This window comes from Pseudomonas sp. W17 (assembly GCF_040268305.1).
Taxonomy (GTDB): Bacteria; Pseudomonadota; Gammaproteobacteria; order Pseudomonadales; family Pseudomonadaceae; genus Aquipseudomonas; species Aquipseudomonas protegens.
The window spans coordinates 4467832-4525502 of sequence record NZ_CP158490.1; the positions used below are offsets into that span (position 1 = coordinate 4467832).

Annotated in this window: 39 protein-coding genes (1 of these 39 running past the window's edge); 11 read left to right on the forward strand and 28 right to left on the reverse strand. The window is 66.5% G+C overall.

What is annotated here, in order from left to right; translation table 11 throughout:
• The 5 genes from ABCR88_RS20430 to ABCR88_RS20450 all read left to right on the forward strand — a co-directional run.
• On the forward strand, positions 1 to 955 hold the 3' portion of the coding sequence (locus ABCR88_RS20430; protein ID WP_053159302.1) for a Zn-dependent hydrolase. 326 nt of this gene lie to the left of the window's left edge; 955 of the gene's 1281 nt are visible here — the last part of the coding sequence; its start codon lies off the left edge, out of view; the stop codon is at positions 953 to 955.
• Positions 952 to 2364, forward strand: coding sequence for an amidase (locus ABCR88_RS20435; protein WP_350403293.1), 1413 nt, complete (start codon positions 952 to 954; stop codon positions 2362 to 2364). Before ABCR88_RS20430 ends, ABCR88_RS20435 begins: the two co-directional genes overlap by 4 nt.
• A 269-nt stretch (positions 2365 to 2633) precedes the next feature.
• Complete coding sequence (locus tag ABCR88_RS20440; RefSeq protein ID WP_041118914.1) at positions 2634 to 4028, forward strand: amidase; 1395 nt, start codon at positions 2634 to 2636, stop codon at positions 4026 to 4028.
• An 87-nt stretch (positions 4029 to 4115) separates the two neighbouring features.
• Positions 4116 to 5465 (forward strand): citrate-proton symporter, encoded by a 1350-nt coding sequence (locus ABCR88_RS20445; protein WP_350403296.1) that lies wholly within the window; start codon positions 4116 to 4118, stop codon positions 5463 to 5465.
• Between the two features lie 116 nt (positions 5466 to 5581).
• The gene (locus tag ABCR88_RS20450) at positions 5582 to 6940 is read left to right on the forward strand and encodes an OprD family outer membrane porin (RefSeq protein WP_350403298.1); all 1359 of its coding nucleotides are present in this window, start codon (positions 5582 to 5584) and stop codon (positions 6938 to 6940) included.
• 94 nt (positions 6941 to 7034) lie between these two features.
• On the opposite strand, the gene ABCR88_RS20455 is transcribed toward ABCR88_RS20450, so the two are convergent.
• The gene (locus ABCR88_RS20455) at positions 7035 to 7937 is read right to left on the reverse strand and encodes a LysR family transcriptional regulator (RefSeq protein WP_015636103.1); all 903 of its coding nucleotides are present in this window, start codon (positions 7935 to 7937) and stop codon (positions 7035 to 7037) included.
• Positions 7938 to 8137: 200 nt separating this feature from the next.
• Here ABCR88_RS20455 and ABCR88_RS20460 point away from each other — a divergent pair, with 200 nt between their 5' ends.
• Entirely contained in the window at positions 8138 to 8611 is a 474-nt protein-coding gene (locus ABCR88_RS20460; protein ID WP_015636104.1) for a hypothetical protein, read from the forward strand.
• 12 nt (positions 8612 to 8623) lie between these two features.
• Here ABCR88_RS20460 and ABCR88_RS20465 read toward each other — a convergent pair whose 3' ends face one another.
• The 4 genes from ABCR88_RS20465 to ABCR88_RS20480 form a co-directional block, all read right to left on the reverse strand.
• Positions 8624 to 9865 carry an EAL domain-containing protein gene (locus tag ABCR88_RS20465; protein ID WP_350403301.1) on the reverse strand — a complete coding sequence of 414 codons (1242 nt, stop codon included), beginning with the start codon at positions 9863 to 9865 and terminating at the stop codon, positions 8624 to 8626.
• A gap of 185 nt (positions 9866 to 10050) precedes the next feature.
• Complete coding sequence (locus ABCR88_RS20470) at positions 10051 to 10962, reverse strand: LysR family transcriptional regulator (protein WP_011061963.1); 912 nt, start codon at positions 10960 to 10962, stop codon at positions 10051 to 10053.
• A gap of 85 nt (positions 10963 to 11047) precedes the next feature.
• A complete protein-coding gene (locus ABCR88_RS20475) occupies positions 11048 to 11527 on the reverse strand; it encodes a hypothetical protein (protein ID WP_350403304.1) in 480 nt (159 codons plus the stop codon).
• Complete coding sequence (locus ABCR88_RS20480) at positions 11524 to 22623, reverse strand: filamentous hemagglutinin N-terminal domain-containing protein (RefSeq protein ID WP_350403307.1); 11100 nt, start codon at positions 22621 to 22623, stop codon at positions 11524 to 11526. The genes ABCR88_RS20475 and ABCR88_RS20480 overlap by 4 nt, the downstream gene beginning before the upstream one ends.
• A 354-nt stretch (positions 22624 to 22977) precedes the next feature.
• On the opposite strand from ABCR88_RS20480, the gene ABCR88_RS20485 reads away from it, so the two are divergent.
• Together ABCR88_RS20485 and ABCR88_RS20490 are read left to right on the forward strand one after the other, a co-directional pair.
• Positions 22978 to 24153, forward strand: a complete 1176-nt coding sequence (locus tag ABCR88_RS20485) for an SRPBCC family protein (protein ID WP_350022920.1) — start codon at positions 22978 to 22980, stop codon at positions 24151 to 24153.
• Between the two features lie 25 nt (positions 24154 to 24178).
• The gene (locus tag ABCR88_RS20490; RefSeq protein ID WP_041118927.1) at positions 24179 to 25282 is read left to right on the forward strand and encodes an SMP-30/gluconolactonase/LRE family protein; all 1104 of its coding nucleotides are present in this window, start codon (positions 24179 to 24181) and stop codon (positions 25280 to 25282) included.
• A gap of 130 nt (positions 25283 to 25412) precedes the next feature.
• Here ABCR88_RS20490 and ABCR88_RS20495 read toward each other — a convergent pair whose 3' ends face one another.
• From ABCR88_RS20495 to ABCR88_RS20550, 12 genes are all read right to left on the reverse strand, one after another.
• Positions 25413 to 25646, reverse strand: coding sequence for a DUF465 domain-containing protein (locus tag ABCR88_RS20495; protein ID WP_015636110.1), 234 nt, complete (start codon positions 25644 to 25646; stop codon positions 25413 to 25415).
• A 135-nt stretch (positions 25647 to 25781) separates the two neighbouring features.
• Positions 25782 to 28448, reverse strand: a complete 2667-nt coding sequence (locus ABCR88_RS20500; protein WP_350022921.1) for an excinuclease ABC subunit UvrA — start codon at positions 28446 to 28448, stop codon at positions 25782 to 25784.
• 141 nt (positions 28449 to 28589) lie between these two features.
• Positions 28590 to 28856: a DUF1652 domain-containing protein gene (locus tag ABCR88_RS20505; protein WP_011061967.1), complete on the reverse strand. Its 267-nt coding sequence runs from the start codon at positions 28854 to 28856 to the stop codon at positions 28590 to 28592.
• Between the two features lie 208 nt (positions 28857 to 29064).
• On the reverse strand, positions 29065 to 31173 hold the full coding sequence (locus ABCR88_RS20510) for a PAS domain-containing hybrid sensor histidine kinase/response regulator (protein ID WP_041118932.1): 2109 nt from the start codon (positions 31171 to 31173) through the stop codon (positions 29065 to 29067).
• 249 nt (positions 31174 to 31422) lie between these two features.
• Positions 31423 to 32082 (reverse strand): DUF799 domain-containing protein, encoded by a 660-nt coding sequence (locus ABCR88_RS20515; protein WP_015636113.1) that lies wholly within the window; start codon positions 32080 to 32082, stop codon positions 31423 to 31425.
• Positions 32079 to 32450: a DUF4810 domain-containing protein gene (locus ABCR88_RS20520; RefSeq protein ID WP_041118933.1), complete on the reverse strand. Its 372-nt coding sequence runs from the start codon at positions 32448 to 32450 to the stop codon at positions 32079 to 32081. Before ABCR88_RS20520 ends, ABCR88_RS20515 begins: the two co-directional genes overlap by 4 nt.
• A 29-nt stretch (positions 32451 to 32479) precedes the next feature.
• Positions 32480 to 33139: a CsgG/HfaB family protein gene (locus ABCR88_RS20525; RefSeq protein WP_015636114.1), complete on the reverse strand. Its 660-nt coding sequence runs from the start codon at positions 33137 to 33139 to the stop codon at positions 32480 to 32482.
• A 256-nt stretch (positions 33140 to 33395) separates the two neighbouring features.
• Entirely contained in the window at positions 33396 to 36473 is a 3078-nt protein-coding gene (locus ABCR88_RS20530; protein WP_350403314.1) for an error-prone DNA polymerase, read from the reverse strand.
• Positions 36470 to 37885, reverse strand: a complete 1416-nt coding sequence (locus ABCR88_RS20535) for a DNA polymerase Y family protein (RefSeq protein ID WP_350022924.1) — start codon at positions 37883 to 37885, stop codon at positions 36470 to 36472. Before ABCR88_RS20535 ends, ABCR88_RS20530 begins: the two co-directional genes overlap by 4 nt.
• 7 nt (positions 37886 to 37892) lie before the next feature.
• Positions 37893 to 38510 (reverse strand): translesion DNA synthesis-associated protein ImuA, encoded by a 618-nt coding sequence (imuA, locus tag ABCR88_RS20540; protein WP_350403317.1) that lies wholly within the window; start codon positions 38508 to 38510, stop codon positions 37893 to 37895.
• Entirely contained in the window at positions 38510 to 39127 is a 618-nt protein-coding gene (lexA, locus tag ABCR88_RS20545) for a transcriptional repressor LexA (protein WP_350403319.1), read from the reverse strand. The genes imuA and lexA overlap by 1 nt, the downstream gene beginning before the upstream one ends.
• Before the next feature lie 38 nt (positions 39128 to 39165).
• Entirely contained in the window at positions 39166 to 40083 is a 918-nt protein-coding gene (locus ABCR88_RS20550) for a LysR family transcriptional regulator (protein WP_350403321.1), read from the reverse strand.
• 103 nt (positions 40084 to 40186) lie between these two features.
• Here ABCR88_RS20550 and ABCR88_RS20555 point away from each other — a divergent pair, with 103 nt between their 5' ends.
• Together ABCR88_RS20555 and ABCR88_RS20560 are read left to right on the forward strand one after the other, a co-directional pair.
• Complete coding sequence (locus ABCR88_RS20555) at positions 40187 to 41929, forward strand: amidohydrolase (RefSeq protein ID WP_350403323.1); 1743 nt, start codon at positions 40187 to 40189, stop codon at positions 41927 to 41929.
• Between the two features lie 101 nt (positions 41930 to 42030).
• Positions 42031 to 42768, forward strand: coding sequence for a TorF family putative porin (locus tag ABCR88_RS20560; RefSeq protein WP_350403326.1), 738 nt, complete (start codon positions 42031 to 42033; stop codon positions 42766 to 42768).
• Positions 42769 to 43087: 319 nt separating this feature from the next.
• Here ABCR88_RS20560 and ABCR88_RS20565 read toward each other — a convergent pair whose 3' ends face one another.
• The 3 genes from ABCR88_RS20565 to ABCR88_RS20575 all read right to left on the reverse strand — a co-directional run bounded on the left by ABCR88_RS20565 (position 43088) and on the right by ABCR88_RS20575 (position 46289).
• The gene (locus ABCR88_RS20565) at positions 43088 to 44056 is read right to left on the reverse strand and encodes a Gfo/Idh/MocA family oxidoreductase (protein ID WP_350404906.1); all 969 of its coding nucleotides are present in this window, start codon (positions 44054 to 44056) and stop codon (positions 43088 to 43090) included.
• Between the two features lie 17 nt (positions 44057 to 44073).
• Positions 44074 to 44961: a Dyp-type peroxidase gene (locus tag ABCR88_RS20570; RefSeq protein ID WP_350403328.1), complete on the reverse strand. Its 888-nt coding sequence runs from the start codon at positions 44959 to 44961 to the stop codon at positions 44074 to 44076.
• Between the two features lie 290 nt (positions 44962 to 45251).
• The gene (locus tag ABCR88_RS20575) at positions 45252 to 46289 is read right to left on the reverse strand and encodes an AraC family transcriptional regulator (RefSeq protein WP_011061981.1); all 1038 of its coding nucleotides are present in this window, start codon (positions 46287 to 46289) and stop codon (positions 45252 to 45254) included.
• Between the two features lie 260 nt (positions 46290 to 46549).
• Between ABCR88_RS20575 and ABCR88_RS20580 the strand changes: the two genes are divergently transcribed.
• Positions 46550 to 47494 carry a transporter gene (locus ABCR88_RS20580; RefSeq protein ID WP_350403331.1) on the forward strand — a complete coding sequence of 315 codons (945 nt, stop codon included), beginning with the start codon at positions 46550 to 46552 and terminating at the stop codon, positions 47492 to 47494.
• Between the two features lie 117 nt (positions 47495 to 47611).
• Here ABCR88_RS20580 and ABCR88_RS20585 read toward each other — a convergent pair whose 3' ends face one another.
• The 8 genes from ABCR88_RS20585 to ABCR88_RS20620 all read right to left on the reverse strand — a co-directional run bounded on the left by ABCR88_RS20585 (position 47612) and on the right by ABCR88_RS20620 (position 57462).
• Positions 47612 to 48817, reverse strand: a complete 1206-nt coding sequence (locus ABCR88_RS20585) for a DSD1 family PLP-dependent enzyme (protein WP_161467416.1) — start codon at positions 48815 to 48817, stop codon at positions 47612 to 47614.
• 85 nt (positions 48818 to 48902) lie between these two features.
• Positions 48903 to 50231 carry a D-arabinono-1,4-lactone oxidase gene (locus ABCR88_RS20590; protein ID WP_350404907.1) on the reverse strand — a complete coding sequence of 443 codons (1329 nt, stop codon included), beginning with the start codon at positions 50229 to 50231 and terminating at the stop codon, positions 48903 to 48905.
• A gap of 86 nt (positions 50232 to 50317) precedes the next feature.
• Positions 50318 to 50725 carry a c-type cytochrome gene (locus ABCR88_RS20595; RefSeq protein ID WP_041118947.1) on the reverse strand — a complete coding sequence of 136 codons (408 nt, stop codon included), beginning with the start codon at positions 50723 to 50725 and terminating at the stop codon, positions 50318 to 50320.
• A 197-nt stretch (positions 50726 to 50922) separates the two neighbouring features.
• On the reverse strand, positions 50923 to 51726 hold the full coding sequence (locus tag ABCR88_RS20600) for an energy transducer TonB (protein ID WP_041118948.1): 804 nt from the start codon (positions 51724 to 51726) through the stop codon (positions 50923 to 50925).
• Positions 51723 to 52169: a protein TolR gene (tolR, locus tag ABCR88_RS20605; protein WP_041118949.1), complete on the reverse strand. Its 447-nt coding sequence runs from the start codon at positions 52167 to 52169 to the stop codon at positions 51723 to 51725. Before tolR ends, ABCR88_RS20600 begins: the two co-directional genes overlap by 4 nt.
• 16 nt (positions 52170 to 52185) lie before the next feature.
• Positions 52186 to 52896, reverse strand: coding sequence for a protein TolQ (gene tolQ, locus ABCR88_RS20610; protein WP_011061988.1), 711 nt, complete (start codon positions 52894 to 52896; stop codon positions 52186 to 52188).
• A gap of 81 nt (positions 52897 to 52977) precedes the next feature.
• Positions 52978 to 54900, reverse strand: a complete 1923-nt coding sequence (locus ABCR88_RS20615) for a phytase (RefSeq protein ID WP_183000953.1) — start codon at positions 54898 to 54900, stop codon at positions 52978 to 52980.
• A gap of 39 nt (positions 54901 to 54939) precedes the next feature.
• Positions 54940 to 57462 (reverse strand): TonB-dependent receptor, encoded by a 2523-nt coding sequence (locus ABCR88_RS20620; RefSeq protein ID WP_350403335.1) that lies wholly within the window; start codon positions 57460 to 57462, stop codon positions 54940 to 54942.
• Positions 57463 to 57671: the final 209 nt, after the last annotated feature.

Genomic DNA, 57671 nt, shown 5'->3' on the forward strand with positions numbered 1-57671 from the left:
CGGGGTGATGGCCGGGCTGGAGGTGATCCGCACCCTGAACGACCTGGGCCTGGAAACCCAGGCGCCGATCGAAGTGGTGGTCTGGACCAACGAGGAAGGCTCGCGCTTCCCGCCGTGCATGATGGGTTCGGGGGTGTTCGCCGGCAAGTTCGACCTCGCCGAGACCCTGGCCAAGCAGGACGAACAGGGCCTGTCGGTGGGCGCCGAGCTGCGGCGCATCGGCTATGCCGGTCCGCGTGCGGTACTCGGCCACCCGGTGGGCGCCTATTTCGAAGCGCATATCGAGCAAGGGCCGGTGCTGGAAGACCGCCAGACCACCATTGGCGTGGTCATGGGCTGCCTGGGCCAGAAGTGGTTCGACCTGACCCTGAGCGGGGTCGAGGCCCACGCCGGGCCGACGCCGATGCACCTGCGCAAGGACGCTCTGGTGGGCGCGGCGCAAGTGGTCAGCGCGGTCAATCGCATCGCCCATGCCCATCAGCCCCATGCCTGCGGCACCGTGGGCTGCCTGAGCCTGCACCCGGGCTCGCGCAACGTGATCCCCGGGCAGGTGCAGATGACCCTCGACCTGCGCCACCTGCACGCCGACCGCTTGCAAGCCATGGTCGATGAAGTGCGCCAGGTGATCGAAGACAGCTGCCGCCAGCACGGCCTGACGTTCGAGCTGACCGCCACCGCCGATTTCCCGCCGCTGGACTTCGACCCCGCCTGCGTGGCCGCCGTGCGCCAGGGCGCCGAGCACCTGGGGCTGAGCCATATGGACATCGTCAGCGGCGCCGGGCATGACGCGATCTTCATCGCCGAGCTGGGCCCGGCAGGGATGATCTTCGTGCCCTGCGAGGGCGGCATCAGCCACAACGAAATTGAAAACGCCGCGCCCCAGGACCTGGCCGACGGCTGCGCAGTCCTGCTACGGGCCATGGTCAATGCCGCTCAAGGAGCTCAATCGCTATGAAGCAAGCCACTGACATCGCCGCCCTGAGCGGCGTCGAACTGCTGCGCCATTACCGTGACAAGCGCCTGTCACCGGTGGAGGTCACCGAAGACGCCCTGGCGCGTATCGAGCGCTTCAATCCGCTGGTCAACGCCTATTGCCATATCGACCACCAAGGGGCCCTGGACGCGGCACGGGCCTCCGAACAGCGCTGGCTCAAGGGCCAGCCCTGCGGCGCCCTGGACGGCTTGCCGGCGTCGATCAAGGACCTGACCCTGACCCGTGGCATGCCCACCCGCAAGGGCTCGAAAACCACTGCGGCCACCGGCCCCTGGGAGGTCGATGCGCCCTTCTCCGGCTTCATGCGCGCGGCCGGCGCGGTGCTGCTGGGCAAGACCACCACTCCGGAATTCGGCTGGAAAGGCGTGACCGACAACCCTTTGTACGGCATCACTCGCAACCCCTGGGACACTCGCCTGACGGCCGGCGGCTCTTCCGGCGGCGCAGCGGCGGCGGCCTCGCTGAACCTCGGCGTGTTGCACCAGGGCAGCGATGCCGGCGGCTCGATCCGCATTCCCTGCGCCTTCACCGGCACCTTCGGCATCAAGCCGACCTTCGGCTACGTGCCGCAGTGGCCGGCCAGTGCGATGAACATTCTCTCGCACCTGGGGCCGATGACCCGCAGCGTCGATGACGCCGTGCTGATGCTGCAGACCGTGGCCCGTCCGGATGCCCGTGACGGCCTGCTCGGCGCACCGCGCAGCACGCCCTGGTTACCGGAAAATGCCAGCCTCAAGGGCCTGCGCATCGCCTACAGCCCGGACTTCGGCTACGTCAAGATCGACCCGCAAGTGGCGCGAGTGGTGGCCCGGGCGGTGGAGCGCCTGGCGCAACTGGGGGCACAGATCGAGCAGGTCGATCCCGGTTTCAGTGATCCCCTGGAGATGTTCAATACCCTGTGGTTCTCCGGGGCGGCGCGCCTGACCGCAGCCCTCAGCCCCGCCCAGCGCGCCTTGCTGGACCCGGGCCTGCTGCGCATCGCCGAACAGGGCGAAGGCATCAGCCTCAGTGACTACAGCGCCGCCCTGGAGGCGCGCGCCGCCCTGGTGGCCCACATGGCCGCCTTCCATGAGCGCTACCACCTGTTGCTCTCGCCTATGCTGCCCCTGACTGCGTTCGCCGCCGGACACAACGTCCCACCGGGCTCGGGCCTGGGGGAATGGATGGAATGGACGCCCTTCAGCTACCCCTTCAACCTGACCCAGCAACCGGCGGCTTCACTGCCCTGCGGCTTTGCCGACGACGGCCTGCCCGTGGGCCTGCACGTAGTCGGCGCACGCTTTGCCGATGAGCAAGTGCTGCGCTTGTGCCGGTCCTATGAACAAGCGTTCCCCAGCCCCCACCCCCAAGCCCCCGTCCTGCGACACTGACCCGGGCGAAATCCCGTAGGAGCCGGCTTGCCGGCGAAGAGGCCCGCGAGCCTTGTGCAAACCCTGAGGCCGCCTTCGCGGGCAAGCCCGCTCCTACAGAACGTCGCGATTGGGTGGGGCCGTATTCAATCGGGCCAAGGGATACGCCGCTGCAGTGCTCACAAAAACGCAACACCAGGCTGCGTCCTTTGTGATGGTTGGGCTAGGGTGGAAGCGATACAGTCGGGCCATCAGCAACCCGACTGACGCCCGACACAAGGATGCGTTCGATGACTGATTTGCACGATCTATCCACCACCCAGCTGCTGGCGCAATTCGCCAGCCGCACCCTCTCGCCACTGGACTACTACGAGCATCTGCTGGCCCATATCGGGCGCTGGGAGCCGCATATCCGTGCGCTCTACGCCTTCGATCCGGAGCAGGTGCGCCTGCAGGCCCGGGCCGCCACCGAGCGCTGGAACAAGGGCGCCCCCAACGGCCCGCTGGACGGGATTCCAGTGACGATCAAGGAACTGATCGCCACCCAAGGCACGCCAATCCCGCTGGGCAGCGCGGCCACCACCTTGAAGCCGGCGTTGCAGGATGCTCCACCCGCCGCGCGGATGCGTGAAGCCGGGGCGATCATCCTGGCCAAGACCACGGTGCCGGATTTCGGCATGTTGTCTTCGGGGCTGTCGAGCTTCCACGGCATTACCCGCAACCCCTGGAACACCGCCTGCAATACCGGCGGCTCCAGTTCCGGCGCCGCTGCGGCCGCCGCGGCTGGTTACGGGCCGCTGCACATCGGCACCGACATCGGCGGCTCGGTGCGCCTGCCGGCTGCCTGGTGCGCTCTGGTGGGATTCAAACCGACCCTGGGGCGGATTCCCATCGACCCGTATTACACCGGACGCTGCGCCGGGCCCATGACCCGCAGCGTCGAGGATACGGTGCTGCTGATGCGCCACCTGGCCAGACCCGATGCCCGGGACGCCACCAGCCTGCCGCCCTTGACCACGGACTGGAGCGACGAGCCGGTGTCGGTCAACGGCTTGAAAATCGGCCTGATGCTGGAGCCCGGCGCGGGGCTGCAACCGGAGGGTTTTGTCTGCGCGGCGGTGGAACAGGCCGCACGGCTGTTCGAAAGCCATGGCGCCCAGGTGCGCACCCTGGCGCCGATCATGGACCGCGCGCAACTGGACGGCCTCGACCGTTTCTGGCGCGCCCGACAATGGGCGGAACTCTCGGCCCTGGGCGCCGAGCAGTTTGCCAAGGTGCTGCCCTATATCCGCGACTGGGCGGCGCCGGGGGCCGACCTGTCCGGGGTCGAGGCGGTGCAGGGCTTCAACCAGACCTTCGAGATGCGCCGGCGTGCCGCCCAGGTGTTCAGCGAGTTCGACCTGGTGTTGTCGCCCACCAATCAGATCAACCATTTTCCCGCCCAGTGGCCGTCGCCGAGCAACGACCCGCAGCAACCGTTCGAGCACATCGTCTTCACCCTGCCCTGGAACATGGGCGAACAACCGGCGCTGTCGATCAACTGCGGTTTCGCCGCCGATGGCATGCCCATCGGCCTGCAGATGATCGCCCCGCGCTTTGCCGATCAATGGCTGCTGCAAGTGGCCAAGACCTATGAGAGCTGGCGCGGAGCGATCCACAGCTGGCCAAGTCCGCCGTCCCACTGACACACCGAAACTGCCACCTTCACCCCAGCCCCGGGCCTCGCCGCCCGGGGCCTGGGCAACCTATGAATAAAAATTCGAGGGGCCAGTATGCACAGTCACGATTCCACCCACTCCCAGCACCAGGATCCTGAAGCGCCGAATGTCCCGGGGGGCAAGCGCAGCGTGTTCGCGGTGATCCTCGGCAACGCCGTGGAGTTCTTCGATTTCGGGGTCTACGCCACCTTTGCGGTGATGATCGGCCACACCTTCTTTCCCTCCGACAGCGCCTTTGTCAGCCTGATGCTCTCGGTCACCGCCTTCGGCGTCGGTTTTATCGTGCGGCCCCTGGGGGCGGTGCTGATCGGCGCCTACGCCGACCGCGTCGGGCGCAAGCCGGCGATGCTCCTGACCCTGGTGATGATGGCCGTGGGCACCGGCAGCATCGCCATCCTGCCCAGCTATGAAAGCATCGGCATCGCCGCACCGATCCTGCTGGTGCTCACCCGGCTGATCCAGGGCCTGGCCTGGGGCGGCGAGGCCGGCCCCGCCACCACCTACATCCTCGAAGCCGCGCCAGCGCACAAGCGCGGCACCTACGCCTGCTGGCAGGTGGTGGCCCAGGGTGTGGCCGCCATGGCCGCCGGCACCGTGGGCTACACCCTGACCCAGGTGCTGTCCCCCGAGGACCTCAACAGCTGGGGCTGGCGCGTGCCTTTCGTGTTCGGCCTCTTGGTGCTGCCAATCGGCATCTACATCCGCCGCAACCTGGCGGAAACCTTCCACGGCCAGGGCGAAGAAGCCAGCACCGGCAGCCTAGTGCGTCAGGTGTTCGGCGAACATCGCCGGGCCCTGGTGCTGGGGCTGCTGATTCTCTCCGGCAGCACCATCACCCAGTACTTCATCAACTACATGACCACCTTCGCCCTCACCGAACTGAAACTGCCCACCAGCATCTCCATGCTCTCGACCCTGGTGGCCGGCGCGGCGATGGCGGTGTGCGCGATTGCCGGCGGCATGCTCTGCGACCGCTTCGGCCGCCGCACCATCCTCATGGCGCCGCGGGTGGTGCTGTTGCTGGTGCTGTTCCCGGCGTTGCAATTGATGACCGAGCACCCCAGCCCGACGACCTTCCTGCTGACCCTGGCGGTGCTCTCCGGGCTGCACGGCATGAGTGGCGCGGCGCTGATCGTGCTGCTGGTGGAGAGCTTTCCCAAGGCGGTGCGCTCCACCGGTTTCTCCATCGTCTACGCCTTTGGCGTGGCGGCTTTCGGCGGTACGGCGCAGATCATCATCACCTGGCTGATCGGCACCACCGGCAACCCAATGTCACCGGTGGGCTACCTGCTGGTGGCCAACCTGGTGTGCCTGACCGCCGCCTGGTTCGCCAAGGAAACCCGCCCGCAAACACCCGGGCACAGCAACCCCGGCCAACGGCTCGCAGAAGCCCGCGCCCGCTGAGCATTCGCCTCACTGCCCAAAACTCTTTTCCGGCACCGCGTCTTCCTCTACCCTGCCGGCCGCGCATGACCGCGGTCGGGCGGAGGTTCGACGCCTTTGATTTGTGGGGAAGCGACATGAAACAGCTCGTACTTTGCCTCCTGGCCATGAGCGCCAGCAGCCCCCTGCTGGCCCAGGACAACCCGCGCCCAAGCCAGCAGGCCCAGGCCCCGGGCTTTATCGAAGGCAGCAGCCTGGACCTCAACCTGCGCCATTACTACTCCAACCAGCACACCCAACGCGACACCTACCTGACGATCAAGAAACCCGACGGCAACCAGCGCACCCGGGTGCGGGAAACCTGGGTACAGACCGGCATGCTCAAGTACAGCTCCGGCTATACCCAGGGACTGATCGGCATTGGGGTGGACGCCGGCCTGTTCAGCGCAGTGAACCTGGAGCGCGGCCACGGCCGGGTGGCCAATGGCGGCGACCGGGTGCTGGTGGACAGCGACGGCGACGCCCTGCCCACCTGGAGCCGCCTGGGCATCGGCGATGTCCGCCTGCGCCTGTCCAACACCGAACTCAAGGCCGGGCGCCTGATGACCGACAACCCGGTGCTGCGCTACAAGGACAACCGCGCCCTGCCCTCCAGCTTCCAGGGCGTGGGCCTGTACAGCCATGAAACCGACTGGTTGTCGCTGCAGGCCGGCAGCTTCGACCGGGCCATCCCGCGCACCGGCACCGGCAGCGAACGCCTGACCACCACCTTCGGCAACCGCGCCTACAGCGGCGAGCGCATCAGCTACCTGGGCGCGACGGTCAAGCCCGGCCTGGGCCTGGAAGGCAGCCTTTATGCCTCGCGCTTCGAGAACATGTGGGACCAGTACTACCTGGGCCTGACCCACCGCGCCGGGGACAAAAGCCGGCTGGCGCTGAAGACCGCGTTCAACTACTACCACACCCGGGACCAGGGCCAGCAGCGCCTGGGCTACATCGATAACGACGCCTTCAGTCTGGCGCTGACCGGCAGCCATCAGGCCCACAGCCTGACCCTGGCCTGGCAGCAGGTGTTCGGCGACGAGTACTTCGACTATGTGTGGGAGTCCACCGGCAACTACATGGCCAACTCCCTGTACTCGGACTACAACGGCCCCAATGAAAAGTCCTGGCAGTTGCGCTACGACCTGGATCTTGCCGCCTACGGCGTGCCCGGGCTGAGCGCCAGCCTGTGGCACGCCAAGGGCTGGGGCATCGATGGCACCCAGTACGACGGTGACCGCAATGGCCGCAACCGCGGCTACAACGTACGCGGCCTGGACGGCGCCAAGCACAACGAGAATGGCCTGATGCTGGCCTATGTGGTGCAGTCCGGGCGGCTCAAGGATGCGGTGCTGCGCACCATCGTCTACAACCACCGCGCCAGCGGCGGGCAGATCGACGGCAGCTATGACGAGTTCCGCCTGGTGGGGAATTTCCCGTTCAACCTGTTCTGACCACCGCCCCTCCTCCGTAGGAGCCGGCTTGCCGGCGAAGAGGTCCGTAAGCCGTGCAGCGTTCTTGGAAACGCCTTCGCGGGCAAGCCCGCTCCTACGCCAGGCTATGGCGTTGCATCGCCCGGACAAGCATTTCCTGGCACCTGAGGGTCGCCACCGACAAGGGCCGGTTGCGCACCACGCACAGGTCCACCCGGATCCGCTCCAGGTATTGGTCGTCGATCGGCACGGCCACCAGCCCATCCCCCAGGTCCCGGGCCTCGGCATCCACCTGGGGCAGGATCAGCACTGCCGCACGTTGGCGGGCCAGGCTTTTCTGCACCTCCAGGGAGCTGGTGGTGAATACCGGAAGGATGTTCACTCCGCGCTTTTTCGCCGCGCCCTCCAGGGCCTGGCGCACGCCGTAGGCCGAGTCGGGAATCGCCAGGGGCTGGCCCTCCAGATCCTGCAGGCGAATGCTCGGGCACTGGGCAAACGGGTGCTCGGCGCTGACCAGCACCCGGTGCCACAGTTGGCAGTGGGCGGTCACCTCCACTTCGGCCCGTTCCGGCAGGTAGAACGCCAGGCCCAGGTCGGCCTCGCCGCTGCACAGGGCATCCAGAGTGGCGCCGGCACTGGCGATGACGATGTTGAAGGTGACTTTCGGATGGGCCCGGTTGAACGCCGCCAGCACCGGCGCCAGCACGCTGGAAACGATACTTTCCGACACATGGATGCTGACGTTACCCGCTACCTGGCTCTGCCGGCTGGCGATCACATCGCGCACCTGGTCGAAGCCGCGCAAGGTGGAGGTGACCTGCTCGGCCAGGCATTCACCCTCCACGGTCAGGCGAATGCCCCGGGGCCCGCGCTCGATCAGCGCGGTGCCGAAGAAGTGCTCCAGTTGCTCGATCTGCCGGCTGACTGCGGTGGGGGTCACGTACAGGCGCTCCGCCGCCTGACGCAGGGAGGCGCACCGGGCTACCTCGTGGAAGTAACGCAACGCTCGTAATTGCATGGCCGCAGGTCCCATCGTTGAACTGAGCCATGAGGCAGGCAATTACTGCGCCAGCCGCAGCGCCCCGGAACCGTTCAACACGCGGTTTTCACACAAAAGATTGATCTGAACGATGCCCCTGCCTACCCTGCCAGGGTGCCGATGCCTCATTCGGCAAGAACCCTCCCCGCCCCCCTTGCCGTCTGCTTCCAAGGATTTCCATGAGCACTCTGCCCCGCACCGCACCACTTGCCGCAACCCTCACCGCCCTGGCGCTGCTTGGCGCCTGCTCCAGCGTGACCCGGGAGATCAACCCGGAGCCCACCATCACTTCCGCCGGCATCCTGGCCTTTCGCGATATCTGCCTGAAGTCCGCGCCGTCCTTCGCCGGCGCCGAGACCGCCGCGCGCAACCATGGCATCAGTGACCTGACCGATGCCGGCTTCGCCAAGATGGGCATGAACGAGGACCAAAGCCTGGGCGTGCAGATACAGGCCAACAAGGAATGCGCGATCACCACCCCGACCCAGAACGACAGCTCGCTGACCCAGCAATTTCTCAGCGTGGCCGGCAAGTTCTCCAGCACCCCGGTGGCCCAGAGCGTACCGAGCAAGATCACCCTCAACGGGCAGACCTTCATCCTCATGCACGACCGTCGTGGCGGTGAAGCCTATGTGATGCTCAAGACGCAGTGACCGCGCTGCATCCTAGCTCTGGCTGAGCTGTCGCTGCGGCGGCCGGCTCAACGTCAGGACCCGGACCAGGGCGGCTGCATTCATCGGTTTGTGAAACAGAAAGCCCTGGGCCGCATCGACACCCAGGCGCTGCAGGTGCGCACGTTGCTTTTCGGTCTCGATGCCTTCGGCCACCAGCTCCAGGTGCAGCGCACCGGCCATCCCCACGATGGCTTCGATGATCCGGGTTTCCTTGGGCCCCGTAGCGTTGGCGACAAAGCCGGAGTCCAGCTTGAGCTGGCCAAAGGGAATGTCCGCCAGGCGCATGATCGAAGAATGCCCGGTGCCAAAATCATCCAGGGACAGACGCACGCCACTGTGCACCAGCACACTGATGTTCTCGATGCACTGCATGCTCAGGACCAGAGCCTGGCGCTCGGTGATCTCCAGGGTCACCTGGCGTGTGGGCACCTGCGCCTCGTCGATCTGTTGCAACACCCGCAGGGCAAATTGCGGATCGCTCAGCTGGCTGGCCTCAATGTTGTAGGAGAACATCAGGGCATCGCCGCTGGCGTGGCCCTGCAACTGCCGCTGCAGCGCCAGGCCCTGCTGCAACAGGCAATCGAACAACTGGCGATGGCCCTGCGGGCTGTCGAACAGGTCGAGAAAGAACTGCGGCCCCAGCACCCCCTTGTGAGGATGCTGCCAACGGGCCAGGACTTCGGCGCCGGTGATGCGCCGGGTCTTCATGCAGACCTGGGGCTGGAAAAAAGGCACGATCTGCCGCTGTTCCAGGGCCTGGGAAACATCCAGTTCGGCCACCCAGTCGTTGTTGGCGCAACCAGCTCCCGCCGCCCCTGGAGCATCGTCACGTGCATGGCCTTTCACCGTACGCTTGATGGCCAGCGCCTTGAGCAGCAAGGCGCTGATCTGCAGCGTGTCCAGCTCGCTGTAACTGCCGACGCAGTACTTGCCGGAACGCACGCGAAAGTTCGCCAGCCCCCAACGGATCGGCGCTTGCAGCGCTTCGCATTCCATCATCGAGAAAAAGCCGTGGTGCTCGCAGAGCCTGCGCAGGTAGGGGATGGCGTTCAGGGAGTGCAGCGAGTCGCAGATCACCAGGTCCAGTTCATCCAGGGCGGGCGGGAACTGAGCGCCGTCGCAGTCATCGCTGATCACTTGTACCCGAGCAAAACCGCAAGACGCGAGAATTCTTGAAAAATGTCGAACCCGAAAAGCGTTCGAACACAACAACAGTACGCTCAGCGTCGACATCACCGCGGCTCCGGATAAAAAACCATGCTAGCCAAATTGAACTCAACTGAGTTCAAGACACTTCGCCAATGGAAGTAGGAAATTTCTGAGACTTGGCACTTTCTCAAGAAATTCCGGAGCCAGAGCTGGTCGGCCGAGGTCGGCGCCTCCTGGGCAGCGCCCCGTTTACCCGGAGTGCATGGCGACTATGGAGCACTGGCAATGGCCGCAATCTCCCTGCGCAACCATTGCAGGCCCGGCGCCTGTTGCTGCTGGCGATGCCAGATCAGGCTGACCTGCACCGGCGCCGCCAGCAGCGGCAGGCTGGCGATGCGGATCGGCAGCAAGGCGCAGAAATGCTCCGCCAGGTAGCGTGGCACGGTGCCCAGCAGGTCGGACTGGGCAACGATCAGCGGAATGCTCAGGTAGTTGGGCACGAACACCTGCACCTGGCGCTGGACCTTGGCCGAGCCGAGAACGATTTCCAGGGGCGAGCCGCGCCCACCCCGATCGGGAATCGCCACGTGCAGGCAAGCCTGGTAGGCCTCCAGGCTCAGTTCCGGGGCAAAGGCCGGATGGTCGCGACGGCCGATCACCACCAGTTGCTCCTCAAGCAGCGGCTGGTAGCACAGGTCCGGGCTGTCGAAATACAGGTAGTCCACCGCCAGGTCGAGCATCCCGGCACCGAGCCAGGCGGCGATGGCGTCGGCGCTGTCGCTGCGCACCGCCAGCCGGACCCCGGGCGCTACCTGCTGCAGGCGTCGGGAAAGGGCCGGCAGCAGGCGCGCCTGGGCGTAATCGTTCATCGACAAGGTGAACAGTTGCTGGGCCGCCGCCGGCTCGAACGCCGCAGCAGGATCGAGGCCCTGCTGCAACAGGTGCAGGGCCTGGCGCACGGCCACATGCAGGCTCAGGGCCCGGGAGGTGGGTTGCATGCCGCGGGCGGTGCGAATGAACAGCGGCTCGTCCAGGTGCCGACGCAGGCGCGCCAGGGCATTGCTCACCGCCGGTTGGCTGAGGTTCAGGCGTACCGCGGCCCGGGACAGGTTCTGCTCCTGCATCAAGGCGTCGAACACCCGCAACAGGTTGAGGTCCAGGCGCTGCACATTGAGCTTCATGAATAATGCCCATCGAAATTATCCAGGGGCTGGATAATTCGCGGCGCCAGCCCCGGCTGTCAATAACGGCAGCCGGAGCAAGCGGTCAGTCAGCAACCCCTGGACCAGAATTGCTCTCGGGCAGGAAAAGGCGCGCCGCCAGCCAGCAGGTCAGGCAGGCAGCCACGAATAGCACCAGCATCTCCACCTGGTAGTCGGCGAACTGTGCCTTCTTCACGCCATGGACCACCAGGGCGATGAAGATCAGCGCCCATAGGCTGGCCACGCTTGCGCCCACCAGGGCCAGCACCGCACAGGCGCGCGGGCTGCGGTAGACCTTCATCAGCGTCACCCCCAGGGCGAAGACCAGGAACGGCAGCAGAAACGCCACCTGGGCCACCAGCGGTGCAAGCACCGGCATCAGCAGCAACTCGCCTCCCCGCACCTCCCCCAGCAATCGCGGGTTGCTGGCCAGGTGGGCCAGCAGCGTGACGAACTTGAAGGCGCCGAACACCAGCCCCAACACCAGCGGACAGAAGAAAAACGCCATGAACACCCGACGTCGCGGGTAAGCCGCCGCACTCATGGCGCACAACCCTGGCTCTTGGAGTAGCCCAGCAATTTGCAGCCAAACTCCACCCGGGACTTGTAATCCAGAATATCCACGCCGCCATCCATTCCTTTTCGATCACCGATCATTATCTCGGGCATGATCGACGTATCGGTCACCAGCCCGGAAAGCCAGGTGAATGCACTCCGGTCGCCCATGTACTGCTCATGAATCGGCTGCAGGATAGTCTGTTCGCCTTTCAATTGCTTGATGTCCCAGGCGACCGGATCGCTGGTGGCCTTGTTGTAGAGGTTCTTGAAGTTCTCGAAGCCACCGGTGATCAGCGCATCCCCGGCTGCCTTGCGCCAGTCATAGACCGGCGCCATCAGCCGGCCGACACCAAAGGTTATGTACGAGAGGTTATCGTCGGCTCCCAGGCCGGTCCAACCGGCCCTGGACACCTCTTCCGCCCCACCGAACCACTTGGCACCAATCCCCATGTTCTGCTCGTAGACATGGCTGGCACCAAAGAAATTGGCCCGGTTGTCGATGGTGTTCAAGTAGGTCACCAGGCGCCCGGCAGCCCCTTCGGTGTTGTAGAGATAGTCGAAGGTGTTCTTCGAGGAACGGGTCACATCCTTGTTCATGATGTTCCAGGCATCCTTCATCGCCACGTACTTGATCGAGGCGTTGACCGCCGCGCGGCAACTGTCGCTGGTCGGCGCCTTGTCGCAGAGGCTGCGCATTTCCGAGTCCAGCCACTCGCTGAGTTTCTCGGCCTTGGCCACCGCAGCCTTCTTCTGCTCATCGGTAGAGCAGGTACGTCCCGACAGGCAGTTGCCCAGCTCATCGAAGGCCTGGTGCGTCAGGTAGTTGTACTGAGTGCCATTGGCCGCCACCGCCGCGGCGATGCTCATGTCACCACCGGACGCCGACGCGCCGAGTACACCGACAATCTGCGACAGCGCCATCAGGTTGGCCTGGGCCTGGATGTACTCCGGCGAGCCGGGAATCAGGTTGTCCGACAGCAACTTGTCCCCCAGCACCCCCACCAGCAACTCGTTGGCACCACCGGCAATGGCGCCGGTGCGAAAATCACCGCCCATGGCTTCAGACAGCAGGCCGCCGAGCCCGGCATGCAGGGCGATTTTCGCCAGGCCGCCCTCGGTCAGGCCCAGGTCGCCGATCTTGCCGGCGCCATACGCCCCGCCGATGCTGGCTGCAGTTCCGGCTGCCGAAGCCGCCAGGTTGTCCTTGAAGCTGCCGCCATAGACTGCGGTCTTGATCAAGGCATCGGCCGTGACCTTGACCGCCACGGTCTGCAGGCTCTTGGCATCCAGGCCCATGGCGCCCGGATCATAGTTCAGCCCCTTGGCCACTCCGGCCGTGGCCGCCGCCACCACGTAGCCCTTGATACTGTCCTTGGAGGTCACGTCCTTGAGGACCTTGCCCAGGTTGCCGCGGTTGTCGATGGTGCTGACCGTGGCCTTGGTGGCCACACTGACCGACACCGCCTGGAGCATGGTGTTCATCCCGGCCATCATCGGCCCCATCACCGCCGACAAGGCGATGGCGATGATCAATTGCGCCGCCGGACCGAGCCCCGAGTTGTTGTACTTGAAGGACTCGTGGATCTCCTTGACCTGGCGCCAGTCCACATCGCCACGGGCCTCGGCCTGTTTCAGCCAGGCCAGTTGCGGGTCGGCCTGGACCATGGCATCGATCGCCTGGCTGACGCTCTTCTGGTCAATGTGCTTGATGTCGATCTTCAAGCCTTCCACGGCCTTGATGGTCAGGCTGCCGCCGGCCACCAGGCTGCTCTGGCGCAGGGTTTCATCGGTGTTGCCGCGGCCTTTGGAGGAATTCCAGAAGGCATTGTTGTTGCTCTTGGTGTGGCTTTCGTCGTGCAGGTCCTTGACCCCTTCGAAGGTGATCGCGCCGCCGCTGTCCAGGGTCAGGTCCTTGGCACTCTCCAGCTTGGCCACCTGGTACTTCTGGTCGCCGCCGCTCTTGAGGGTCAGGTCGCCGCCAGTCGTGATCTCGCTGCCGATGTTGGTGACCTGGGTCACCTCGTCGCGCCGGGTCTTCTTGGTGCCCCAGCTGCCTTTCTTCTTCATGTCGTACAGCGAGTAGTCGCTGTCCTGGGCCGCCAGCAACTCCAGGTTGTCGCCGGCCACCAGGTAGGCCTCGTTGCCGGCGCTGATACGGCTGGAGATCAGGCTCAGGTCCTTGCCCGCACTGAGGACCACATCGGCGCCGGCGGTCAGCGAGGTGCCCACCTGGCTGACATGGTCTTCCTGGCGAGTGACCTTCTTGGTCTTGGAGTAGCTGTGCTGCTCGTCCGCCGCCGAGGCCAGGGTCAGGTCACCCGCCGCATCCATGGCGATGTTGCGCTTGGCCTCGATCTGGCTGGCGACTGCCGTCAGGTCGCGTCCGGCGCTGACCGCCAGATCCCTTCCGACGCTGACGCTTGAACCGTGCTGGGTGATGCTTTCGTTGAGGTAGCGGTCGCGGGTGAGCTTGTCGTGCTCCTGGGCCGATACCAGGTTGACGTCGCGCGCAGCGATCAGGGTCGTGTCGCCGCCACTGCTCAGCATCCCGCCGACGTTGTTGATATCGCGACCGGCCCCGACATTCAGGTCGTTGCGGGCCTCGATCCGCCCGGCGTTGTCGGCGTAGTCCAGGCGCTGGGTGGTGGAGCCCGGGTTGCTCTGGAAGGTGGTGATGCTGCGCTCGTTGATCACGTCCCCGGCCAGGGCACGCACCGTCACGTCACGCCCGGCGATAATACCGCCGGACTGGTTGACCACGTTGTCCCCGGCCAGCAGGTTCAGGCGATTGCCCGCCTCGATCAGGCCACCATTGATCAGGTCAGTCCCCGCCGTGGCACTGAGGTTCTCACTGGCGCGCAAGGTCCCGGAGTTGACCAGGTCCTTGCCGGCGATCAGGGTCACGTCGCGGCCCTGGACCAGCGCGCCATTGGGCGCCAGGCGGTTGTTGGCGTTGGCCAGGTACAGCACTGGCACCAGCACCTTCTCGCCGTTCACCTCCTGCTCTTCGAGCCAGACGATGTCGTGGGTCAGGGCCGCCACCTGCTGGGAGGTCAGGGTCACGCCCACTGCCAGGTTGAGCGAATCCTTGCTGGCGATGGCGTTGTTCATCAGGTACTTGAACATGCCCTCATCGCTGTTCTGGCCATCGAGGAAACGTTGGCCGGTACGGGCCGTGACCGCTTGCTGGATCAGGCGCTGCTCGTAAAAACCATCACCCAGGCGCTTGGCGCTCTGGTCCGGGTCGTAGCCCAGTTTCGACAGCAGATAGTCCGAACCCATGAACTGCTTGAGGTCGGTGAGCAGCGGGTTGGTCTCGATCAGGTACTTGTGCGGATTGCTGCGCACACTGCTGTCCGGCAGGCCCTGGACCCGGTTGACGCTCTGATTGCCAGCACTACTCGTGGGCAGCAGCACGCCCCCCGGCGAATCCCCGGCCACGGCGTTCACCTGCACCGTCGCTGCGCGGCCATCGATGCCCGTGGCCTGGTGATCAACCAGGTTCAGGTCGCGAGCGCCCAGGGCCACTTGCGGCAGCGGCCGGTTGCTCAGTTCCCGGGGCTGGACCGGCTCCGGACCGGCCTGGCGAGTGCTCAGTTCCAGGCTGGCGCCGCCCATGCTCCAGCTCTGCGCCGGGGCCGAGGGCTGCGCTGCGCCGCCCTGGCCGCTCAGGCGGAACAGGCCGTTCTGCCCGGATGGCAGGCTGAAGTTGGGCAGGCTCAGGGGGTTGACCTGCTGCTGCGCCAGATCCGGCGGTAGCTGGGAGTGGAGCACTACCATCAGCGGCTTGCTGGAGGCGCCCACCGCCGTGTCGCGGGTGCTACCGCCCACGGCGATGGCATTCTTGACCACGCTGATATTGCTGATGTCGTTGGCTGCCGTGAGCCGGGCCTTGCCACCGGCCTGGATGATGGCCGGCGCCGCCGAAGAGCTCAGGGTCGAGGTCTCTACCGGCCGGTCGATGCCATAGAAGATCCCCGGGTTGAACTTGGCCACCAGGGCGGCGAAGTCCTCCTGGTTGAAGGCACTGCCCTGGGGGTGCGCCCGGTCATAGGCCTGCACGTCACGGGCCAGCTGGAAGAACAGCCCGCGATTGATCTTGACCCCGGCGCCGACTTCATAGCCGGAAGAACCGGACGCCACCAGGGAGGCCTGGTTGGTGATGGTGCCGCTGGTGATGCTCAGGTCATTGCCTGCCGACACGGTGCTGTAGCGGTTGAGGAAGCTGGTGCTGTTGACCGTCAGGTTGCCCCCCGCGTTCAGGGTCGACTGCGGCGAGTCGCTGGTCACCACGCCTTCCACCGTCCGGTAGATAAACACCGGCCCCCGGACCCAACTGGCGCCACCGCCGCAGTGCTGGACGCAGCGGATGGTCATGCGGCCATCGGTGATCTGCTGGCTGGCTTCGTATTTTTCCCGGTCGTTGACCAGATCCAGTGCAGCGATATTGATATCGCCGCCACTCTGGATGTTGCCGGAGATGTTTCTCAGGTTTTGGGCCGAGGTGCCTGCCGCCATGCCGGCCACGGTCAGGCCGCCAAGGCTGTAGAACTCGCCATAGCTGTTGGTCAGGGTATTGACGTTGAAGCCGGCGTTCTGGCCGCTGAATACGAAACCGTGGTCGTTGACCAGGGTCGGGGTGGTCAGGCTCAGGCCCTGGGCGCCGCCCAGGGTGCCGGTGTTGAGCACGCCGCCGGCATTCACCGAGAGTCCGGCGTTGGAGGTCAGGCGCCCGGCGTTGTTCAGTTGCCCGGCGACCGTGACCTGGGTACCGCCGCCACCGGCGATGCTGCCCGCGGCGCCAAGGTTGAGCAGGGCAGCGCCAAAGCCAAGGGTGCCCAGGCTGGATACCCGGCCATTACCGGAATAGGTGCCGCCGATCTGCAGGTCCAGGCTGCCATCGCTGGCCAGCAGCCCGTCGTTATTCCAGTTGCCCCCCCGGGCCTGCAAGTGCTGGCTGGCCAGCAACTGGCCAGCGGCGGTCTGGCTGAAGTGGTTGACGTCGAGGTTCAGGCGCCCGGCCTGGATCACGCTACTGTTGGTCCAGCTGTCGGCGGTCAGCGTCAGCCCGCCCCGGGTGACCAGGCTGCCGCCGGCATTGATCACGTTGCCGGTGGCGATATCGAAGTTGCCTTCGCCCAGGTGCAGCAGGCTGCCACCCTGATTGAGGAAACCCGACGCCGCCAGGGTCAGGTCGGTGTTGGCGGATTCCAGCAGGCCGTTGCGGTTGTCGAACAGCCCGCCGATCTGCAGGTCGGTCTTGCCGCCAGGGGCCAGGGCCCGCAGTTTGCCGCCCTGGTTGTCCAGGCTGGCGCCGCGCAGCGCCAGGCTCTCGCGGCTTTCAATCAGGCCGCCCTGGTTGACCAGGGAACCGTTGAAATCCAGGTCGATGTGCTGGCCGTTGATCTGCCCGGTGCTGTTGTCGAGCTGATTGCCGCTGGCCTTGACCCGCCCGCTGGCATACAGCCCGCCGTGGCTGTTATCCACCCCGGCGCTGCCGGCATTGAGCAGCAAGTCGCCACCCTTGGCCGCCATGCGTCCGGCGCCGTTGTCGAAACCGGCCAGGGCTTGCAGATCCAGGCGCTGGGCCTCGGCCTGGCCGCCATGGTTGTTCAGCACCCCCGATATCCGGGCCTGGAACAGCCCCTTGAGGCTGGACAGTACACCCGCGCGGTTATCCAGGCTGGCGCCTTGAATGTCCAGGTCTCCATCCTCGGCAATCAGCTTGCCGCCCTGGTTATCGATGCCCCCGGTCGCTGCCAGGGTCTGGGCCTTGGCGCTCTGGATCGCGCCCTTGGCATTGTTCAGGCTGCCGGCGCTCAGGCTCAGGCCGGCGTCGCGGCTGTAGATCAGGCCGTCATTCTGGTTGCGCACCTCGCCACTGACGTTGACCTGCAGCGCACCGTTGGCGGCCAGGGTGCCGCGGTTACTGTTGTCCAGGCTGTTGCTGAACAGAGTCATCAGGTTCTGGCTGACCAACTGCCCGTCCTGGTTGTCGATGCGGCTGGAACGCTTGAGCAGCAACGGGCCGCTGGCGGCCAGCTTGCCCTGGGTGTTGACCAGGGCACCCAGAAGATCGAGGGTCACCGCGCCTTCACCGCGCAGGTTGCCACCCTGGTTGTTCAGGCTATTGCCGGTGAAGTTCAGGCCGCCCACGGCGCTGAGTCGGCCGCCCTGGTTGTCCAGGTCGCCGGCGCCGATGTCGAGGCTGGCGCTGCTTTCAATCAGCCCGCCCCGGGCGTTGTTCAAACCTCCACTGCCAAGGATCAGTTGCTGCTCGCCCTTGCTGGTGACGATGCCCTTGTCGCTGTTGTCCAGGCTCGCGGCCTTGAGGGTCAGCTGACCCTGGCTGGCCAGCCCGCCTTGCGCACTGTTGAGCAAGGCGCCGCTGAGGTCGATATTCAGATCCCCCAGCAGGCTCGACAAGGTACCTTGCTGGCGGTTGTCCAGGCTGCCGCCGCTGACCTTGAGCCCCTGCCAGCCGGATATCAGGCCCTGCTGGTTGCCCAGGTTCACGGCCTCGACCCCAAGCTGCTGGTGGCTGATCAGCTTGCCGCCACTGTTGTCCAGGCTGCGCCCGGCCAGGTTGAAGCCCTGGGTGCTGGAGATTTCCCCGGCCTGGTTCTGCAGGTCCCGCAGCCCGGCAATGCTCAACACGCCCTGGGTGTTGATCAGGCCCTGGCGGTTGTCCAGGTCCGAGCCTTGGGCCCCCAGGTCGATGCCCACACGGGTGCCGCCGAGCAGGCGCCCACCCTGGTTGTCCAGGCCGTTGGCGCTGATCTGCAGCGGCCCGGCGGCCTGGATCAGGCCCTGGTTGCGCAACGGGCCAGTGACCCGCAGGTCCAGTTCGCTGTCGCTGAGCAGCGAGCCGCTGTGGTCCAGGCTAGCGGCATCGATCTGCAACGCGGCGGCGGCGATCTTGCCCTTGAGCGCGGTCAGCGCGCCCTCGATGCGCAAGGTCAGAGCCTGGTTGCTGAGCAACTGCCCGGCGCTGTTGTCCAGTCTGCGGGCGGCCATTTCGAAAGCCTGCTGGCTGGAGATTTCCCCCTGACGGTTGTCCACCGCGCCGAGGTTGCTCAGCAGTAGCACGCCGGGGGCATTGATCAGGCCGCCCTGGTTGTTCAGGGTGCCGTGGTTCAGGTCCAGGCTCAGGCGGCTCTTGCTGAACAGCTTGCCGCCCTGCTGCTGCAACCCGGTGACCGAGGCCGTCAGGGCCTTGGCGCTGCCGATGCTGCCCTGCTCGTTGTTGACCTGGGCAGCGTTCAGGCTCAGTTCATCACCGCTGTTGAGGTTGCCGCCCTGGCTGTTGTCCAGCGCTCCGGTAGTGAGTGACAGCCGGCCCTTGGCGCTGATGATGCCCTGCTGTTGGTTGTCCAGCCGGGCACTGGCCAGGGTCAGGCCCGCGTCGCTCAACAACTTGCCGCCCTGGTTGCTCAGGGCCTGCCCGGCGCTGATCTGCAAGGCACCACCACTGGACAGGCTGCCCCGGTCGTTGTTCAGGTTGCGGGCCTGGATCGCCAGACGGCCTTCGCTGCTGATCCGGCCTTTGCGGTTGTCGAGGTCTTCACCCAGTTCCAGGTCCAGGCGCTGGGCCCCCACCAGTTGTCCGCCCCGGTTGTCCAGGCCGATGCCACTGAGGCTCAGGCCCTGGTCCGCGGAAATCAGGCCCAGGTTCTGGTTGAGCACCCGGGCCACCTTCAGGGTCAGGTCACCACTGGCCAGCAGGCGGCCCTGGTCGCTGTTGTCCAGGCGCTCGCCGCTCAGGTCGATCTGCCGGCTCGACACTTCACCGCCGCGGTTATCCAGTCGCCCGACCTGCAGGTCCAGGGCGCGGGTGGCGCCCACCAGCCCCTCCTGGCGGTTGTCCAGGCTGGCGGCCTTGAGGGTCATCTGCCCTTCGGCCAGCAGTATTGCGCCCTGGTTGTCGGCGTGCCCGCTGACCTGCAGTTGGCTGTCGCCACGGCTGTGCAACTGGCCGTCGCGGTTGTCCAGACTGGCGCTGCGGCTGTCGATGGCTGCAGCCGAGATCAGCCCCTTGACGTTGGCCAGGGCCTGCTCGATGCGCAGGGTCAGGGCCTGATTGCTCAGGAGCTTGCCGGCACCGTTGTCCAGTTCCCGGGCGTTGAGGCTGAAGGCCTTGGCCCCGGAGATTTCACCGCTGCGGTTGTCCACCCGGTCGAGGTTGCGCAACAACAACTGCCCCGGGGTGTGCAGGTTGCCGCCCTGGTTGTCCAGCAGGCCATGGTTCAGGTCCAAGGTCAGGTCGGCGTTGCTGAACAGCTCGCCGCCCTGCTGCTGCAGACCAGTGATGCTGGCATTGAGGGCCTGGTCGCTGCCCATCCGGCCCTGGTTGTTGGTCAGTTGGGCAGTGGTCAGGGTCAACTGCCCGGCACTGGTCAGGCTGCCGCCCTGGCTGTTGTCGAAAGCGCCGGTGCCCAGGCGGGCATCGGCCTTGGCGCTGATCACGCCCTTGTCGCTGTTGTTCAGGCTGGTGCTGTCCAGGGTCAGCCCCTGCTCGGCGACGATCGAGCCGCCCTGGTTGAGCAGCGCCCCGCGGCTGTCGAGGCTCAGGGCCCGGGCACCGGTCAGGCGGCCGCCGCGGTTATCCAGGCTGCCGACCTTGAGGGTCAGCAGGTCTTCGCCGCTGATCAGGCCACGCTGGTTGTCCAGGGCTGCGCTCAGGGTCAGCAGCAACGGCTTCTGACTCACCAACTGGCCGCCGCTGTTGTCCAGGCTGTCGCCACTCAGGGTCAGCCCTTGCTTGCTGAACAACAGCCCCTGGTTCTGGTTGATGACCCGGGCCACCTGGAGCAGCAGGCGCTGGTCCGCCAGGACCTTGCCGCCATCACTGTTGTTCAGACCCTGGCCGTTGACCTGCACTTCCCCCTGGCCCGACAGTGCACCACCACGGTTATCCACCTCGACGACGTCCAGGGTCAGGGCCTTGAGGGAGGCCACCAGGCCCTGGTCCCGGTTATCCAGGGACTGGCCCTGCAGATGCAGAGCGCCTTCGGCCACCAGCTCGCCGCCATGCTGGGCAAGGCTGTCCACCTGGGCATGGAGTTCGCCTTTGCTGGCGATTCGGCCAGCGTGGTTGAGCACCTCGCTGCTGTTCAGCGTCAGGGTTGAAGTGGCGCTGAGCAGGCCACCGCTGTTGTCCAGGCGGTTGCCTTCGACGGTGACGGCAGTCCGGCTTTCCAGGCGGCCCTTGTCACGGTTATCCACGTCACGGCTGTGCAGGCCCAGGGCCTGATCGGCATGTATCACCCCACCGCGGTTGTCCGCACTCTCGCCGCGCACCACCAGGGTGTCGCTGCCGGAAATCCTGCCCTTGCGGTTGTCCAGTTGCCCGGCCTGTACTTCCATGGCCTGGTTAGCCTGAATCAAGCCCCTGTCCTGGTTGTCGAGACGCCCGGCGACCTGGACCTCCAGGCGCTTCTCGCTGCGCAGGTTACCGGCCTTGCTGTTGTCCAGGGATGCGGCCTGCACCTTCAGCAAGCGCTCCGCCCCCAGGGCACCGCCACGGTTGTCGATGGCCCCGCTGGCGTTGATATCCAGGGTTTCACCGGCCATCACCAACCCGGCGACGTTGTCCAGCGCCGCCAGTTGCAGGCGAACCTGGCTCAGGCTGCTGAGCTCGCCGTGGCGATTGCCCAGGTGGCCGACATTGGCCTTGAGCTCACCATCACTGGTGATCAAGGCGTTGTGATTCAGCAGTTGCCCGGCTTGCAGCACCAACGCATCGCTACTGAGCACCCGGCCCTGATTCTGGTTGTCCAGGGTGCCGGCACCGAGCGTCACCTGACGTTGCCCGCTCAAGGTGCCTCCCCGGTTGTCCAGGGCCTGGGCGGTAGTGATCGTCAGATCGCGACTGGCGACGATGCTCTTGCCGCGGTTGTCCAGATTCTGGGCGGTAAGGGTGATGTCCGCGTCGGAGTTGCGGCTATTGTCGGCATTGACCCCGGCTTCGATGATGCCCTTGTTGGTCAACTGGCCACCGCTATCGAGGGTGATGCGGTCCCGGGCGGCGAGGGTTTTCTGGCTGCTCAGGTCACCCTTGGTCTGCACCTTGAGCTCGCTGCCGGCGTAGACCGCGCCCTGGGCCTCCAGGCTGCCGGCCTTGATCGCCACCGCGCCCTTCTCGGCAGTGGCGTCCGCCATGCGCAACTGGCCGTTGGCATCCAGTTGGATATCACCGCCACTGGCGATCAGCTTGCCGTCGAGCTTGACCCCCACCCCGGCCTCGGTGCCCACCAGTTTGATCGCCCCGGCATACATGCCGCCCAGGGCTGATGAGTCGATCGCCAGTTGCGGCGCATCCGCCGGGTTGGCGGTGCGGGCCGTGGCGTTCAAGGTCTTGGCGTCGACGTCGTTGGCCCCGGCGATCACCGCCAGGTGCCTGGCCTGGATCTCGGCGTTGATCTTGGCGCTGCGGGTGATGATTTCGAACTGGTCGATATTGCTCGCGTTGAGGCCCGCGCCCTCGATGGCGACGCTGCCCTGGTCCACCTGGTAACGCTGGACCTGGCCGTTCTCGATCACCGGCTTGCCGGTGGTCAGGGTGGCTTTCGGGGTGTTGATGAAGCCGCAGCCGTTGCAGGTCACGCCATAGGGGTTGGCGACGATGACATGGGCCGCTTGCCCGGCCACTTCGGTGTAGCCCTTGAGCTGGCTGGGGCTGCCGCCGTTGACCTCGTTAAGGATCACATTGGCCGCGCGGCCGCCTAGGTTGGAGTTGCCGAGGATGATCCCGCCCAGTTGGGTTTCCTGGGTACGGCCGGTGGCGTTGTTGAGGATCAGCCCCTGCTGGCCGACGTTGTAGTCGCTGAACTTGTTGTGCGACAGGCCGCTGCCATTGGGCGTGGCAATGTTGACGATGGGCACGCCATTGCCCGCCTGTCCCAGTGTTGTGCCGCTGCCGTTGACCACGATGCCGTCGGCCATCGCCACCAGCGGCTGCCAGAACATCATGTTGGCCAGGACGAACGCCAGGCTGCGCTTGGACAAGCCGCAGAACGAATCACGGGATTGCAGGACAGCAGAGGGTTGCTGGGCCAGGAAGGTGAAGTGGTGAACGTCCATGTCAGTCTCTTAGCAATGCAGGAGCACAAGCCCCTGGAGCCTTCATCCTGAAGGCCCATGGCGAGGAAAAATTGATTTCGGCAAGCAGGGTCGAACTGGCAGCCCCTCGATGCCTGACAGGCAAAACGGAACCCAAAAGAGCAGAGCGCGAGCAGAAATGATATCAATTCAATATCAAAATACTAAATAGCCACTATTCTGGCGTCAATCTTTCATTCATCACACCGTCGTTTCTATGAACTTTACTCGGGCATTTTCAGCCTGATGAATAATCCTCATTCCCACTATCCATTGGCTGGATAATTACCCGCCGGCTACGCTGCAGCCCATAAAAACAACAACGGGAATCGGGCCGTGCGAGAAACCACCCAGCACTTTCGTCAGCAATACCGAGCGGCGGTCAGTCCGCGCTACAACCCCTGGCTGCATGGCGGCTTTGTCCTGGCCTATGGCCTGCTGTGCATCGGCCTGCTATGCAGCACCCTGAGCCAGGTGCAGCCCCTGGAATGGCTGGCGGTGCCGGTGGCGCTGCTGTTCTTCAACCTGTGCATCTACGTGGTGCACCGCTGGCTGGGGCATCACAAGCAGCGCTTCGCGCGGATGTTCTATGCCCGTCATACCGGCGACCACCACAGCTTCTTCGCCCCTGGGCTGATGGCCTATGAAGGCTACCGGGACTGGCGGGTGATTCTGTTTCCGGCCTGGCTGATCGTGGTGCACAGCCTGCTCTTCGCCCTGCCCCTGTGGGCGCTGCTGCGCCTGTGGAATGGCAACGTGGCGGCGCTGTTCGCCAGTTGCACCCTGCTCGGCTACCTGGCCTACGAGGTGTTCCATGCCTGCGAGCACCTGCCCGCCAATCACCCCCTGGCGCGCCTGCCCTGGGTGCGGCAGATGCGCCGCCTGCACGAACTGCATCACCGCCGCGAGCTGATGCAGGAGCGCAACTTCAATATTGTCCTGCCGCTGATGGACTGGCTGTTCGGTACCCTGCACTGGCAACCGCAAGAGCCGCCAGCCGTCACTTCCACCCCTGACGAGGCCACGCCCATGACCCGCATGCAGCACCAGGTCGACATCCCCCGCAGCGCCGCCAGCACCCTGGCCTATGCCGCCAGCTCGCGGCTCTGGCCACAGTGGCACCCCTCCTCGCTCAAGGTCGAGGGCGACGAAGGCCCGCTGTTCGCCGGGCAAGGCTTCGAGGAAGACATCCATGCCGGCGGGCGCAGCGGTCACCTGAGCTGGAAGGTCGAGGAGTACCTGCCGGGGCACCGCTGGCGTGCCAGTGCCCGGAGCGATCACGGCCTGCACCTGCAGGTGACCTACGAATGCCAGCCCCTGGGGGCGCAGCACACGCGCTTCGTGCGGACCCTGGAGTACGGCTTTGACAACCTGCTGATGCGCCTGGGCAATCAGCTGTTATTCAAGCGACGGATAGAACGGGAATCCGCCGCCTCATTGCTGGCATTGTGCGAGATGGCCCAGCAAGCTATCCCGCTGCCCGCCACCGAGGCCCCCGGCCGACCGTCCTGAGGCCGCCCCCGACAGGAGTCATTGCATGAATCAGATTGCCCCCCGCCGCTTCAGCGGCCTGCGGATTGTCCTGCTGGTGCTGCTGGCCGTCCTGGCCTTCCTGCTGCTGATGCCGACCAGGGTCCAGCCGGTGGCCTGGAACCCGGCGCCGGCGCCGTCCCTGAGCCAGGGGCCGTTTGCCGAGAACCAGAAGCTCAAGGCCGTGCAGCCGGTGGGCGCCCGGGACATCGACGGCCCCGAAGCCCTGCTGCTGGAACACGAACAACTGCTCAGCGGCCTGCATGACGGCCGGGTGATCCAGAGCAGCCTCGACGGCAGTGCACTCAAGGTGCTGGTCAATACCGGCGGCCGGCCCCTGGGCCTGGCCCGGCACCCGGACGGGCGCCTGATCATCGCCGATGCCATCAAGGGCCTGCTGGCCCTGGACAGCCAGGGCCAGTTGCAGACCCTGAGCACCGAGGCCAAGGGCCTGAAGTTCGGCTTTACCGATGATGTGGCGGTAGATGCCGCGGGGCGCTACGCCTACTTCAGCGACGCCACCAGCCGCTGGGGCTATGGCCATGACGGCGAAGCGGTGATCGAGCACGGCGCCGATGGCCGCCTGCTGCGCTACGACTTCCAGAGCGGCACCACCGAGGTGCTGCTGGACCGCCTGGAGTTCGCCAACGGCATTGCCCTGGGGCCGGACGAGGCCTATGTGCTGGTCAATGAAACCGGCGCCTACCGCATCAGCCGCTACTGGCTCAAGGGTGACAAGGCCGGCAGCCACGACCTGTTCATCGACAACCTGCCGGGGCTGCCGGACAACCTGAGCTTCAATGGCGCCGGGCGTTTCTGGGTGGCCCTGTACGCACCGCGCAACCCGTTGCTCGACGCCACTGCGCCCTACCCCTTCGTGCGCAAGATGCTGGTGCGGGCGATGACGGTATTGCCCAAGCCGGTGGAGAAACGCGGCTTCGTGCTGGGCCTGGATACCCAGGGCCGGGTGATCGCCAACCTGCAGGATGGCAGCAGCGGCAACTACTCGCCGATCACCACGGTGCGCGAATATGGCGATGCCTTGTACCTGGGGTCGCTGACGGCCAGGCACATGGCCCGGTTGTCGTTGAAGGAGGCGCTGGCGCCTTGAGGGTGGGTGCGTTGCAGCTTGGGGTCGGGACAGCCCGGCGGGCGTCTGGGCGGCTATGCCGCCCAGCGGGAGCAAGCTCCCTCGCCACAATAAGCTCCTTGCTACTGCGAGCGTCTTTGTTACAGGGGGGTCAGGAACCGGCGGTGAGTTTCCCGGCGATCTCATCCTTGATCAGCAGGCGTTTTTCCTTGAGTTTCTTCAGTTCGTCGTCTGCGGCAGCGGCAGCTTCGGCCTTGAGCACCTGATCGTCGATGCTGGTGTATTTGTCGAACAGCGCATTCAGGTGGGGGTCACTGGCCCGACGCTGTTGAATGTCTTCTTTACTGCAGCTCAGGTCCTGGTAAAGGTCGTGGGTCACCGGCATGGAACACCTCCGTGGTTGATCGGCAGCAAGGGCGTCATCACGCCCCCGCCGGTTATCAGAATGGCCTCGCCGGACCGGGTCTGTCGACCGCCAATCAGACCAGCGGTAACCGTTCGTCGCCACTTTTGCCCTGGATCAACGTCCGCCCAGGGCTTGGGCAAGAAAGGGCGCGGTGCGGCTAGTACGCTGCTTTGCCACCTGTTGCGGGGTGCCGCAGGCCACCAGGGTGCCGCCCTGGTCGCCGGCACCTGGGCCGATATCGATCACCCAGTCGGCCTGGGCCACCACGCGCATTTCGTGCTCCACCACCACCAGGCTGTGCCCGGCCGCCACCAGTTTGTCCAGTTGCTCCAGCAGACGGTCCACATCCCGTGGGTGCAGGCCGGTGGTGGGCTCGTCCAGCACGTACAGGGTGGCGCCCCGGGCAGTGCGCTGCAGCTCGGTGGCCAGCTTGATGCGCTGCGCCTCACCGCCGGACAGCTCGGTGGCCGGCTGGCCCAGGCGCAGGTAATCCAGGCCGATGTCGCGCAGCACTTCCAGGGCGCGGCGGATGCCCGGTTGTTCGGCAAACACCGGCAAGGCCTGCTCGACACTCAATTGCAGCACCTGGGCGATGTTCAGGCCCTGCCAGGTCACGGCCAGGGTCTGGGGGTTGTAGCGCGCGCCATGGCAGGTCGGGCACGGGGCGAACACGCTGGGCATGAACAGCAGCTCGACGCTGACAAAGCCCTCGCCTTCGCAGGCCGGGCAACGGCCCTTGGCCACGTTGAAGGAAAACTGCCCGGCGTCGAAGCCCCGCTCCCGGGCCTCGTCGGTGGCGGCGAACAGCTTGCGCACCTGATCGAACAGCCCGGTGTAGGTCGCGAGATTGGAACGCGGGGTACGACCGATGGGTTTCTGGTCCACCTGCACCAGGCGCTTGATCTGCTCCATGCCGGCCACCACCCGCCCGCCGCTGCTGACCGGTGCGTCGTCCGCCAGGTCCAGCTCCGGCGCCTCATCGCTGGCCGAAGCCTTGCCCAGGTGCGCGCCCACCAGTTCCAGCAGGGCCTGGCTCACCAGGCTCGACTTGCCGGAACCGGAAACCCCGGTCACCGCGGTAAAGCAGCCCAGGGGAAACTCGGCGTCCAGCTCCTTGAGGTTGTTGCGGCTGATACCTTCCAGCCGCAGCCAGCCCCGGGGCGGGCGCGGGGTACGCCGGGCCGGGGCCTGCTCGGGAAACAGGTAGGCCCGGGTCTGGGACTGCGCCACCTCGGCCAAGCCGGCCGGCGGGCCGCTGTACAGCACCTGGCCGCCACGCTCTCCCGCCGCCGGGCCCACGTCCACCAGCCAGTCGGCACGGCGCATGGTCTGCACATCGTGCTCCACCACGAACAGTGAATTGCCGGCGGCCTTGAGTCGCTGCAAGGCCTCGAACAGTGCCTCGGCATCCGCCGGGTGCAGGCCTGCCGAGGGCTCGTCCAGCACATAGATCACCCCGAACAGCTGCGAGCCCAGCTGGGTCGCCAGGCGCAGGCGCTGCAACTCACCGGAGGACAGGCTCGGCGTGCTGCGCTCCAGGGCCAGGTAGCCCAGCCCGAGGTCGGTCAGGGTGCTGACCCGCTCCAGCAGGTCCTGGGCGATGCGCTGGGCGGCCAGGCGCTTTTCCAGGGACAGGTTCGGCGTATGCCGCACATCCGGCGCGCCGCGATGCTCCGGGGCGCCCTGGGCATGGCGCTGCTGACGCGCAGCACGGGTCTGGGCGTGGCTCAGCACCTGATCATCGGCGGGCGCCTGCTCCAGGTAAGCTGCCGCCGCCACCGGCCGCAGCACCTCGGCCAGTTGCAGCAGCGGCAGGCGCGCCAGCTCGCCGATATCCAGCCCGGCAAAGGTCACCGCCAGGGCCTCGCGCTTGAGCCGCTTGCCCTCGCACAGCGGGCACGGGCTACCGCGCATGAACTGCGACACACGCTTTTTCATCAGCGCGCTCTGGGTGTGGGTGAAGGTGTGCAGCACATAGCGCCGGGCGCCGCTGAAAGTGCCCATGTAGCTGGGTTCCTGCTTGCGCTTGAGGGCTTCGCGGGTCTGTTCCGGGGTCAGCCCGGCGTACACCGGTACTGTGGGGGTTTCTTCGGTGAAGAGGATCCAGTCACGCTGCTTTTTCGGCAGTTGCTGCCAGGGGATGTCGACGTCGTAGCCCAGGGTCACCAGGATGTCCCGCAGGTTCTGTCCCTGCCAGGCCAGGGGCCAGGAGGCCACGGCGCGCTGGCGGATGGTCAGCGAAGGGTCGGGAACCATGCTCGCTTCGTCGACCTCATAGACCCGCCCCAGGCCATGGCATTCCGGGCAGGCGCCCTGGGGCGTGTTCGGCGAAAAGTCCTCGGCATACAGCATCGGCTGCCCCGGCGGGTAGCTACCGGCCCGGGAATAGAGCATGCGCACCAGGCTCGACAAGGTGGTCACGCTGCCCACCGAGGAACGCGTGCTGGGAGTGCCGCGCTGCTGTTGCAGGGCCACCGCCGGCGGCAGGCCGTCGATGCGGTCGACATCCGGCACCCCCACCTGGTCGATCAGGCGCCGGGCATAGGGCGCCACCGATTCGAAGTAGCGACGCTGGGCCTCGGCATACAGGGTGGAGAACGCCAGGGACGACTTGCCCGATCCCGACACCCCACTGAACACCACCAGCGCATCCCGGGGAATGTCCACGTCGACATTCTTCAGGTTGTGCTCTCGGGCGCCGCGCACCCGGACAAAACCGCTGGCTGGAAAGGACGAAGGGCTCGCCTGGGAAGCATCGGAGGGGCTACGGGAAGCAGTCATGAACCAGCCTTATGTCGAGAACCGCGAACAGTCGAAGCGCGATCATCACACAAGGTCCGAGGCCCGAGGCAAGCCCCGTGGAAGATCGACGCGCGTACCCGGGGTTCGAGCCTCGCCCCCGACGCAATGTTCCCTGGCGCTTCAGCGACCGTGCTGGCGGCGGGCTTGCTGCTCGGTGCTCAGGCGGGTGTGCTGGAGGTCGTAGCGCAACTCGGCAATCAGCTCCGACAGCGCCCTGGAGCTGGTCAGGCCGCGGGTGGCGATGCCGGTGACCAACAGGTCGACGCGCCCGCTGGCGGGGTCGCAGATGCGCACAGTCATGGCCCCGTCGTGGCCGACGGTGCACTGGCAATGCAGGGGCAGGAAGCTGGTTTCAACGATTCTGCGCAGTTCAAGAGTGGAGATCACGGCGGAGCATCCAAAAAAGGTTGAGAAGAAAAACCGCGCAAGACGACGTTTGTTGTTATGGGATCAGGCGGTCGATGCCCCTGTCCTTGGTCAGCAGAAAAAACGTACAAGTTCATTCAATTTCATACAGCGTAGAAGTTTGACGCCAGTTTGTCGTCGCTCCCTGGGGATTTTTATGCGCTGCTTCACACTTGGCGCCAGGCGCCGCTCAGGCCTCCAGCACCGAACGCACCATGGCGCTCAAGTCTGCAGGCCCGTAGGGCTTGCTCAGCAGGTGGGTGTCGGGGCTGAGCTGGTGGTTGCGCGAAATCATGTCGCGGGTGTGCCCCGAGGTGAACAGCACCGCGATCGGCGGTGCCTGGGTCTTGGCCCAGGTGGCCAGGTCCGTGCTCTTGATCAGACCGGGCATCACCACATCGGTGAAGATCAGATCGACCTTGAGCCCGCCCAGCAGCAGTTGCATGGCAGCATCACCATTGCTCGCGGTGCACACCCGGTAGCCCTCGTGTTCGAGCATTTCCACCGCGGCGCTGCGCACCTCGGCGTTGTCCTCCACCACCAGGATGCTTTCCTCGCCGCCCGCCCGCTGACCCGGGCGCGGCGCCTGCTGCAGCGAAGGTTCGGCACTGCGGGCAAAGTACATCTGCACCCGGGTGCCCTGCCCCGGGCTGCTGAAGATCTCGATATGGCCGCCGCTCTGCTTGACGAAACCGAACACCATGCTCAAGCCCAGGCCCGTGCCATGACCGTCGGCCTTGGTGGTGAAGAAGGGTTCGAAGGCCTGCTTGAGCACCTCGGCGGGCATGCCCGGGCCATCGTCAGCCACACTCAGGCACAGGTACTCGCCGGCAGCGATGCCCTTACCGGCGCAGAAGTGCGAATCCAGCACCTGGTTCTCGGCGCTGATGAGGATCCGCCCCTCGCCGCCCAGGGCATCCCGGGCATTGATCGCCAGGTTGAGCACGGCATTTTCCAGCTGGTTGCGATCCACATGGATGCACCAGGGCTCGGCGGGCAATTGCACATCGAGGCAAATGGTTTCGCCCAGGGCCCGCTGCAGCAACTCCCCCAGGCCCTCGTACAGGTGCCGCGGGTTGTAGCTGGCCGGTGACAGCGGCTGGCGCCGGGCAAAGGCCAGCAGTTGGTTCGACAGCTTGGCGCCGCGTTCCACCGCCGTCAGCGCGGCGGCCGTGCGCCGCTGCACATTGGCGTTGCCCGCTTCGTGGCGGGACAGCAGGTGCAGATTGCCGGCGATCACCTGCAGCAGGTTGTTGAAATCATGGGCCACGCCGCCGGTCAGGCCACCAATGGCTTCGAGTTTCTGCACCTGGCGCAGTTGCTCCTCGGCGCTGAGCCGCGCGTTGACCTCCTCCAGCACCCGCTGCTCCAGGTTGCGGGTCAGTTGGCGCAGGGCTTCCTCGGCGATCTTGCGCTCCTGGATATCGATCAGCACCCCGGGGAAACGCAAGGCCTGGCCCGACTCGTCGAACTCGCAACGGCCACAGGCCAGCACCCAGGTGTAGCTGCCGTCCTCGCGGCGCACCCGGTATTCGGCGTTGTAGGGCCCGCCCTGGGTCACGCTGTAATGGGCCAGTTCCTTGATGCGCGGCAGGTCATCGGGGTGGATGCGGCTTTCGGTAATATCGATCGGCAGGTTGTCCAGGGGCTGGTCCGCCGGGTAGGAAAAGGTCCGGGCAAATCGCTCGTCGCAAGACAGCACGTCGGCCTGGACGTCCCAGACGAAGGAGCCCAGCAACGCCCCGGCATTCAGCGCCAGTTGCACGCGCTCGTTCTCCGCCCGGTAGGCGGCCTCCGCGGCCTGGCGGCGGCGCTCGGAAATCACATGGGCGGTGGTTTCCACGACAATGGCGATGACCCCGGCCGGAGCCTGGTCATCCCCCGCCACCGGGCTGTAGTAGAGGTCCATCCAGACGTCTTCCGGCACCCCGTTGCGCAGCAGCACCAGTTCCTTGTTGTGATAGGACAGGGTGCCGCCGCTGAGGCAGGTGTTCACCACCCCGCGGTTGAACTCGGCGACCTCCGGCCAGCCCATCTCCACGGCGCAGCCCAGCAGGTAGGGATGGCGGCCGCCGGCGAACTCGGCATAGGCATCGTTGTAGATCATGTAGCCCAGGGGGCCCCAGAGCATCACCATCGGCAGCGGCGAGCCGAGCATCAGCTGCACGGTGCTGCACAGGCTGTGGCTCCAGTGCTGCAACGCCCCGAGGCTGGTGGCGGACCAGTCGAAGGCACGGATGCGCTCGGCCATCTCGCCCTTCCACCCCTGGCACCCGTGATGATCAGATAAGAACGGCATGAGCGGACTCTACGAAAAACGTGGCACAGCGTGGGTTTTCAAGAGGCAGCGACGCAGCCTCCAGAGCCTTTGAGCACGGAGCACGCGGATGGTTTCACCAGGGCTGGGATCGGCTTCGCCACTGGTCGGCCATGCCGCCGGGCAACGCCCTTCGCGCGACTGAAAAAACAGAATAGGCGATGGCCCGGGTTCCAGGCGGACGCCGACAGGCGCCGCCTGAAAAAGAGCGGATTGCCCGCTCCCTGCCCCTCAGTCGGTGCCGTATTTCGGCGAACGCGGACCGTACAGCAAGCCGGTGCGTTGCCCGGCCGATAGCAGGCGCTGGCTGGTGATGCCGGCAATCGGATGGCCGGCGTCGGTGCTGGTGTTGATGATCTGCTTCACCGCAGCGGTGATCAGCATGCCCACCAGACCACCGTTGTTGCCGTTGTTGCCTTCCTCACTGGAGGCGCGGGCGCTGCCGGTCCACAACGTGGTACCGGTCTTCAGGTCCACCAGGGTGGCGCTGGCGGTGACCACGGTGGCGCTGCTGATCAGCATGTAGCTGGTGCCGTATTCCTTGACCGTGATGTACAGGCCGGCATCGGCGCCGAAGATCTCGTTGAGCTTGGCCGGCGCCAGGCCGTGGATGTCCGCCGGGTTGGTCAGGCCGTTGTGGCGGAAGGTTTCGTCCACCACCGCGATCGGCATTACGTAGTAACCGGCTTCGGCCAGGGGAAAGGTCACCTGGGACAGCATGCTGTAGGTGGCCTTGATGTCCGGCGATTCATTGAGCGGCGGCAGCACCAGGATCGACTTCGGCCGGGCCTGCTTGTAGGCCGAGTAGTCCACGCTCCTGGGCGCGGCGCAGCCCACCAGCAGGCTCACGGCCAACAGGCCCAGCAGGTTGCGCAGGGTCATCAGGCTCATTGGGCGGCTCCCTTCTTGGCGTTCTTGAGCAGGAAGTCCATGTACGAGGCGGATTCGGGGAACAGCGCCTTCTCGGTATTGAACTGCTGCACCATCTGGTCATCCTTGCCCAGGCTCGCGTAGAGCATGCCCAGGTGGGCGTGGTAGCCCGGCGGCACGGCCTTGCCGGTGGACTTGATCTTCTGCAGGTCGCGCTCCAGGGCCTCGACCTGGGCCTCCCGGGCCTCCTCGCCCTTGAAGTACTCGTAGGTCTGGGCCTGGTAGGTTTCCCACTGGTACAGCGTCTTCGGCCCGCTGCAACCGGCCAGCAGCACACAGCCCAGCAAGGCGCCGGCCATCATTGGCCGCGCCATCATCGTTTTCGTCATGCTTGCACTTCTCCCTGTCAGCTGTGTGATCAGCGGCCCGGTTTCCAGGCGCCGGCGTCGATGGCCTCGACCATGCGGTTGACTGCCTCGCGCATGGCCAGGTCGAGGACCTTGCCGTTGAGGGTCGAATCGTAGGCAGCGGTGCCGCCGAAGCCGATCACTTCACGGTTGGACAAGGCGTACTCGCCAGCGCCCTGGGTCGAATAGACCACTTCGGAGGTGCTGATGTTGACGATGTTCAACGCCACCTTGGCGTAGGCCACCTGGGTCTTGCCGCGGCCGAGGATGCCGAACAGCTGGTGGTCGCCGGTTTCCTTGCGACCGAACTCGGTGACATCGCCGGTGACCACGAAGTCCGCGCCCTTGAGCTTCTGCGCCTGGCCCTTGATGGCCGCTTCCTGCTGGATCTCGCCCATATTGTCGCGGTCCAGCACGCTGAAGCGGTTGGTCTGCTGCAGGTGGGTGATGAGGATGGTCTTGGCCTGGCCGCCGAGGCGGTCGACGCCATCGGAGAAGATTCCGCGCATGTAGCTGGAGCGGTTGTCGAACTTGCCCACGGCCATCGGCACCCGGGCCCCGGTCCATACCTGGCTGGCGCTCTGGACCTTCTCCACCGGCAAGGCCCGGGAGCTTTCCGTGGCGCAACCGCTCATGCCCGCCAGCACCGCCAGTGCTACAGCGGACAACATCAACTTCGAGATCACTCTCACTCTATGTTCCTTCTTGAGTATCCATTTGGGTGCACTGTCTAGATGCACTTGCGCCCTGCCGCACGTCTGCGGCCACAGTCTGTGCAGGCTCGAAAGTCGTCGGCTGAGCGTTCTGAAACTTGATGCAGGGGGCATCATCGGCGGCGATTATGCCAAAGCGCCATCAGAGCGAAAAGGAATAAAAAAACTTGGCGCCAGCGCATTGACTGCTTGACTCCCCGGACCGCCCGATCCCTCAGCGAAAGTCGCGGCTGCGTAGGTGAATGCCATCCAGCAGCGGGCTCAGGTCGCTCAGGCGCCCGGCAATCAGGTGGCGCACCTCGCCCTCGGTTTCCAGGGTGCCGTCGACCTTGAGCAACTGCGCGCCCACCAGCACCCGGCGCTGGCGCTCGGCCAGGTCGCGCCAGACCACCACATTGACGTTGCCGAACTCGTCTTCCAGGGTCACGAAGGTCACCCCACTGGCGGTGCCCGGCCGCTGGCGCCCGGTGACCAGCCCGGCCAGGCTCACCGAACGCCCGTGCTCCACCGCCAGCAAGTCGCGCGAGCTGCGGCAGCGCCGGGCCACAAGCTGCGGGCGCAGCAGCGCCAGGGGGTGCGGCCCGAGGGTGGTGCCCAGGCTGTGGTAATCCGCCTGCAGGTCTTCGCCGACACTGGGCCGGGGCAACGCTACCGGCGCTTCCTCCTGGCTCGGCAGGCCGGCGAACAGCCCCAGCTGTCTTTCCACCCCGGCCACTTCCCAGCGTGCCCGATAGCGATCCCCGGCCAGCGCTTGCAAGGCGCCGGCATCGGCCAGCAATTCCTGGGCGCGGACATCCAGGCGGGCCCGCTCGCCCAGGTCGGCGATATCGACAAAGGCCCGTTGCCGGCGGGCACGCTCGATGTGCCGGGCATCGTCCTCGCGAAAGCCCTTGATCATCCGCAGCCCCAGGCGCAGGGCCGGCTGGCCAGCCCCGGCGATGACTTCCAGGCTGCAATCCCAGTCGCTGGCGCCCACATCCACCGCAAGAACCTGCAAACCATGGCGCCGGGCGTCCTGGAGGATCTGGTCGGGGCTGTAGAAGCCCATGGGCCAGCTGTTGATCAGGGCGCAGGCAAAGGCCGCCGGTTCGTGGCACTTGAGCCAGCAACTGGCGTAGGTCAGCAAGGCAAAGCTGGCGGCATGGGATTCGGGAAAGCCGTAGCTGCCAAAGCCCTTGATCTGCTCGAAGATCTGCGCCGCGAACTCGTCGCTGTAGCCGTTCTTGCGCATGCCTTTGCGCAGCCGTTCGCGGTGCGGTTCCAGGCCGCCGTGGCGCTTCCAGGCGGCCATGGAGCGGCGCAACTGGTCGGCCTCGCCCGGGGTGTAGTCGGCGGCGACAATGGCGATCTGCATCACCTGCTCCTGAAACAGCGGCACTCCCAGGGTGCGCTTGAGCACGCCCTCCAGCTCCGGAGACGGATAGGTTTCCGGCTCCTGGCGGTTACGCCGGCGCAAGTAGGGATGGACCATGCCGCCCTGGATCGGCCCCGGGCGAACGATGGCCACCTCGATCACCAGGTCGTAGAAGTTCTGCGGCTTGAGCCGGGGCAGCATCGACATCTGCGCCCGGGATTCGATCTGGAACACGCCGATGGTGTCGGCGCGGCCGATCATTTCATAGGTGGCGGGATCTTCAGGCGGAATGCTGGCAAGGCTGTAGCGCTGGCCGCGGTAGCCGTGGATCAGGTCGAAACAGCGGCGGATGGCGCTGAGCATGCCCAGGGCGAGGATATCCACCTTGAGCAGGCCGACCATGTCCAGGTCGTCCTTGTCCCACTGGATCACCGTACGCTCGGCCATCGTCGCGTTCTCCACCGGCACCAGGTGGTCCAGGGGCTGCTCGGAAATCACGAAACCGCCGGGGTGCTGGGACAGGTGCCGGGGAAAGCCGATCAACTGCCCGGTCAGGCTCAGGACCCGGCGCAGCACCGGGCTCTGGGGGTCGAACCCGGCCTCCTGCAGGCGCTCGACGCTGGGCGGCGTATCACTCCAGTGGCCGCAGCAGTCGGCCAGGGCGTTGACCTGATCCGGCGGCAGGCCCAGGGCCTTGGCCACATCCCGCACCGCCCCGGCACCATGGTAGGTGCTGACCACCGCGGTCAGCGCCGCGCGATGTCGGCCATAGCGCTGGAACACATACTGCAGTACCTCTTCGCGGCGCTCGTGCTCGAAGTCGACGTCGATGTCCGGCGGCTCGTTGCGTTCGCGCGACAGGAAACGCTCGAACAGCAGGGTCGAGCGGTCCGGGTCGATCTCGGTGATGCCGAGGGCGAAACACACCACCGAGTTGGCCGCTGAACCCCGGCCCTGGCAGAGGATGTGCTGGCGCCGGGCGAAGTCGACGATGTCGTGCACGGTGAGGAAATAACTCTCGTAGCCCAGGTCGCCAATCAGCTCCAGCTCCTTGTCGATCTGCTTCAGCACCTCGGCCCGAGCCCCGGCCGGCCAGCGCCGCAGAATGCCGCGCTGGGTCAGCACCCGCAGCCAGGACCCGGCATCGTGGCCCTCGGGCACCAGTTCCCTTGGGTATTGGTAGCGCAGTTGGCCGAGGTCGAAAGCGCAGCGCCCGGCGATGGCCAGCGACTCGTCGAGCAGGGCCTGCGGGTACAGGCCTTGCAGCACCTCGATCGGCCGCAGGTGGCGCTCGCCGTTGGCGAACAGGCGTTGCCCGGCCTCGGCCACCGGCAGGTGATGGCGGATCGCGGTCATGGTGTCCTGCAGCGCCCGGCGCCCGCGCACGTGCATATGCACATCGCCACAGGCCACGGCTGGCAGCCCCAGTTGCCGGGCCAGGGCCAGTTGCTGTTGCAGGTGCCGGGCATCGTCCTGGCCGCAGTGCAGCTCCAGCGCCAGCCACAGGCGCTGGGGGAACACCTGCTGCAACCAGCGGCCCTGGGCCAGCGGCTCGCCGGCGCCCGTCAGCCACAGGGCCAGCAGCCCCGGCAAGGGTTCGGCGAAGTCCTCGCGCAGCAGGCGATAGCTGCCCTTCTCGGCCCGGCGCCGGGCCCGGGTGATCAACCGGCACAGGCCCTGGTAACCCGCCTGGTCTTCCACCAGCAGCACCAGCCGCGGGCCGTCCTCGACCTGCATTTCACTGCCGACGATCAGCTTGAGCCCGCTGTCGCGAGAGGCCTGCCAGGCGCGGACAATTCCCGCCAGGGTGCACTCGTCGGTGATCGCCAGGGCCTGGTAGCCCAGGGCCTTGGCACGCTGGAACAATTCGGCGGCACTGGAGGCGCCGCGCTGGAAGCTGAAGTTGGACAGGCAGTGCAGCTCGGCGTAGGCGCTCATGCGAACCAGCCCTGCAACAGCAGCGGCCCGGGCTCGCCGACCTGACGATAGGCCCAGCCTTGCTGGCCGGCGGCGGTTTCGATCAGGTAGTAGTCGCGGCGCACATCGGCACCGTCCCACCAGCCGGACTCGATCCGCTCCGGGCCCATGAGGATGCGCACCGAGCCCTCGCCCAGCACCTGGGGCTCGCTGAACAGCCAGCCGGGGCGGCGCAGCCCGGGGGTGGCCGGGCACGGGCGCGAATCGGTCTGCGTCTGCCAACTGCGCTCCGGGCGGTGATCGGCGCGATGCCCCAGGCCCTGCACCGCGTCATCCCCCAGGCGCGCCCGCAGGCGTTCGCGCAACTGCTCCCAGGGCAGGTTCTGCTGCGGGCGTTCGTCGAACAACTCGCTGTGCTGGGGCACGAACAGCGGCAGGTCCTCGGCCACCAGCCGCAGGTTGCGCACCGGCGCCGGCACCTGGATCTGTTCCAGGCGCCCGCGGGCCAGTTCGAACAGCATCGCCGGGTCGCGCTCGGCGCTGAGCAGCCCCACCGGAATCAGGGTGTCGGCGCCTTCGGCGTGCTCCAGGTGCAGGGCAAAGCGCTGCACGCCACTGTCGCGACCACAGAGAAAGGCCGCCAGATCGGCGGTGAGCCGGCGCAGGGGAAACAGCAGCGCCTGATGGGACTGCACATCGAAATTCAGCTCGATGCGCAGGTCGAAGCGGTCCGGCGGCTGATAGAAGGCCAGCCCCAGCGGGCGCTCGCCGAGCAGGGTATCCAGGTGCTTGAGCAAGCTGCCGTCAAAACGCCGGGCCAGGCTGGGCCGGGGCAGCTCCCGCAGTTGCTGGAAGCTGCGCACCCCCATGCGCGACAGGGCCGTGGCCTGCTCCGGGGCCAGCCCCAGGCGCTCGATGGGCATGGCCCCCAGGGCCTGGACCAGGGCCTCGCAGTCGGCCACCGCCAAGCCGTCATAGGCATTGGCCAGGGCTCGGGCCGCCGCCGGATTGGGCGCGGCGACGATGCGGTGGCGAAAGCCCAGGGCCTGCAATTCACGGCGCAGGCGCGCTTCCAACTGCGGCCAGGGGCCGAACAGGCCCAGGCTGGATTCGATCTCCAGCACCAGGGTGCGCGGGTAGGCGACGCTGACCTGGGAGCTGAAGCCATAGGCCCAGGCCGCAAGAAACTGCTGCCAGTGCTCGATCTGCCGGGGGTCGTATTCGGCGCTGGCAAAGGCCTTGGTCAGGGCCTGGGCGGCGGTCAGCGATTGCCCGGGGCGCAGGCCCAGTTCGCGAGCGGCGGCGTTCACCGCCTGGATCACCCGGCGCTGCGGGGTGCCGCTGAGCAGCGCCAGGGGCGCTTCGGGCTCGGCGCGCTGACGCAAGACTGCGTCCAGCGCCAATTGCGGGAACAGGATACAGACCCAGCGCATGCCAACCTCAGTGCCCGGCGGGCCAGGCGATAGGCGCCGGATGGGCCAGCCCGCCCCGGCACTTGAGCACCCGCAACTGCCCGGGACGGCCTTGCACGGCAATTCGCAAGGCCGCCGGCGAGGGGTTGCGCGCCGTCTCCAGGGGGCGGTAGGCAAAGGCCAGGGTCTGGCCGCTTTCAGCCGCCACCTGCAGGCGCCGCAGGGCGCGATCGTCGGCTTGCTGCGGCCAGCACAGCACCGCGCCGCAACTGCCGGAACGCAGGCACTGCTCGGCGGCCCACAGGGCATCACGCTCCCCGGCCTGGATGATCGACAACTGGCGCACATCCACCCCGGCGTTCTGCCAGGCCTGGGGATAGGGCACGAACGGCGGCGCCACCAGCACGATGCGCTCCCCCGCCGCGCTCAGCCGCGCCAGGCTCGGCCACAGCAATTGCAGCTCGCCCAGACCCTGGGCGGCAATGAGGATTTCGGTCAGTGCCGCTTCCGGCCAGCCGCCCGTGGGCAGCACCGCATCCAGGGCGGCATGGCCGGTGGGCTGCGGGCTGGCAGGCGCGGTGGCCGGGCGGCCTTTCCACACCCGCCCGGCATTGAACAGCGAATCCAGTGCGACCACGGCGCCCATCAGCCTTGCCTCACCAGACCGCAGAACACGCCTTCGATAAACAGTTCGTGGTCGGCCGTGACCTCGATCGGCTGGTAGGCCGGGTTGCGCGGCAACAGGCGAATGCCCTGCCCCTTGCGCTCGAAACGCTTGATGGTCACCTCACCGTCGAGGCGGGCGATCACGGTCTGGCCGTTGCGCGCCTCACTGCTGCGGCGCACTGCCACCAGATCACCATCGAAGATGCCGTCGTCGATCATCGAATCGCCCTGAACCCGCAGCAGGTAATCCGGAGTGCGGGAGAACATCCCCGGGTCCAGCAGCAACTGGCCGTGTATGTCGGCATCGACGCCAATCGGCGCACCGGCGGCCACCCGCCCCAGCACCGGAATCTCCAGCAGCTCGGGGCGCCGTGGCTGGTTGGGCAGGCGAATGCCCCGGGCCTGATGCGGGTTGACCTCGATGAACCCGGCCTCGGTCAGCGCCAGCACATGCTTGCGCGCCACGCTGCGCGAGGCGAAACCGAACGCCTGGCTGATTTCAGCAAGGCTCGGAGGCTGGCCGTGATCGGCGATGCGTTCGCGGATAAAGGTCAGGATGGCACTGCGGCGGGGAGATAAAGTCGTCATGGAGTACATTTGTACTCCTCTCGGATTTATCTGACAAGAACCGCCAATCAGTCCAGGCCACGGCTGGCCAGGAAGCCGCTGACATAGTCGATGAATGCCTGCACCTTGGCGGTCGCCCGCCGGTGGCTGGGGTAGACCGCGAGGATGTGCGGCCCGAAGCTGTCCGGGTCGATCGCGTAGTCGGCCATCACCCGCACCAGGCGCCCGTCGGCCAGGTACGGTGCGGCGCTCCACAACGGGGTGTGCAGTAGGCCGCGCCCGGCCAGGGCATTGGCCAGCAGCAGGTCGTAATTGTCACTGCGCAGGCGTGGTGCCTGGGGCTGGGGCAGGCTCAGGCGCTGGCCGTCGCGCTCGGCCCACCAGAACTCCCGGCTGAGCAAGGGGTGGCGATACAGCAGCCATTCATGCTCTTCGAGGGTCTGCGGGGTCACCGGCCGGCCCTTGCGCGCCAGGTAGGCCGGGCTGGCGCACAGGGCCAGGCGGTTGCTTCCGACCACCCGGGCAATCAGCCCCGGCAGGTCGTCATGGCCTTCGCGCAGGGCCAGGTCGTAGCCGCTTTCCAGCAGGTTGACGAACTCATCGCACAAGTCCACTTGCAGGTCGATCTGCGGGTACTGCTCAAGAAAACCACCACACACCTGATCCAGGAACGCCTGGCCGTAGGCCAGCGGCGCGGTGATCTTGAGGTTGCCGCGCAGGCCATGCTGCAGCTGCTCCACCTCCTCGCCCACCTCTTCCAGCCGCTGCAGCACCTGGCGCGCGGTCTCCAGGTAGAGCCGGCCGATTTCGGTGAGCACGATGCGCCGGGTGCTGCGCTCGAACAAGCGCGAACCCAGCTCGGCCTCCAGGTGGTTGACCGCCTTGGTCAGGGCCGAGGGGGTCTTGCCCAACTGCTCCGCCGCCCGGCTGAAACTGCCCAGCTGGGCGGTGACCACGAACATCTTCAAGGCATTCAACTTGTCCATGGTTTTTCCACCCAGGCAAAAATGTTTTTCGTGAAGCAGCCGTTCTGCCCGCTGCGGGCAGTCCCTAAGCTGGCGATCAGACGCAATAACAAGGAAATGTTCAATGAAAAGATTGACCCCCACGCTGTTACTGGCCGCCATGAGTTTTGCCTCGTTGGAAGCCATGGCCGCCGCCGACCTGGTGCTGCTCAACGGCCAGGTCTTCACCGCCGACCGCGCCCAGCCCAAGGTCCAGGCCCTGGCGGTGGAGAACGGCAAGGTCCTGCAAGCCGGCAGCGATGCGCAGATCAAGGCACTGATCGACAGCCACACCCGGGTCGTCGACCTGGGCGGCAAGACCCTGATGCCGGGCCTGATCGACACCCACTCCCACGCTATCTTCGGCGGCCTGGAAATGACCGGCGCCAACCTGCAGGACGAGGTGGTCAGCCTCGACGAACTGGAAAAACGCCTGCGCGCCTGGCGTGACGACGGCAGCGCCCGGCATGCCGACGTGCTCAGCATCGCCGGCATGAGCTCGACCTACTGGGCCCAGGCCCAGGCCCTGGGCCAGCGCTTCAACCAGGGTGAATGGGCCAGGGTACCGGTGGTGTTCACCGGCAGCGATCACCATACCGCCTGGGCCAATGACTTCATGCTCCAGCGCGCCGGCATCGACGCCGCCCTGCTCAAGAGCCTGCCCGAGGCCGAACGCGGCACCATCGGCCAACTGCCCGACGGCCGCCCCAACGGTTTCCTGGTGGACGCCGGCTGGGACCGGGTGGCCGCGAAAATGCCGGTGCCGGGGCCCGAGCAGATGCTACGCGCCGCGCAGTCGGCCCTGCACTACAACAACAGCCTGGGGATTACCGCCTGGATGGACCCGGCCGCCAACGCCGCCCCCGGCGAAGCGGTGTTCGCCCTCAAGCCCACCGAGCACACCGTCGGCGTGCTGCCGGCCTACAAGGCCCTGGCCGAGAGCGGCGGGATGACCGCCCACGTCGCCGCCCTGCTGGTGGCCAACCCCCGCAGCCGGCCGGCCGACCTCGACACCCTGGACAAAGTGCGCCAACAGTTCCAGGGCATTCCCAACCTGACCCTGCCGGGCATCAAGATCTTCGCCGACGGGGTGATCGAATACCCGGCGCAGAGCGCGGCGATGCTCGAGCCTTACAGCAACTCGCACAAACCCGGCGAACTGCTGATCGACCCGGCGCATTTTGGCGAACTGGTCAGCGCCATCGACCAGCGCGGCTGGCTGGTGCACATCCACGCCATCGGCGACCGCGCGGTGCGTGAGTCGCTGAACGGCATCGAGCAGGCGCGCAAGGATCGCCAGAGCGGCATCAGCCACTCCATCACCCACCTGCAGATGGTCAACCCCAAGGAGTTCGCCCGCTTCAAGCCGCTCAACGTGATTGCCTCGATGCAACTGCTCTGGGCCTCGGCCGACGACTACACCCTGGACATGATCAAGCCCTACGTCAGCGCCCTGGCGTTCCGCTACCAGTACCCGGCGCACTCGCTGCTCAAGCAGGGCGCGACCATCGCCGGCGCCAGCGACTGGCCGGTGTCCTCGCCCAACCCGTGGAACGCCATGGCTCAGGCCATCACCCGCCAGGGGCCCCTGGGGGTGCTCAACGCCGACGAACGCCTGGACCGCGAAACCCTGTTCTATGCCTACACCCAGAATGCCGCGCGCACATTGGGCCTGGAACAGCAGATCGGCTCGCTGACGGCCGGCCAGCAGGCCGACTTCATCGTCCTCGACCGCGACGTGTTTACCGTGGACGAAAAGGCCCTGCATGAAACCCGGGTGCTGCAGACCTGGTTCGCCGGCCGCGAGATCTACAGCCGCCCACTCTGACCCCGCGCCACCGTTGCACCGCCTGCCCCGCGCCCTGGTGACGCCGGGGTACGGCGCCGCCTTGCCCGCTCCCCCATAACAATCACAACAACGGGATACCCATGAAGACCCTCACCCTGCTCACCCTGGGCGCCGTGTGCCTGCTGCCGCAGGCCGGCCACGCCCTGCCCCTGACCGACGAGCTGGCCGTGGAACTGGAGCTGACCCTGGCCAGCGACTACCGCACCCGCGGCATCTCCCAGACCCAGAACGACCCCGCGGCCCAGGCGGCCGTGACCCTGCTGCACAGCAGCGGCCTGTACCTGGGCACCTGGAGCTCCAACGTCGATTTCGGCGGTGGCCTGAAGACCCGCCAGGAAGTCGACTACTACGGCGGCTGGCTGTGGCAGGCCAGCGCAGACATCAGCCTGGACCTGGGCTACCTGAAGTACAGCTACCCCCGGGAAGCCCAGTTCAACCAGAGCGAGGTGTACGGCATCCTCAGCGTCTACGGGGTCAAGCTGGCGGCCTATTACTCCGACGATGCCCCCGGCATCGACAGCCAGCAGAGCACCCTGTACCGCTACCTTGGCTACGAGACCCGACTGCCCCTGGAACTGGGGCTGCAACTGCGCTACGGCCAGATGGACTTCAAGGACCCGCGGCTGATCCGCGCCTCGGGCCAGGGCGAGGACAGCTACCACGAATGGGAGGCCAAACTGACCCGGGAAATGGCCGGGCTGGAACTGGGCCTGAGCTACATCGACACCGACCTGTCCCGCAGCCAGTGCACCAGTAACTACGGCTTCAGCGACCTGTGCGGAGCAACCTGGGTGGCCAGCGTCAAGAAGACCTTCTGAGCGACCAGCCGCCCGCCCCCGTAGGAGCCGGCTTGCCGGCGAAGGGGCCCGAAAGACTGGCACCCGCCTCAAGGCTGCCTTCGCTGGCAAGCCAGCTCCTACAAAAGCCCGCAGGAACACGCCGGCAATGCGCCCCACAAACCCCGTAGGAGCCGGCTTGCCGGCGAAGAGGCCCAAAAGACTGGCACCCGCCTCAAGGCTGCCTTCGCTGGCAAGCCAGCTCCTACAAAAGCCCGCAGGAACACGCCGGCAATGCGCCCCACAAACCCGTAGGAGCCGGCTTGCCGGCGAAGAGGCCCGAAAGGCATGCGCCCTGGGATCAGCCGCGCTGCAGGATGCGGTCCATCACCCGGTCGGTCTTCAGGGCTTCGCTGGCCAGGGCCGGGTGCCGGGCCTGGCCGCGGATATGGGCGTTCATGCCCTTCACGTGATGCCACTGGATGTGAGCGGGGTTGTCGATGAACAGGTTCAGGGTCTCTTCGGCTTCGAGTTGCAGCGGATGCTCGTCGAACACGGAAAAAGTGATGCGCCCCTGGCTGCCGATGATTTCCACCCGGTCTACCCGGCGGTCGGCGACGAAGTTCCAGGCGCCGCTGCCCAGCGCCCCACAGGCGAAGCGCCAGCTGGCGCTGACCGCATCCTCGGCGGCATACAGCCCGGCCTGGCGGGTGCTGAAGCCGGCCACCTCGACGATATCGCCCAGCAGGTACTGGAACAGGTCCAGGCCATGGCTGGCCAAATCGGCGAAATAGCCGCCGCCGGCCACTTGCGGGTCGGTACGCCAATTGGCCGCGCCGCTACGGTCGGCCTCGGAGGCAGCCTTGCTCAGGCTCCAGTGCAGGTGCCGGACCGTACCGATGCGCCCATCGGCCAGCCATTGCCGCACCTGCGCAAAGCGCGGCAAGGAACGCCGGTAATAGGAGACGAACAGATGCAGCCCGGCCTGCTCGAAGGCCTGCTGCATGGCCAGGCTTTGCCCGGCATGCAGGGCCATGGGTTTTTCCACGCAGCAATGCTTGCCGGCGGCGGCCACTTGCAGGCTGTAGGCGTAATGGCTGTCGGGGGGCGTGGCGATGTACACCGCGTCCACCTCGGGGTCGTCGATCAGGGCCTGGGCATCGGTATACCAGCGGGCAATGCCGTGGCGCTGCGCATAGTCGCGCACCGCCTCGGCCCGGCGCCCCATCACCGCCACCAGCGCCGACCCCGGAACCTTGTAGAAGGCCGGGCCACTCTTGCGCTCGGTAACACTGCCGCAACCGATCATGCCCCAGCGCACGGTCCGCAGCGGCTCGGCCCCGGTGTTCATTTCGACGCTTGCAGCGCGCGCAGGTCGAGCTGGCCGTTGTGCAGCGGCGGGCACCAGTAGTAGCCCCCGGTGATCGGCCGGCTCATGCGGTACAGGCCGTCGGTGATGCCGTCTTCCAGGCCGCTCATGCGCCGCAGTTGGGCTTCGAAGGCGTTCAGGGTGTGGCCGAAGGCAAGGAACATCAGGCCACCCTTGTCACCTTCGATCCACGGCATCGAGCGGCGCACGAGAAAGGCTTCCGGGGCGAAGCTTTCCTGGGCAGTGCGCTTGACGTGGGCCGAGACCGGCGCGTCGTCCAGTTCTTCGTTGTCGCTCAGGCGCCGGCCCATGATGTGGTCGCGCGCTTGCTGGTGCATCGCGGCAAACCCCTGGAAGTCGTGCTGCCACTGCTGGATCGCGGCAAAGCTGCCACCGCGCAGGCCGTCTTCGCCCTCGGCCAGTGCGGCGGCCACGGCGGCTTCGTCCTGAGGGTTTTCGGTGCCGTCTTCATAACCGGTGAGGTCATGGCCGGTCTTGTGGCGGAAGGTCTCGTTCATGCCGACCAGGCGCAAGGCCGGGGCCAGGGCGGCCGCCAGCTCGTTGCTGCGGTGCAGCAGCTCGCCGCGATCATCACCGTGCAGCCAGACCCACAGCGCGTGCTGGGTCGAAGGGTTGTCCACGCCCACGCCAGTCAGCGCCGGGAACGCCTTGAGCCCCTGCACTCGCGCGCCCAGGGCCTTGACCAGCGACGCGCCAAAACCTGCCACCGCCGTTGCGCCATCCACCCGTGCCAGCAACTGGTCGAGGGCCTGGGGCAACGCCTCGATGGACTCAAGGGCAAAGAACAGGTGGCGGGCCTGGGACGGAACGGGTGCAGCGAGGATGCCGGGCTGGTAGTAACTCATGGGAACTCCTGAATGAAGGCGCAGGAGTTTACCGCCATGGGCTGCCGGCGTCAGCGTCGAAACGGGCAAGGCTTGTCGCCGCTTGCGCGGCGACGTTGCAAAGCCGTGGTGAAAAGGCCGGGCCGGGGTTGTGTAGCCGCTGCCGCAGGCTGAGAACGGCATGGGCGGCATTCCGACGCAGCAGACGCGGGGATCTTGAGGCCGCTCAAGGTTCGACGGGAGATCGCCAAGCAAGGCCCTGCGGGCCTTTGCGCAGCCTCGCGGGCTCGGTAGCGGCTACAGGGCGGCCTTCAATGCAGCGCCGCCTCTTCGCGAAAGGCGCTGGGGCTCAGCCCGGTCCAGCGCTTGAAGGCCCGGCGGAAGCTGCGCACGTCGCTGTAGCCGACCTCTTCGGTGATGCGTTCGATGGACAGCTCCGGGTTGCCCAAGAGGTTCAGGGTTCGCGCCTGGCGCACCCGTTCCAGCAGCGCCTCGAAGGTCAGGCCGTGTTCGGTCAGGCGCCGGCGCAGGGTGCGCCCGCTCATGTTCAAATCCCCCGCCACCTGCTCGATATGGCTGCCGGCCCGCAGGTCCCGGCTCAGGGCGCGCTCCACCGCCTGGATCAGGTCCATCTTCTGGTGCACCTGGGCGCTTTCCAGTTCCAGCAGCTTGAGCGCCTGGCGCAGGGCCACCGGATGATGGTTGGGCAGCGGCGCCTGCAACCAGCGGGCCTCGATCACCATACGCGCCTGCAGGCAGCCGAACTGCACATGGGGGCCCAGCAACCGGGTATAGAGCTCGGCATAGGCCGGCGCGGCGTGCATGAACTCCACCCGCAGGGCCTGGAAATCCGCGCTGACCAGGGCCCGGCCATAGATCAGCAGGCTGGCGAAGAACTCTTCCGCGGCAAAGATCTGCACCTCACCGTAGGGCAGGCGGCATTGCAGCTCGACAAAGAACTCTTCGCCCTGGCGCCCGACATCGGCGCTGACGATGGTGCCGGAGGTGTGCTGATGGCGGATGCCCAGCTCGAAGGCGTCGCCCAGGGTCCGGCACAACGACAACGCATGCCCCAGCAGGCCCAGGGTGCCCAGCACATTGCGGCTGCCGACCCAGAGCCCCAGGCCCTGCTGCGGCAATGCCGCCAGGGCACGTTCGATCATCGCCACCGCCTGGCGATAGGAGATGCGCAGGGTCGGGTCCTGCAGGTCGTCCAGGGTAAAGCCCAGGCCGCGACACAGGCGCTCGGCGCTGACGCCCTTGGCTTCGGCGACATCCGCCAGGGTCTGCAGCAGGAAGGGTGAAACCAGGGCCAGCTGGTCGTGGGCATCGGCGGCTTTGATCTGCATGGGAGTGAGCTTCCGGGCCGCTTGAGCGGCTGTTTTTATTGTCGGTCAGGCACCGGTGCCAAGGCTTCACCGGCGGTTCAAGCATATCCCGTTGCCTGGGGTTTTACGGGGGAATGTAACAAAGCATTGCAAAGTGTCCGACAAAGTCCCCCTCCCTGTCCGCCAATACCCTGCCCCGCGCCCGGCCCAGGGCTTATTTCTATGGGGCGGGCGGCGTGCCTGCCGCCGCGCCCCCACTAACAATAAGAATGAGCCCAACCATGCACCCGACCCGCCTCACTCGCTCCCTGCACCTGGGCGTGGCCCTGGCCGCCTGCGCCAGCCTGAATGCCCAGGCCACCGAATCCGGGGTCGACAATATCGGCCCCGGCACCGACGGCTTCTACGTGCTGCCCCTGAGCCCCGACCAGCTCCCGGAGCACATGTTCGCCTTCAACCTCTACTACAACCATTACCAGGCCAGGAAGCTCGACATCAGCTCCTTTGGCGGCAAGGTCCAGGAGGTCAGGATCACCTCCGACGCGATCATCCCGCGCCTGGACTACCTGAGCCCGCTGCGGGTCCTGGGCGGGCGCCTGGGGGGCTACGTGGCCCAGCCCTACCTGCGCCAGCAGGTGTCGCTGTACGGCCAGAGCGACCGCCGCGAAAGCATGGGCGATACCACCTTCGCGCCGATCATCCTGTGGGACATGGGCCCGGACCTGACCCTGGGCGCGGCCGTGGAAGTGACCCTGCCCACCGGGCAGTACGATGCCGACCGGCTGGCCAACACCAGCAACAACTTCACCACCTACAAGCCGCTGTTCTCCATGACCTGGCTGCCCAGCGAACGCACCGAGCTGTCGTTCAAGAGCACCTACAGCTTCAACCAGGAGAACCACGCCACCCACTACCGTTCCGGGCAGATCTTGCACTTGGACTATTCGGCCAGCTACCGCCTGACCGACGAACTGAGCCTGGGGCTCAACGGCTACTACCTGAAGCAGACCACCGACGATAAACAGAACGGCAAGACCGTGACCTTCATGGGCGAGGACGTGAGTGACGGGGTACGCGGGCAAGTGTTCGCCATCGGCCCGGCGCTACACCTGCGCTTTCTCAAGTACGCCAGCGCCGAGATCCGCTGGGCCAAGGAGTTCGACGTGGAAAACCGCCCCGAGGGCGACATGCTCTGGGCCAAGCTGACCATTCCCTTTGCCCTGTGAAACCCGCAGCAGCCTTGAAGCCGCTGCGGGCTCGGCGGGAGATCGCCAGGCAAGGCCTTGCGGGCCTTTGCGCAGCCTCGCCGGGGCTCGGCAGCGGCTACAGGGCTATACGTGGGATCAGTACACCGGCCAGCGTTCGACGATGCGCCCGCCGCGCAGGGCCAGCAGGTCGCCAAACTGCAGCAGTACCGCTTCGCTCTGCTGCGGGCGCAGGAAGACCTGGTCGTCCACTTGCAAACCCACGGCGCGGGAGCCGTTGACCATCTCCTGGTTGGAGCTGCGACCGAACAGCTCGTTGCTCTGCAGACCCGCCGGCGATTCGAAATCCGCCAGCCAGTGGCCGCCATAGATGAAGAAGGTCTGGCGCTGGTTGCGGTCCCACCAGGAGAACAGCCGCGACTTGTCGTCCAGGGCCGGGATCCGCACCGGCCCGGTACTCTTGAGCACCGGGGTGGCGATAAACGCGGCCGGCACATGCTGCTCCAGGGACGCCAGGTCGTAGTGGCTGGGCTTGAGCAGTGCGGTGCCCACCGACACTTCGCTGCTCAGGGATTCCTGCTCGTGCCGACGGTAGCTGGGGCTGCCGGCGGTATTGAGGGTCAGGCCGGCGTGCCACAGCGCCGGGTACTGCTGGCGGGTGAAGTCGACAAAACCGTTGTAGAGCGCCATGACCTGGTCGAACAGGCTTTGCGGCGAGCCCAGAATCCCCGGCACGCCCATGTCGACAAAAGGGTCGTAGCCCATGAACCCGGCAAACTCCAGGTGCCGGGGGTGGGCGCTGATCAGCGCCAGCATCTGCCCGAGCACGGCATGGTCCGCCACGCCGCCACGGTGCAGCCCCACATCCAGTTCGATGTTGATGCGCATCCGCGTGCCCAGGCCCTGGGCCAGCGCCAGGTACTGCTGCAGGCGTTCGGGGGTATCGAGCAGCCATTGCAGTTGCCGGCGCGGGTCGAACGGCCCCTTGAGCTGCTGGTAGAACAGCTCGACGGCGCGGATCGGCAGGGGCTTGCCCAAGAGGATATCGGCGTCGGCAAATACCTCGGCGTCGTGGTTGAGAAACGGCTGGTGGAAGGACATCAGGCGCCGGGTACCGGCGCGCTGGGCGATGTAGGCCAGAAGCCCCGGCGACGGCAGGGATTTTTCCACCAGGCGCAGGTGCTTGCCGCCGCGCTGCACCGACTGCATGACCACATCGATGTTGTGGTCCAGGCGATCCAGGTCGATCAGCATCACCGGTTGCATCGGCCCGTGGGCCTTGAGCTCGCGATTGAGCTCGGCGAAGTACGGGCTGTAGGGCAGGCCCCGGTCGCCGGGCCGCAGCCAGGCGCCGACACCGGCCAGCAAGACTCCGGCCCCCAGGGTGCCGGCCATGAAATGACGACGGTTCATTGTGCGCATCTCCTGTTCACGCCACACCCAGCACCGAGGCCAGGTGGGCGTTGATGAATTTGCCTTGCGGGTCCAGCGCCTGACGCACCTTGGCGAAGGCCGACCATTGCGGGTACAGCCCCTGCAGGGTGCGGGCATTGAGGCTGTGGTGCTTGCCCCAGTGTGGGCGTCCCTGGTACTTCCAGAAGATCGGCTCCACCGCGGCGAAGAAGTTGTGGTGGTCCATGCTGTAGTGCTGGTGCACCGAGATCGAACAGCTGTCGCGATCTTCGAACATGCTCAGGGGAATGTCGTCGGCCTTGACGTAGCGGTACTCGATGGGAAACCAGGTGCGCAGGTCCTTGTCGCGGATCAGCGCGAGGATTTCCCGCAGGCACGCCGGCCCCAGGTGCGCCGGCACCGAGTACTCCATTTCGTTGAAGCGCACGCTGCGCACGTTGGCGTAGATCTGGTAGGAATCCCCCACCCGCTCATCGAAGCGCGCCAGCCAGCGCAGGCTGTTGAGCAGGTGGCGGCGGGTCTCGGGGAAGTCGCTGACGTACTTGTCGAGGTTTTCGATCAGGTTGACGAACTCGTTGCCGCCCTCCTCGGCCGGATCGGTGGGTGGGGTCGGCGGCTCCGTGGTTTCGTTCAGGGCCACCGCCAGGGCGTAGTCGGAGTGGGTGACCACGAGCATTTCCCAGTGCTGGTTGTCGCGGGTCAGGTTGTCCATGTCCTCCAGCAGTTCCTCGGTCTTGCCGATCCACTGTTTTTCCCGCAGGCGATAGGCCTCGCGGTTCTGCAGGCGCACCCGGGTCGCCACCCCCAGCGCGCCGAGGGACACCCGGGCGGCATGGAACACCTCGGCGTTGCGCCGGAGGTCGCAGTCCAGCACTTCGCCGCTGGCGGTCACCAGTTGCAGCCCGCAGACCCGGGACGAATAGGAACCGAAGCCGACCCCGGTGCCGTGGGTGGAAGTGGCAATCGCCCCGGCCAGGGTCTGGTAGTCGATATCCGCCATGTTCCACAGCGCCTGCCCCACCTCCTTGAGCGCCGGGCCCATCAGCGACATGGGCGTGCCGGCGGCGAATTCGGTCTGCAGGGTCTGGGGGTCGTGGTCCAGCAGGCCGTTGAAATAGGCCAGGGACAGCAAGGTGCCGTCGGTGGGCACCAGGGCGCTGAAGGAGTGCCCGGCACCCACCGGGCGGATCTTGCCCGGGGCCTGGCGGACCACCTGGCGCAGTTCATCCAGGTCCTTGGGCGCCAGCCGCGCCTGGGGCAGGCAGCTTTGCGCGCCGGACCAGTTGCGCCAGGGAATCAGCCGCGGGGCGCGGGCCAGTTCGGCCAGCAGCGGGTTGCTGCACAGCGCGCTGAACGCGCCGAGGGCGCCGGCCCCTTGCAGCAGCCGGCGTCGGGAAAGGTGCATGACCATGAAGGGGGAACCTGTGCTTTTTATTGGAATGAATGGCCGGACATGAAGCTGATCAGGGCCAGGAACTGCTCTTCGCTGCACTGCATGCACTGGCCCATGGGCGGCATGCCCTGGTAGCCGTTGATGCTGTGGTCCAGCAGGGTGTCGGCGCCCTGGGCCAGGCGCGGCGCCCAGGCCTTGGCATCGCCGGCCTGGGGCGCGCCGGAGGCCGGGTTGGCGTGGCACAGCTGGCAGCTGCTGGCGTAGACCTGGGCCAGGGCCGGGTCGGCCGGGCTCTGGCGCACAGCGTCGAGGCGCACGGCAGCAGGCGGTTCAGCCTCGCCGCAGGCGCTCAGCAGCAGACCCAGGGCCAGGCCCAGGGCGCTACGAATCGGTAGCCAAGAGTGGCGCCGCAACGGGCGCGAACAGGCGGGAGTGACAGTGGGCATCGGCGGTCCTCAGTGCGGCCAGGGCAAGGGGCCCGCCCCGGCGACAGCGGCGGACCACACCCGGCCACACTAAGACACCCTCGCCCCGGGGTTGAGGGCATTGGCGGCCAGCCAAGGGGACAGGCTCGGCCAGCCAGGGCGCGCACGGTCAGCCAGAAGCTGCCTGCATGGCAACGGGCCCATGCCTGCCCCGCGCCTTACTTGATCCGGTAGTGGAAGGTGTTGCGCACCGCCGGCACCGTTACCGCCTGGCCGTCGATCAGCCGCGGCTGATAACGGAAGGTCGCCACCGCTGCCAGGGACGGGCGCATGAACAGGGGGTGGCAACCGTCGATGACCTTGGGGTTCTCCACCCGTCCCTGAGGGTTGACGCTGTACTCCACGGTGCAGTCGCCTTCCAGGTTCTTGTCCAGGGCCCGTTGCGGGTAGTCCGGGGCCTCCTTGCTCAGGGGCTGGTACTGGCGACTGTCGGCCGCCTGGGCCGCCTGCTGGCGCGTGCGCTCGGCAGCCAGCCGCGACTGTTCGGCACGCTGGGCCTGCGCTTGTTCCTGGGCCACACGTTGCTCGGTATCGCGCTGGCGCTGCTCGGCCTCCAGGCGCTCGCGCTGCTGCTCCTGCACCTGCTCACGTTTCTTGTCTTCCACACGCTTGCGCGCCAGGGCCGCCTGCTCCAGCTTCTGCGCCTGTACCTGGGGGTCAACCCGGGGCCTGGCCGGCTCCGGCGCAGCCGCGGGCGGTGGCGTTGACGGTGGCGCCACCTCGGCCACCGCCGGCAGCGGTTCCGCGGGGGCGGCACGCGGCGCCAGCATCACCAATTGGGTGGCCAGTACCGGGGGCGTCTCGACCTGCGGCTTGTCCACCGACCAGCCCAGCACCAGCGCCACCAGCACTCCGGCGTGCAGGGCCAGGGCCAGGCTGGCCGCCAGGCTGTTGCGCCAGAAGCCGGCAGTTGCGGAGCCCATGGGCAGGGCTATCGGGCTGTGCATGATCATCGCCGTCATTGCGGGGCCTCGGTCACCAGCCCCAGGTTGTGCACCCCGCCCTGCTGCAACGCCGCCATGGCCGCCACCACGCTGGAATAAGCGGCGTCCTGGTCGGCGCGGATATACACCTGGGTGTCGCCGCGCTGGGCAATCACCTGGGCCACCTTGGCGCGCATCTGCTCAAGGTCCACGGCGCTATCGGTCTGGTGGCGGGTATCGAGTTCGCTGCCCAGGTTCCAGTAGTAGCCGCCACCGGCCTGCACCGACAGGGTGAGGATCTGCTGGCGGCTGTCGGTGGCCAGGGCTTCGCTGGCGACCTTGGGCAATTCGATCTTCACCCCCTGGGTGAGCATCGGCGCGGTGACCATGAAGATCACCAGCAGCACCAGCATCACGTCGATGTAGGGCACCACGTTCATTTCCGCCTTGGGTCCGTGCTTGCGTTGCGGCCGGGTCAACATCGGCTTGCTCCTTCTCTCAGGCGGCCACGGCCAGGTGGCTCGGGGTGCCCTGCAAGGTGCGATGCAGGCGTACTTGCAGTTCATTGCCAAAGGCGTAGTAGCGGGTCAGCAGGGTCTGGCTGCGGGCCGAAAAGCGGTTGTAGGCAATCACCGCGGGAATGGCCGCGAACAGGCCGATGGCGGTGGCGATCAGCGCCTCGGCAATGCCCGGGGCCACGGTGGAAAGGGTCGCCTGCTGCACCTGGGACAGGCCGAGGAAGGAATTCATGATCCCCCACACGGTGCCGAACAGGCCGATATAGGGGCTTACCGAGCCCACCGTGGCGAGAAACTGCAGGCCCTTTTCCAGGCGGGTTTCCTGCTCGCTGATGGCCACGTACAAGGCCCGTTCCACACCCTCCAGCACCCCTTCTCCGGCACCGCCGGGCTGGCCGCGCAGGTGGCTGAACTCCTGGTAGCCGGCGGCAAAGATCGGCTCCACGCCGCCTTCGGCGTCGCTTCCCTTGGCCACTTCGCGGTACAGCGGCAGCAGCTCGGGGGCGGCGCGAAAACGCTGGATGAAAGCCTGGAAGCGCTGCTCACGACCGCGCAGCACGGCGCCACGCTGGATGATCAGGTACCAGCTGAGCAAGGACGCCAGGAGCAAGGTCAGCATCACCGCCTTGACCAACAGGCTGGCATCGCTGATCAGCCCCCAGATGCTCATGTGTTCGAGTGTGGCCTGCATGGTGGAACTCCTTCTCGGGTGCCCGCCTGGGCTGGCGGGGCTATTCGATGACATTCAAATGACAAGGTGATGACCGCCGGCTCAGGGCAGCTTCAAGGCCTGGGTGACCTCGGCCCAGGGCACGAACTTGAAGTTCTGGGTCTGCTCGGGCATGCGCTTGCGCCCGTCCTGGACCACCAGCAGGCCCTGGCTCCAGGGCCCGCCGAGGTTGGCCGAGGTGACTTCCAGGCCATCGGTTTCCGAGGCGCCGTCGATCCCCGCCCGGGCATTCAGGCTGACCCGGAAGGCGCCATGGGAAGCGAACGGCGGTTCGGCATCCAGCACCAGGTAGCTGTCGTTACCCTGGCTGGAAATCACCAGGTAGTCCCGGGCGTTGCTCTGGTACAGGGCCAGGCCCTCGACATCGGCCTGCAACAGGCCGCCGACCTTGATCACGCTGTGCAGGGTCGCCGGCTGCTCGGGCCGGGCATCCACCGCCCACACGCCAACGTCCTCTTCACCGAGGAACAGGCGCTGGCGCTGGTCATCGGCGACACAGCCCTCGGGCTGGCTGGCCACCTTGAACCGGCGCACCAGCTCGCCCTGGGCGGTACCGCCGGGGGCGCTCAGGCGGTACTGGACGAAGGTGCCGTCCTTGTCGTTGGCAATGGCGTAGATCTCGCCACTGGCCGGCTGGAACAGGCAGATGCCGTAGATTTCCTTGAGCGGCGTGGGCACCTCCCCGGCCTCGCTCAGCTCGCCGCTGGCGCGGTCGATGGCGAACAGGCTGAGGCTGTTGCGGTCGCGGTTACTGGCCACGGCCAGGTCCACACGGCGCTCGCCGAGCTGGAAGTTGGGCCGCACGTCGACGTTGTTCAGGCGCCCCACTGCCAGCTCCTGCAACAGCTTGCCCTGCAGGTCGTAGGCCAGCAGGCCCTGTTTCTTGTTAGTGCCCAGCACCCGGCTCAGGGAGGGCTGCTGCGGGTGGACCCAGATCGCCGGGTCATCGGCGGCATCGCCCTGGCGCCCCACCGGCTCGCTCTGTGCCGCCGCCTGTACGGTGGGCAATACCGGCGGCAGGGCCACCGGGGTGGCCTGCCAGTTCAACTGGCCCTGGTACAGGCGCCCGTCCTCGTCATCGCGCAGCAAGACCTGCAGGCCTTTGTCGCTGGCGCGCAGGGCGATGTTTTCCGGTTCCTTGAGGCCGGCCAGGGGCAACGTGGCCTGGGCCACCCAGCCTTTTTCCTGCTGCTGATAGAGATGCAGTTGCGCGGCCTTCGGGTCCAGGCCCAGCACCCCGCCCGGCACCAGGGCCATGGCCCCGGCGCTTTTCCTGATGTCGCCAAAGGGCGCGCGCAGGGCCACCGGCTGGCGCGCGGTGTCGGCTTCGGCATGGGCCGGGTAGGCCCACCAGCCGACATTCTGTTCATTGACCAGCAGTTGCTGGGCGGCATCGTCCACCTGGCAGAACTTGGCCTCCGGCGGCAGGGGCAGGCCACGTACCCGCTGCGGCTCGGCGCTCAGTTGCGCGCCGTGGCCCACCAGCCACTGCTCGCCCTTGCCCTCCTCGCCCACCAGGAACAGGAACAGGTTGCTGGCCTCGTCGCGGTACAGGCACAGGCCGTTGACCGGGTAGTCCCGAGTGGGCAGGTACAGCGGCTGGCCCCAGGTGCGGCTGGCCGGGTCGAGGCTCACCAGCAGTGCCTGCTGGCGCTGGTTGTCGAGGCTGGCCACCAGCAGTTGGCCACCGGCGGCGCGGCTGTCCAGGCCGTTGAACGAGCCCTTGAAGCGGGCCAGTTGCCGGCCCTGTTCGTCCACCAGCAACAGGCCTTCGCGCTCGCTGGCCAGCAGCCGGTCGGCGCCTGTGCCGGCGGGCACGAAACCCAGGCCAGTAACGCCCGGGGTCTGCTCGGCCCAGGGCTTGAGGTTCAGGCCGGGCACGCTGGGGGCAGCCAGGGCGGCGCCACAGGTCAAGCCAATGCACAGGGCCAGCAGGCGGTTTCTTGCGGTCGATACAGTGCTCATCACAATCCTTGGGTGTGCGGTCGGGCAAGGGCCCGCTACTTAGAAATGGGTGAAGGTCAGGCCGAGCTTGTAGGTCGGGCCGTATTCCTCGTACTGGGCGTTGTAGGAGCGGTTGCCGGTGTAGACGAAGTACGGCTGGTCGGTGAGGTTCTGCGCCTCGAAGCTCAGTTGCAGGTTCTTGGTCAGGGAGTACTTGGCACTGAAATCGACGAAGGTCTGGGCATCCACATGCAGGTCGTGGGCCTTGTCGCTGATGGAGGCCAGCTCATAGAGGTAGGCCGATTTGTAGTTGGCCGACAGGCGCAGGCTGAGCTTGTCGTCTTCCCAACCGAGCATCAGGTTGCCCACGGTGTCCGACTGGTTGGGCAGGTCGATGTCGCGCTTGCGGTTGACCCCGGCCTTCTGGTCGAAGCCCTCGATGCTCGCACTGGAGCGGCTGAAGGTGCTGTTGGCGCCCAGCAGCAGGCCGTTCCACGGCGCCGGCAGCCAGTCGAATTTCTGCGAATAGGCCAGTTCCAGGCCGTACAGCTTGGCGCTGTCGCCGTTGGCGAAAGTGTGCGCCTCGGAGAACCCGCTCCAGGCGCCGGTGCCGGCCAGGTCGGTGTTGTAGACGAAGTTCTGGATGTCCTTGTAGAACACGAAGGCCGAGACGCTGCCGGCGCGGCCCATGTAGTGCTCGATGCCCAGGTCCAGGTTGCTCGACTCCAGGGGCTTGAGGTCGGGGTTGCCGAAGGTCGCCTCGTCGCCGTCGATGACAAAGCCCGGGGCCAGTTGGCCGAAGGTCGGGCGCACCACGCTCTTGGTCCAGGCCGCGCGGACCTGGGTGTTCTTGTCCAGCTGGTAGCGTGCGTGCAGCCCCGGCAGCCAGTGCTGGTAGCGGCGTTGGGTGTCGGTGGCGGTGAAGGCGCCGTCGGTGACCCCGGTGCCCTTCGCCTCGAACTCGGTACCCTCGTAGCGCAGGCCGGCGATGAAGCGCCAGTCGTCGATGTCCAGGGTGTTCATGAAGTAGCCGGCGTTGATGTCTTCGCGAATCTTGAAGTCGTTGACCCGGGATTCTTCCTCGTCGTAGAACGCCGCCTGATTCAGGCCGCCGATCAGTTGCTTGATGGCGCCGCCACTGATGCCCGGGCCGAAGCGGCCAAGGGAATAGTCCACATTGCCCTTCTGGAACTGCCCGAGGTTGAGCTGCTGGTCGGTAAAGCCCAGGGTGTCGAAGTCCTTGTAGACCCAGGCTTCCAGGTCGTTGTCCTTGTTGCGTCGGCTGAGCTTGCCGCCGAACTTGAACTGCGCGGCGTAGCCACTCAGGTCATAGTCCCGGGCCAGGTCCAGGCGCAGGTTTTTCTCGGTGTCGGTGGTGTTCTGCTTTTCCCAGTCGACCTTGTCCAGGGTGAAGTTGGCCGGGTCATAGAAGCCGGCGCCGATCACCGGGCGCGGCTTGCCGTTGTCGTAGAAGCCGCTGTCGGAAAAATCGCTGTTGCCCTTGAAGGTGGCCCCGGCGATATGCGCCGGGCTGTCTTCGCTGGAGCGGCTGTAGCCGGTCTGGCCGCTGAGGGTCCACAGGCCCAACTGGCGCTCGCCGCCGAACACGTAGGACTGGATCTCCTGGGTTTCCTCGCGCTGCTTGAGCTTGCGCTTGGCCTCGGCGTCGCCGCGCTCCCCGGCCGCCAGCGGGTCGGCGAACTCGATGCTGGTGGAGTTGCGCGTCTCGCTGTCCTTGTAGCGGCTGTAGAGGGTGCGCAGGTAGTAGCTGCTGCTGTCGTCGGGCTTGTAGTCGAAGTTCAGGCCGCCGCCGGCCCGCTCGCGGCTGATGGCGTAGTCGCGCTGCTCGAACTCCTGCAGCTTGGCGCCTTGCTCGAAGTCCCAGGCGCCACCGGTCTCGACGTTGTCGGAGCCGAAATCGCGCTTCTGCCAGCTCAGGGCCGCGGCCACGCCGAAGTTGTCGACGCCGTCGCCGAGGCTGAAGCGGTTGCTCGCCGCGCCGGAGAATTTCGGGCTGGTCTGGTGGGTGTTCTGGTCGTAGCTGGCCTCGCTGCTGCCGCTGTAGAACAGGCCCTTGTGGTCGAAGGCCGAGAGGCTTTTCACGTCCACGGTGCCGCCCAGGGAGTTGGCGTCCATGTCCGGGGTCAGGGTCTTGATCACCGACAGCGACTGCACCAGCTCCGAGGGCAGCACATCCAGGGCCACGGCTCGGCGGGCGCTTTCCGGCGAGGGCACCAGGGTGCCGTTGATGGTCACGCTGTTGAGGTCCGGGCCCAGGCCGCGAACGCTGACAAAGCGCCCTTCGCCCTGGTCGCGCTCGATGCTGATGCCCGGCAGGCGCTGCGCCGCCTCGGCGACGTTCTGGTCCGGCAATTGGGCCACGCCGTCGGCGTGCACCACGCTTTCGATGCTGTCCGAGCGCCGCTGCTCCTTGAGCGCCTGGTCGATGCTGGCGGCCTGGCCCACCACTTCCACATGCTCGGTGGCCGCAGGTTCCGCAGCGCTCAAGCGTTCACTGGCGATGGCCATGGCCAGCGCGGTCAAGGTAAAGCTGACAAGCCCGGGACTGCTGCGCTTGTACATGATGGTCCTCCCCCAAGAGTCCGCTAACGCCGGGCAAGAGGCCCGGCAACTGGGAGGGCACGCTAGGGTCGGCGAATGACGGTTCTGTGACAGGCCTGGGCGACAACGGGCCAAAACGCCCCATTGCCCGGCTTTCGCCCCGGCAAATGAGCTGAATTGACCCCTGTGGAAGCGGGCTTGTCCGCGCAAGCCATCCCCCGTCGGGCGCA

Coding starts and splice junctions, on each gene's coding strand:
- imuA (WP_350403317.1), bottom strand. CDS start 38,510: ATGGGCGCCGTGGTCGCACTGGATTCGCTGTTCAATGCCGGGCGGGTG.
- ABCR88_RS20445 (WP_350403296.1), top strand. CDS start 4,116: ATGCACAGTCACGATTCCACCCACTCCCAGCACCAGGATCCTGAAGCG.
- ABCR88_RS20515 (WP_015636113.1), bottom strand. CDS start 32,082: ATGAGCCTGATGACCCTGCGCAACCTGCTGGGCCTGTTGGCCGTGAGC.
- ABCR88_RS20435 (WP_350403293.1), top strand. CDS start 952: ATGAAGCAAGCCACTGACATCGCCGCCCTGAGCGGCGTCGAACTGCTG.
- ABCR88_RS20490 (WP_041118927.1), top strand. CDS start 24,179: ATGAATCAGATTGCCCCCCGCCGCTTCAGCGGCCTGCGGATTGTCCTG.
- ABCR88_RS20560 (WP_350403326.1), top strand. CDS start 42,031: ATGAAGACCCTCACCCTGCTCACCCTGGGCGCCGTGTGCCTGCTGCCG.
- tolQ (WP_011061988.1), bottom strand. CDS start 52,896: ATGCAGGCCACACTCGAACACATGAGCATCTGGGGGCTGATCAGCGAT.
- ABCR88_RS20555 (WP_350403323.1), top strand. CDS start 40,187: ATGAAAAGATTGACCCCCACGCTGTTACTGGCCGCCATGAGTTTTGCC.
- ABCR88_RS20440 (WP_041118914.1), top strand. CDS start 2,634: ATGACTGATTTGCACGATCTATCCACCACCCAGCTGCTGGCGCAATTC.
- ABCR88_RS20550 (WP_350403321.1), bottom strand. CDS start 40,083: ATGGACAAGTTGAATGCCTTGAAGATGTTCGTGGTCACCGCCCAGCTG.
- ABCR88_RS20480 (WP_350403307.1), bottom strand. CDS start 22,623: ATGGACGTTCACCACTTCACCTTCCTGGCCCAGCAACCCTCTGCTGTC.
- ABCR88_RS20615 (WP_183000953.1), bottom strand. CDS start 54,900: ATGAGCACTGTATCGACCGCAAGAAACCGCCTGCTGGCCCTGTGCATT.
- ABCR88_RS20460 (WP_015636104.1), top strand. CDS start 8,138: ATGAGCACTCTGCCCCGCACCGCACCACTTGCCGCAACCCTCACCGCC.
- ABCR88_RS20450 (WP_350403298.1), top strand. CDS start 5,582: ATGAAACAGCTCGTACTTTGCCTCCTGGCCATGAGCGCCAGCAGCCCC.
- ABCR88_RS20620 (WP_350403335.1), bottom strand. CDS start 57,462: ATGTACAAGCGCAGCAGTCCCGGGCTTGTCAGCTTTACCTTGACCGCG.
- ABCR88_RS20500 (WP_350022921.1), bottom strand. CDS start 28,448: ATGACTGCTTCCCGTAGCCCCTCCGATGCTTCCCAGGCGAGCCCTTCG.
- ABCR88_RS20600 (WP_041118948.1), bottom strand. CDS start 51,726: ATGACGGCGATGATCATGCACAGCCCGATAGCCCTGCCCATGGGCTCC.
- ABCR88_RS20535 (WP_350022924.1), bottom strand. CDS start 37,885: ATGCGCTGGGTCTGTATCCTGTTCCCGCAATTGGCGCTGGACGCAGTC.
- lexA (WP_350403319.1), bottom strand. CDS start 39,127: ATGTACTCCATGACGACTTTATCTCCCCGCCGCAGTGCCATCCTGACC.
- ABCR88_RS20575 (WP_011061981.1), bottom strand. CDS start 46,289: ATGCAGATCAAAGCCGCCGATGCCCACGACCAGCTGGCCCTGGTTTCA.
- ABCR88_RS20495 (WP_015636110.1), bottom strand. CDS start 25,646: ATGCCGGTGACCCACGACCTTTACCAGGACCTGAGCTGCAGTAAAGAA.
- ABCR88_RS20530 (WP_350403314.1), bottom strand. CDS start 36,473: ATGAGCGCCTACGCCGAGCTGCACTGCCTGTCCAACTTCAGCTTCCAG.
- ABCR88_RS20595 (WP_041118947.1), bottom strand. CDS start 50,725: ATGCCCACTGTCACTCCCGCCTGTTCGCGCCCGTTGCGGCGCCACTCT.
- ABCR88_RS20470 (WP_011061963.1), bottom strand. CDS start 10,962: ATGAAGCTCAATGTGCAGCGCCTGGACCTCAACCTGTTGCGGGTGTTC.
- ABCR88_RS20570 (WP_350403328.1), bottom strand. CDS start 44,961: ATGAGTTACTACCAGCCCGGCATCCTCGCTGCACCCGTTCCGTCCCAG.
- ABCR88_RS20580 (WP_350403331.1), top strand. CDS start 46,550: ATGCACCCGACCCGCCTCACTCGCTCCCTGCACCTGGGCGTGGCCCTG.
- ABCR88_RS20510 (WP_041118932.1), bottom strand. CDS start 31,173: ATGCCGTTCTTATCTGATCATCACGGGTGCCAGGGGTGGAAGGGCGAG.
- ABCR88_RS20520 (WP_041118933.1), bottom strand. CDS start 32,450: ATGACGAAAACGATGATGGCGCGGCCAATGATGGCCGGCGCCTTGCTG.
- ABCR88_RS20465 (WP_350403301.1), bottom strand. CDS start 9,865: ATGTCGACGCTGAGCGTACTGTTGTTGTGTTCGAACGCTTTTCGGGTT.
- ABCR88_RS20455 (WP_015636103.1), bottom strand. CDS start 7,937: ATGCAATTACGAGCGTTGCGTTACTTCCACGAGGTAGCCCGGTGCGCC.
- ABCR88_RS20525 (WP_015636114.1), bottom strand. CDS start 33,139: ATGTTGTCCGCTGTAGCACTGGCGGTGCTGGCGGGCATGAGCGGTTGC.
- ABCR88_RS20475 (WP_350403304.1), bottom strand. CDS start 11,527: ATGAGTGCGGCGGCTTACCCGCGACGTCGGGTGTTCATGGCGTTTTTC.
- tolR (WP_041118949.1), bottom strand. CDS start 52,169: ATGTTGACCCGGCCGCAACGCAAGCACGGACCCAAGGCGGAAATGAAC.